The 54363-nt window shown below is 67.9% G+C and carries 58 protein-coding genes (2 of these 58 running past the window's edge); 26 read left to right on the top strand and 32 right to left on the bottom strand.

The window, feature by feature from the left end; genetic code table 11:
• Positions 1-1007 carry the 3' portion of a threonine aldolase family protein gene (locus LCM15_RS16310; protein ID WP_224858267.1) on the top strand. It extends 37 nt beyond the left edge of the window, so 1007 of the gene's 1044 nt are visible here — the last part of the coding sequence; the start codon falls outside the window, past its left edge; its stop codon occupies positions 1005-1007.
• An 89-nt stretch (positions 1008-1096) separates the two neighbouring features.
• Here the strand turns inward: LCM15_RS16310 and hspQ are convergent, their stop codons facing one another.
• Positions 1097-1423: a heat shock protein HspQ gene (gene hspQ, locus LCM15_RS16315; RefSeq protein ID WP_224858269.1), complete on the bottom strand. Its 327-nt coding sequence runs from the start codon at positions 1421-1423 to the stop codon at positions 1097-1099.
• A 262-nt stretch (positions 1424-1685) separates the two neighbouring features.
• Here hspQ and LCM15_RS16320 point away from each other — a divergent pair, with 262 nt between their 5' ends.
• A complete protein-coding gene (locus LCM15_RS16320) occupies positions 1686-2276 on the top strand; it encodes a transglycosylase SLT domain-containing protein (RefSeq protein ID WP_224858272.1) in 591 nt (196 codons plus the stop codon).
• A gap of 24 nt (positions 2277-2300) precedes the next feature.
• Here LCM15_RS16320 and LCM15_RS16325 read toward each other — a convergent pair whose 3' ends face one another.
• The 5 genes from LCM15_RS16325 to sfsA form a co-directional block, all read right to left on the bottom strand.
• Complete coding sequence (locus LCM15_RS16325; RefSeq protein WP_224858274.1) at positions 2301-2882, bottom strand: LolA family protein; 582 nt, start codon at positions 2880-2882, stop codon at positions 2301-2303.
• Between the two features lie 76 nt (positions 2883-2958).
• Entirely contained in the window at positions 2959-3546 is a 588-nt protein-coding gene (locus LCM15_RS16330; RefSeq protein ID WP_224858276.1) for an exopolysaccharide biosynthesis protein, read from the bottom strand.
• A gap of 331 nt (positions 3547-3877) precedes the next feature.
• Positions 3878-7273: a DNA translocase FtsK gene (locus LCM15_RS16335; RefSeq protein WP_224858278.1), complete on the bottom strand. Its 3396-nt coding sequence runs from the start codon at positions 7271-7273 to the stop codon at positions 3878-3880.
• Positions 7274-7292: 19 nt separating this feature from the next.
• Positions 7293-8474 carry an aminotransferase class I/II-fold pyridoxal phosphate-dependent enzyme gene (locus LCM15_RS16340; RefSeq protein ID WP_224858280.1) on the bottom strand — a complete coding sequence of 394 codons (1182 nt, stop codon included), beginning with the start codon at positions 8472-8474 and terminating at the stop codon, positions 7293-7295.
• 570 nt (positions 8475-9044) lie between these two features.
• The gene (gene sfsA / locus LCM15_RS16345) at positions 9045-9752 is read right to left on the bottom strand and encodes a DNA/RNA nuclease SfsA (RefSeq protein ID WP_224858282.1); all 708 of its coding nucleotides are present in this window, start codon (positions 9750-9752) and stop codon (positions 9045-9047) included.
• Between the two features lie 48 nt (positions 9753-9800).
• On the opposite strand from sfsA, the gene LCM15_RS16350 reads away from it, so the two are divergent.
• From LCM15_RS16350 to LCM15_RS16365, 4 genes are read left to right on the top strand one after another with little or no spacing between them, the layout of a single operon-like run.
• Positions 9801-10523: a competence/damage-inducible protein A gene (locus tag LCM15_RS16350; protein WP_224858284.1), complete on the top strand. Its 723-nt coding sequence runs from the start codon at positions 9801-9803 to the stop codon at positions 10521-10523.
• Positions 10520-11248: a GNAT family N-acetyltransferase gene (locus LCM15_RS16355; RefSeq protein ID WP_224858286.1), complete on the top strand. Its 729-nt coding sequence runs from the start codon at positions 10520-10522 to the stop codon at positions 11246-11248. The genes LCM15_RS16350 and LCM15_RS16355 overlap by 4 nt, the downstream gene beginning before the upstream one ends.
• Positions 11249-11251: 3 nt before the next feature.
• Positions 11252-11821, top strand: a complete 570-nt coding sequence (locus tag LCM15_RS16360) for a peroxidase-related enzyme (RefSeq protein ID WP_224858288.1) — start codon at positions 11252-11254, stop codon at positions 11819-11821.
• Positions 11793-12725 carry an OmpA family protein gene (locus LCM15_RS16365; protein ID WP_224858290.1) on the top strand — a complete coding sequence of 311 codons (933 nt, stop codon included), beginning with the start codon at positions 11793-11795 and terminating at the stop codon, positions 12723-12725. Before LCM15_RS16360 ends, LCM15_RS16365 begins: the two co-directional genes overlap by 29 nt.
• A 94-nt stretch (positions 12726-12819) precedes the next feature.
• Here LCM15_RS16365 and LCM15_RS16370 read toward each other — a convergent pair whose 3' ends face one another.
• Positions 12820-13719: a LysR family transcriptional regulator gene (locus LCM15_RS16370; RefSeq protein WP_224858292.1), complete on the bottom strand. Its 900-nt coding sequence runs from the start codon at positions 13717-13719 to the stop codon at positions 12820-12822.
• Positions 13720-13878: 159 nt separating this feature from the next.
• Here LCM15_RS16370 and LCM15_RS16375 point away from each other — a divergent pair, with 159 nt between their 5' ends.
• Positions 13879-14529, top strand: a complete 651-nt coding sequence (locus LCM15_RS16375) for a TetR/AcrR family transcriptional regulator (RefSeq protein ID WP_224858294.1) — start codon at positions 13879-13881, stop codon at positions 14527-14529.
• Here LCM15_RS16375 and LCM15_RS16380 read toward each other — a convergent pair.
• The 8 genes from LCM15_RS16380 to LCM15_RS16415 form a co-directional block, all read right to left on the bottom strand.
• Positions 14526-14879 (bottom strand): YigZ family protein, encoded by a 354-nt coding sequence (locus LCM15_RS16380; protein WP_224858296.1) that lies wholly within the window; start codon positions 14877-14879, stop codon positions 14526-14528. The genes LCM15_RS16375 and LCM15_RS16380 overlap by 4 nt on opposite strands.
• Before the next feature lie 49 nt (positions 14880-14928).
• Entirely contained in the window at positions 14929-15405 is a 477-nt protein-coding gene (locus LCM15_RS16385; RefSeq protein WP_224858298.1) for a cupin domain-containing protein, read from the bottom strand.
• Between the two features lie 50 nt (positions 15406-15455).
• Positions 15456-16223, bottom strand: coding sequence for an ion transporter (locus LCM15_RS16390; RefSeq protein ID WP_224858299.1), 768 nt, complete (start codon positions 16221-16223; stop codon positions 15456-15458).
• 208 nt (positions 16224-16431) lie between these two features.
• Positions 16432-17337, bottom strand: coding sequence for a LysR family transcriptional regulator (locus LCM15_RS16395; RefSeq protein WP_224858300.1), 906 nt, complete (start codon positions 17335-17337; stop codon positions 16432-16434).
• Between the two features lie 191 nt (positions 17338-17528).
• Complete coding sequence (locus LCM15_RS16400; RefSeq protein WP_224858301.1) at positions 17529-18089, bottom strand: type 1 glutamine amidotransferase domain-containing protein; 561 nt, start codon at positions 18087-18089, stop codon at positions 17529-17531.
• A 291-nt stretch (positions 18090-18380) separates the two neighbouring features.
• Positions 18381-20390 (bottom strand): NADPH-dependent 2,4-dienoyl-CoA reductase, encoded by a 2010-nt coding sequence (locus LCM15_RS16405; RefSeq protein ID WP_224858302.1) that lies wholly within the window; start codon positions 20388-20390, stop codon positions 18381-18383.
• A gap of 63 nt (positions 20391-20453) precedes the next feature.
• Positions 20454-20915: a GFA family protein gene (locus tag LCM15_RS16410; protein WP_224858303.1), complete on the bottom strand. Its 462-nt coding sequence runs from the start codon at positions 20913-20915 to the stop codon at positions 20454-20456.
• A 215-nt stretch (positions 20916-21130) separates the two neighbouring features.
• On the bottom strand, positions 21131-21778 hold the full coding sequence (locus tag LCM15_RS16415; RefSeq protein ID WP_224858304.1) for an MliC family protein: 648 nt from the start codon (positions 21776-21778) through the stop codon (positions 21131-21133).
• A 533-nt stretch (positions 21779-22311) separates the two neighbouring features.
• On the opposite strand from LCM15_RS16415, the gene LCM15_RS16420 reads away from it, so the two are divergent.
• Positions 22312-23016 (top strand): Crp/Fnr family transcriptional regulator, encoded by a 705-nt coding sequence (locus tag LCM15_RS16420; protein WP_224858305.1) that lies wholly within the window; start codon positions 22312-22314, stop codon positions 23014-23016.
• 58 nt (positions 23017-23074) lie between these two features.
• On the opposite strand, the gene msrA is transcribed toward LCM15_RS16420, so the two are convergent.
• Together msrA and msrB are read right to left on the bottom strand one after the other, a co-directional pair.
• Positions 23075-23581: a peptide-methionine (S)-S-oxide reductase MsrA gene (gene msrA, locus LCM15_RS16425; protein WP_224858306.1), complete on the bottom strand. Its 507-nt coding sequence runs from the start codon at positions 23579-23581 to the stop codon at positions 23075-23077.
• Positions 23578-24027, bottom strand: coding sequence for a peptide-methionine (R)-S-oxide reductase MsrB (msrB, locus tag LCM15_RS16430; protein WP_224858307.1), 450 nt, complete (start codon positions 24025-24027; stop codon positions 23578-23580). The genes msrA and msrB overlap by 4 nt, the downstream gene beginning before the upstream one ends.
• Positions 24028-24325: 298 nt before the next feature.
• Between msrB and LCM15_RS16435 the strand changes: the two genes are divergently transcribed.
• A complete protein-coding gene (locus tag LCM15_RS16435) occupies positions 24326-24796 on the top strand; it encodes a hypothetical protein (RefSeq protein WP_224858309.1) in 471 nt (156 codons plus the stop codon).
• Between the two features lie 115 nt (positions 24797-24911).
• Here the strand turns inward: LCM15_RS16435 and queG are convergent, their stop codons facing one another.
• Positions 24912-25952 (bottom strand): tRNA epoxyqueuosine(34) reductase QueG, encoded by a 1041-nt coding sequence (queG, locus tag LCM15_RS16440; protein ID WP_224858312.1) that lies wholly within the window; start codon positions 25950-25952, stop codon positions 24912-24914.
• Between the two features lie 307 nt (positions 25953-26259).
• Between queG and LCM15_RS16445 the strand changes: the two genes are divergently transcribed.
• A complete protein-coding gene (locus LCM15_RS16445) occupies positions 26260-26784 on the top strand; it encodes a hypothetical protein (RefSeq protein WP_224858314.1) in 525 nt (174 codons plus the stop codon).
• A 207-nt stretch (positions 26785-26991) separates the two neighbouring features.
• Here the strand turns inward: LCM15_RS16445 and LCM15_RS16450 are convergent, their stop codons facing one another.
• From LCM15_RS16450 to LCM15_RS16460, 3 genes are all read right to left on the bottom strand, one after another.
• Positions 26992-27657, bottom strand: coding sequence for a glutathione S-transferase family protein (locus LCM15_RS16450; protein ID WP_224858316.1), 666 nt, complete (start codon positions 27655-27657; stop codon positions 26992-26994).
• 124 nt (positions 27658-27781) lie between these two features.
• A complete protein-coding gene (locus LCM15_RS16455) occupies positions 27782-28480 on the bottom strand; it encodes a hypothetical protein (RefSeq protein ID WP_224858318.1) in 699 nt (232 codons plus the stop codon).
• Positions 28458-28742: a hypothetical protein gene (locus LCM15_RS16460; protein ID WP_224858319.1), complete on the bottom strand. Its 285-nt coding sequence runs from the start codon at positions 28740-28742 to the stop codon at positions 28458-28460. The genes LCM15_RS16455 and LCM15_RS16460 overlap by 23 nt, the downstream gene beginning before the upstream one ends.
• A 183-nt stretch (positions 28743-28925) precedes the next feature.
• Between LCM15_RS16460 and LCM15_RS16465 the strand changes: the two genes are divergently transcribed.
• Positions 28926-29492 (top strand): hypothetical protein, encoded by a 567-nt coding sequence (locus LCM15_RS16465; protein WP_224858320.1) that lies wholly within the window; start codon positions 28926-28928, stop codon positions 29490-29492.
• Positions 29493-29591: 99 nt separating this feature from the next.
• Here the strand turns inward: LCM15_RS16465 and LCM15_RS16470 are convergent, their stop codons facing one another.
• Both LCM15_RS16470 and puuE read right to left on the bottom strand, forming a co-directional pair.
• On the bottom strand, positions 29592-30095 hold the full coding sequence (locus LCM15_RS16470) for an ureidoglycolate lyase (RefSeq protein WP_224858321.1): 504 nt from the start codon (positions 30093-30095) through the stop codon (positions 29592-29594).
• Positions 30092-31507 (bottom strand): allantoinase PuuE, encoded by a 1416-nt coding sequence (gene puuE / locus LCM15_RS16475; protein WP_224858322.1) that lies wholly within the window; start codon positions 31505-31507, stop codon positions 30092-30094. Before puuE ends, LCM15_RS16470 begins: the two co-directional genes overlap by 4 nt.
• Positions 31508-31644: 137 nt before the next feature.
• On the opposite strand from puuE, the gene uraH reads away from it, so the two are divergent.
• From uraH to LCM15_RS16505, 6 genes are all read left to right on the top strand, one after another.
• Positions 31645-32004 (top strand): hydroxyisourate hydrolase, encoded by a 360-nt coding sequence (gene uraH / locus LCM15_RS16480; RefSeq protein WP_224858323.1) that lies wholly within the window; start codon positions 31645-31647, stop codon positions 32002-32004.
• A 106-nt stretch (positions 32005-32110) separates the two neighbouring features.
• The gene (locus LCM15_RS16485; protein ID WP_224858324.1) at positions 32111-32779 is read left to right on the top strand and encodes a response regulator transcription factor; all 669 of its coding nucleotides are present in this window, start codon (positions 32111-32113) and stop codon (positions 32777-32779) included.
• Positions 32776-34122 carry an ATP-binding protein gene (locus tag LCM15_RS16490; protein WP_224858325.1) on the top strand — a complete coding sequence of 449 codons (1347 nt, stop codon included), beginning with the start codon at positions 32776-32778 and terminating at the stop codon, positions 34120-34122. Before LCM15_RS16485 ends, LCM15_RS16490 begins: the two co-directional genes overlap by 4 nt.
• 49 nt (positions 34123-34171) lie before the next feature.
• Complete coding sequence (gene smpB, locus LCM15_RS16495) at positions 34172-34642, top strand: SsrA-binding protein SmpB (RefSeq protein WP_224858326.1); 471 nt, start codon at positions 34172-34174, stop codon at positions 34640-34642.
• Between the two features lie 261 nt (positions 34643-34903).
• Entirely contained in the window at positions 34904-35761 is an 858-nt protein-coding gene (gene sseA, locus LCM15_RS16500; RefSeq protein ID WP_224858328.1) for a 3-mercaptopyruvate sulfurtransferase, read from the top strand.
• On the top strand, positions 35761-36945 hold the full coding sequence (locus LCM15_RS16505) for an aromatic amino acid transaminase (RefSeq protein WP_224858330.1): 1185 nt from the start codon (positions 35761-35763) through the stop codon (positions 36943-36945). Before sseA ends, LCM15_RS16505 begins: the two co-directional genes overlap by 1 nt.
• Positions 36946-37070: 125 nt before the next feature.
• Here the strand turns inward: LCM15_RS16505 and LCM15_RS16510 are convergent, their stop codons facing one another.
• Positions 37071-37415 (bottom strand): antibiotic biosynthesis monooxygenase family protein, encoded by a 345-nt coding sequence (locus tag LCM15_RS16510; protein ID WP_224858332.1) that lies wholly within the window; start codon positions 37413-37415, stop codon positions 37071-37073.
• Positions 37416-37613: 198 nt separating this feature from the next.
• Between LCM15_RS16510 and deoC the strand changes: the two genes are divergently transcribed.
• The 6 genes from deoC (at position 37614) to LCM15_RS16540 (ending at position 44733) form a co-directional block, all read left to right on the top strand.
• Positions 37614-38609, top strand: a complete 996-nt coding sequence (gene deoC, locus LCM15_RS16515) for a deoxyribose-phosphate aldolase (RefSeq protein WP_224858334.1) — start codon at positions 37614-37616, stop codon at positions 38607-38609.
• A gap of 164 nt (positions 38610-38773) precedes the next feature.
• The gene (locus LCM15_RS16520; protein WP_224858336.1) at positions 38774-39805 is read left to right on the top strand and encodes a BMP family protein; all 1032 of its coding nucleotides are present in this window, start codon (positions 38774-38776) and stop codon (positions 39803-39805) included.
• On the top strand, positions 39805-41346 hold the full coding sequence (locus LCM15_RS16525) for an ABC transporter ATP-binding protein (RefSeq protein WP_224858338.1): 1542 nt from the start codon (positions 39805-39807) through the stop codon (positions 41344-41346). The genes LCM15_RS16520 and LCM15_RS16525 overlap by 1 nt, the downstream gene beginning before the upstream one ends.
• 105 nt (positions 41347-41451) lie before the next feature.
• Complete coding sequence (locus tag LCM15_RS16530) at positions 41452-42498, top strand: ABC transporter permease (protein WP_224858340.1); 1047 nt, start codon at positions 41452-41454, stop codon at positions 42496-42498.
• Positions 42495-43442, top strand: a complete 948-nt coding sequence (locus LCM15_RS16535) for an ABC transporter permease (protein ID WP_224858342.1) — start codon at positions 42495-42497, stop codon at positions 43440-43442. Before LCM15_RS16530 ends, LCM15_RS16535 begins: the two co-directional genes overlap by 4 nt.
• Before the next feature lies 1 nt (position 43443).
• Entirely contained in the window at positions 43444-44733 is a 1290-nt protein-coding gene (locus LCM15_RS16540) for an amidohydrolase family protein (RefSeq protein WP_224858344.1), read from the top strand.
• Between the two features lie 259 nt (positions 44734-44992).
• On the opposite strand, the gene smc is transcribed toward LCM15_RS16540, so the two are convergent.
• Entirely contained in the window at positions 44993-48448 is a 3456-nt protein-coding gene (gene smc / locus LCM15_RS16545) for a chromosome segregation protein SMC (RefSeq protein ID WP_224858346.1), read from the bottom strand.
• 190 nt (positions 48449-48638) lie between these two features.
• Between smc and LCM15_RS16550 the strand changes: the two genes are divergently transcribed.
• Positions 48639-49115, top strand: coding sequence for a GNAT family N-acetyltransferase (locus LCM15_RS16550; RefSeq protein WP_224858348.1), 477 nt, complete (start codon positions 48639-48641; stop codon positions 49113-49115).
• A gap of 36 nt (positions 49116-49151) precedes the next feature.
• Here LCM15_RS16550 and LCM15_RS16555 read toward each other — a convergent pair whose 3' ends face one another.
• Positions 49152-49550: a hypothetical protein gene (locus LCM15_RS16555; RefSeq protein ID WP_224858350.1), complete on the bottom strand. Its 399-nt coding sequence runs from the start codon at positions 49548-49550 to the stop codon at positions 49152-49154.
• Between the two features lie 248 nt (positions 49551-49798).
• Here LCM15_RS16555 and LCM15_RS16560 point away from each other — a divergent pair, with 248 nt between their 5' ends.
• Positions 49799-50356, top strand: coding sequence for an HdeD family acid-resistance protein (locus LCM15_RS16560; protein WP_224858352.1), 558 nt, complete (start codon positions 49799-49801; stop codon positions 50354-50356).
• Between the two features lie 7 nt (positions 50357-50363).
• Here LCM15_RS16560 and LCM15_RS16565 read toward each other — a convergent pair whose 3' ends face one another.
• From LCM15_RS16565 to LCM15_RS16590, 6 genes are all read right to left on the bottom strand, one after another.
• Positions 50364-51173, bottom strand: coding sequence for a division plane positioning ATPase MipZ (locus LCM15_RS16565; protein WP_224858354.1), 810 nt, complete (start codon positions 51171-51173; stop codon positions 50364-50366).
• Positions 51174-51380: 207 nt separating this feature from the next.
• On the bottom strand, positions 51381-51944 hold the full coding sequence (locus LCM15_RS16570) for a F0F1 ATP synthase subunit B (protein WP_224858355.1): 564 nt from the start codon (positions 51942-51944) through the stop codon (positions 51381-51383).
• A gap of 4 nt (positions 51945-51948) precedes the next feature.
• Positions 51949-52500 carry a F0F1 ATP synthase subunit B' gene (locus LCM15_RS16575; protein ID WP_224858357.1) on the bottom strand — a complete coding sequence of 184 codons (552 nt, stop codon included), beginning with the start codon at positions 52498-52500 and terminating at the stop codon, positions 51949-51951.
• Between the two features lie 86 nt (positions 52501-52586).
• Complete coding sequence (locus LCM15_RS16580) at positions 52587-52811, bottom strand: F0F1 ATP synthase subunit C (RefSeq protein WP_007796655.1); 225 nt, start codon at positions 52809-52811, stop codon at positions 52587-52589.
• Positions 52812-52890: 79 nt separating this feature from the next.
• Positions 52891-53685 (bottom strand): F0F1 ATP synthase subunit A, encoded by a 795-nt coding sequence (locus LCM15_RS16585; protein ID WP_412103298.1) that lies wholly within the window; start codon positions 53683-53685, stop codon positions 52891-52893.
• The gene (locus LCM15_RS16590) at positions 53675-54022 is read right to left on the bottom strand and encodes an AtpZ/AtpI family protein (protein WP_224858359.1); all 348 of its coding nucleotides are present in this window, start codon (positions 54020-54022) and stop codon (positions 53675-53677) included. The genes LCM15_RS16585 and LCM15_RS16590 overlap by 11 nt, the downstream gene beginning before the upstream one ends.
• A 249-nt stretch (positions 54023-54271) precedes the next feature.
• Here LCM15_RS16590 and LCM15_RS16595 point away from each other — a divergent pair, with 249 nt between their 5' ends.
• Positions 54272-54363: the beginning of an ArsR/SmtB family transcription factor gene (locus LCM15_RS16595; RefSeq protein ID WP_224858361.1), read on the top strand. 268 nt of this gene lie beyond the right edge of the window; the window shows 92 of its 360 coding nt (coding positions 1-92); its start codon is at positions 54272-54274; its stop codon lies beyond the right edge, outside the window.

Below are 54363 nucleotides of genomic sequence, written 5' to 3' on the forward strand. Positions count from 1 at the left end.
CGCAGGTGCTCGAGGCGCTCGCCCGCGCCAACGAGGGCCACGTCGCCGGCTACGGCGCCGACGAGCTGACCCTGTCCGTGGCGCAGCGGCTGCGCGACCTCTTCGAGGCGCCCGAGGCCGCGGTCTACCTCGTCCCCACAGGCACCGCCGCCAACGTGCTGTCGCTGGCCTGCCTCTGCCCGCCCTTCGCCACGGTGTTCTGCTCGCCGACCGCGCATATCCACGAAGACGAGTGCAACGCGCCCGAGTTCTTCACCGGCGGTGCCAAGCTCACGCTGGTGGGCGACAGCGACCGAATGACGCCGGAGACCCTGCGCGCTGCCATCGAGGGCGAGGAGACGCGCGGCGTGCACGGCCCCAAGCGCGGGCCGGTCTCGATCACCCAGATCACCGAACGTGGCAACGTCTATTCCATGGACGAACTGCACGCCCTGACCTCGGTAGCGAAGGAGTACGGCCTGCCGGTGCATCTCGACGGCGCGCGCTTCGCCAATGCCGCCGTGAAGCTCGGCGTCACCCCCGCCGAGATGAGCTGGAAAGCCGGCGTCGACATCTGTGTCTTCGGTGGCACCAAGAACGGCTTGATGGGCGTCGAGGCGGTTCTCATCTTCGACTCGGAGAAAGCGGAAGAGTTCGAATACCGCCGCAAGCGCGGGTCGCTGCTGTTCTCCAAGCACCGCTATCTCGCGGCGCAGATGGACGCCTACCTCTCCGACGACCTCTGGCACGACCTTGCCGGCCGCGCCAACGCGCGCTGCGACCAGCTGGTGCAGGGGCTGCAGGGCGCCGGGCTGCGCGTTCTCAACGAGACGCACGGCAACATGGTGTTCTTCGAGATGTCGCGCGGGGCGCACAAGGCGGTGATGGCGCAGGGCGCCGATTATCACCTCTTCGACACGCCCGAAGGCCCCGATGACGAAACCGCCGTGGCGCGCCTCGTCTGCGACTGGTCGCTGAGCCCCGAGCAGGTGGCGCAGTTCCTCGACCTAGTGCGCGCGACGGCCTGAGCCGAGACAAGCCCCGACATGCAAAGAGGCGGCACGGGCCGCCTCTCACAAACATCGATCACCGGCACGGGGACCACGCCCCGCCCGGCTCAGTTCATCTGGAAATGCAGCGCGTAGCTGCCATCCTTGAACGCCCCGAACAGATCGGGGATGTCGGGATGGTCCACCGGCTCGCCGGAGTAATCCGCGACCAGATTCTGTTCCGAGACATAGGCCACGTAGAAGCTCTGATCGTTCTCGGCCAGCAGGTGGTAGAACGGCTGATCCTTCACCGGACGGGCGTCCTCGGGAATCGCTTCGTACCACTCCTCGGTGTTGCTGAACTCGGGATCGACATCGAACACCACGCCGCGAAACGGGTGCTTGCGATGCCGGACGACCTGGCCCAGATGATATTTGGCGCGCTGTGTGTGCATAAAGACCTCTTGGTCCGAGTTTTGACATTTTCGTGGCAAGTTGTCCAACTTCACCGGCATTTATCGCGGAAACACTGTGTGAACACCGGTCACACAGTGGTCACGTTCCGCGATCGAGGGGGCCTCCCTCTCCCGGGCGCGACGGATCGGCGTGACGGCGCCGCACCGCGCGTCGAGCGGAATTGTGATTCCCACCCGGCTGTTGATCGGCTAAACTGGAGGGAGGCAAGAACCATAAAACCAAACAAAAAGCGAGAGGCAGATGAGCAGATGGCTTCGCGCGTTGGTGATCGTATTGTTGGCCGCCTCCTGCGGGGGCGGTGGCAGCGGGCGGTCGCCCAATAACCTCGAGGATGCCTGCGCGATCCTCAAGGAGCGCCCACATTACACCCGCGCATTCCGCGCCGCAGAGCGCAAATGGGGCGTGCCCGTGCACGTCCAGATGGCCACGATCTACCAGGAAAGCAAGTTCAAGTCCGACGCCCGGACCCCGTTCCGCTATTCCCTGGGGGTGATCCCCTACGGCCGGCAGAGCTCGGCCTTTGGCTACAGCCAGGCGCTGGACGGCACCTGGGACGAGTATCTCGAAGCCACCGGCACGCGTCGCGCCCGTCGCGACGACATCCGCGATGCCACCGACTTCATGGGCTGGTACATGGCCGAGACCGCACGCAGCCTCGGCATCAGCATGCGCGACGCCCGCAACCAGTACCTCGCCTACCACGAGGGGCGCGGCGGCTTCAAACGCGGCACCTACAACAACAAGGCGTGGCTCCTGCGGGTCGCCGACGATGTCGGCAACCGCGCCGTTGTCTACGAGGTCCAGCTCGCGAACTGCCGCGCGGCGCGCTGAGCGCCACGCGGCCTCCGGGCGCGCTTAGCGGACCCGGTTCACGTCAAACACGCTGTTGGGCAGGCTGGTCTTTTCGAGCCCGCCCAACACCACCGTGGTGGTGCTGCCATTGCCGTCGCGGATCACCCACTGGCGCAGCTCCACCGGGTTGCCGGTGAACTTCATCTGGATCGAGCCGTATTCCGGCCGTTTCGGATCCTGCGCGGTGACGATGGTGGCGGTGCCATCATACTGATGCCCGGTCACCATTCCCGCCTGCCCGAGGTTGACGTTGCGGTCGAGGATGATCGACAGCGGCGTCTGGTTGAGCGGATAGGTTTCGGGCTGACCGCCAACCTTCTTGTCAAAGACATAGACCGCGCCGGACCACGCCAGCACCAGCGCCTGCTCCGGCGGGTTGTACTCGAATCGCACCTTGCCCGGGCGCTTGATGAGGATCTTGCCGGTCGAGATCGACCCGTCGCTGTTGATCTGGGTGAACGGGCTCTCGGCCGACTGGATCGAATTGAGGTAATTCGACAGCGTGTTCAGCGAGAGCTTCTGTGCCGCCGCCGGAAGGGCGGTCAGCATCAGCGCGGTCAGCGCGGCGGTGAAAATTCGGAGCATATGTGTGTCCTTCGTCCTGCTCGGGTCTTTCGATGACATGGCATGTCGGGCGCGGTTAAGCGATAGCAGCGGGTCTTCAACCTGATATCAGCAGCCAGAGACTGCCGATCAAGGCCGCTCCGGCGCCGGTCAGCGCCACGGCCATGAGAATCCCGTCATTCAGCGTGATCGCGAGTCCAAGAAGTGCAATGGCCAGCATCGGCACCAGCGCCGCGAACGGCACCAGCTCGAGCGGCGGCACGCTGAGGCACAGGATCGCCACCAGCACCACAGCCGCCTTCTGGGCTGGTGGGCGCGTCAGTGCCTTCAGGCGCGGGCCGAAGATCCGGTCCAGCCGATCCGCCCAAGGCCGCAGCCGGGTGATGGCCTTGCGCAGACGGTCCTCGTCGACCGCGCGGTCTCGGACCATCTTCGGCAGCCAGATATGGCGGTCGCCGACGAGGCTCTGAACCGCGATCAGGAACAGCGCCACCGCGAAGAGGCTCGGCACCACCGGGATCGCCCCCAGCGGCGAGATCACCAGAAGCGCCGGCACGAAAAGGAGCGGGCCGACACCGCGGTCCCCGATATCCGACACCACGTCGTCGACCGACACCTCGCGCTCGCGCTCGGCGCGGCGGCTCAAGGTGTCGAGCAACGCATTGACGGACTGGTCTGACGGCATGGTGGCGCTCTCCCTTCGGCCCCTACCAACGCCTCACCCCCCGCTGCGTTCCCACAAGACCACGCGCAGACAAAAAGGGCGCAGCCCCCGACACGCCCGCCCCATCTTCTTTGGTTCAAAAATACCTCGGGGGTGAATTGGCCGAAGGCCAAGAGGGGGCAGCGCCCCCTGCCCTTTGCCGAACCTACGCGCCCTCTCGACGAAAGGTTCGATGTCGCGCGGTTGCCCCCATCGCAAGCGGCTCTGCAACTATCGGCACAAGTTCCCCCTGCGCGCCGCGCCGGCGACAAAAAAGCCCCTCCCCCGGCAGGGGAGGGGCCCCGAGAGGCGATCAGGCCTGCTCGGGGACCAGGATCTCGCGCTTCCCGACGTGGTTGGCGGCCGAGACCACACCTTCGTCCTCCATCTGCTCCACGAGGCGCGCCGCCTTGTTGTAGCCGATGCCCAGCTTGCGCTGGATGTAGGAGGTCGAGCACTTGCGGTCCTTGATGACGATCGCCACGGCCTGGTCGTAGAGCGCATCCTCGCCGCCGGTATTGCCGCCGGTGTTGAGCCCCAGCACCGCGTCGATATTGTCCGCCTTCTCGTCGTCCGGCCCCTGCACCACGCCCGAGACGTATTCCGGCGGACCGAAGGCCTTGAGGTGGTTCACCACTTCCTCGACCTCTTCGTCCGAGCAGAACGGGCCGTGGCAGCGGGTGATCTTGGCCCCGCCCGCCATGTAGAGCATGTCGCCCATGCCCAGCAGCTGTTCGGCGCCCATCTCGCCCAGGATGGTGCGGCTGTCGATCTTCGAGGTCACCTGGAACGAGATCCGGGTGGGGAAGTTCGCCTTGATCGTGCCGGTGATCACGTCGACCGACGGGCGCTGCGTGGCCATGATAAGGTGGATGCCGGAGGCCCGCGCCATCTGCGCCAGGCGCTGGATGCAGGCCTCGATCTCCTTGCCCGCGACCATCATCAGGTCGGCCATCTCGTCGACGATGACGACGATATAGGGCATCCGCTTGGGCTCGAACTCCTCGGTCTCGAACACCGGCTCGCCGGTCTCGTCGTCGAAGCCGGTCTGCACCGTGCGCTTGAACATCTCGCCCTTCTTGAGCGCCTCGGTCACGCGACCGTTGTAGCCGTCGATGTTGCGCACACCCATCTTCGACATCTTGCGGTAGCGGTCTTCCATCTCGCCCACGACCCATTTCAGCGCCACAACGGCCTTCTTGGGATCGGTCACCACCGGCGAGAGCAGGTGCGGGATGCCGTCATAGACGCTGAGTTCGAGCATCTTGGGATCGATCATCACCAGCCGCAGGTCGTCGGGGCTGAGCTTATAGAGCAGCGACAAGATCATCGTGTTGATCGCCACCGACTTGCCCGAGCCGGTGGTGCCGGCGATCAGCAGGTGGGGCATCTTGGCGAGGTTGGCGACCACCGGGTCGCCGCCGATGTCCTTGCCCAGCGCCAGCGGCAGCTTCTGGTTGCCGTCGCCGTAATCGCGGCTCGACAGGATCTCGCGGAACGACACCATCTCGCGGTGGTCGTTGGGCAGTTCGATGCCGATCACCGAGCGGCCCGGCACCGTCGAGACACGGGCCGAGAGCGCCGACATCGAGCGCGCGATGTCGTCGGCAAGGCCGATGACGCGGCTGGCCTTGAGGCCCGGCGCGGGCTCGAGCTCGTACATGGTGACCACCGGGCCGGGGCGCACCGAGACGATCTCGCCCTTGACGCCGTAATCGTCGAGCACGGTTTCGAGCATCCGGGCGTTCTCTTCCAGCGCCTCGTCGCTGAGGTGATGGCGTTCGATGGCGTCGGGGCTCGACAGGAGGCTCAGCGGCGGGAATTCGAAATCCGAATGCGCCTCCTCGAAGCTCAGCTTGGGCTGCGCTTCCTCCTGCGCCCGGCGCGACGGCTGCATCGGCTTGGGCTCGGCCTGCTGCACCACCTTCTTGGGCTGCATCACCGGGATCGCCGGACGCCGGTCGGCGTATTCGGCGGGCATCGCGGGGATGTGGTTGTCCTCGTCGGCGAAATCGTCCTCTTCCGCGGCACCGCAGCCGTCGTCGGCAAAGACATTTCCGGCCGCATCGTCATAGGCGTCGTCGCGATCGTAGCCGTGATCCTCGGTCGGTGCGTAGAGGTCGTCGTCGTCATCGATCTCCTGCTCCGCGGCGCCGTAGCTGGCGCCGGCGGGGCGGTAATCGCCGAAATCGTCGCTGTCGTCGGTGACCGCCTCCTCCGGCTCGGGCTCGAGCTCGAAGGGCGGCGGCGTCGGGCGGCCACGGCTCACCAGCCCCGAGCCACCCTCGGCGGGCGCCTCGGGCGCAAAGGCTGCGTGCGCGGCGCGGACGGCCGCTGCGGCGGGGGCTGCCGACATGCGCGGCGCCGAGAGCGGCGGCTCCGGCGGCAGTCCCTGCGCGGCGGCATGGGCGGCTGTCAGCGGCGGCTCGTTGCGGGGCGCGCCCGGCGTGCGGTAGATCAGCGGCTCGGGGCGACGGCCACGGCCCTTGGTCAGCGGCTTGTTCGGATCGGGCACGAAGGCCGGCTCCTCCGGCTCGGGACCACGGCGGCGCGACCGGATCACGTCGGCGATCTTGGCGCGGATGCGCTCTTCGCCGGGCTCTTCCTCGATCACGTAGCCGTCCTCGTCGACCTCGATCATCTCGGCGGCCGGAAGCACCTCGTGGCGCTTGATCAGCGAGGGCACGCGGGACAGCAGGCCGGGCTTCTTGGGTTCGGGGCGCGGCTCGGGGGCCGGCATCGCCTGCGGCTCTTCCCACTGCGCCTCCGGCGCCTGCGGCACCATCCGGGTCTGCGCCCGGGGCGCCTCATAGGCGGGCTCGGCATAGCTCACCGGGTCGGGCGCGGCCGCGGCAGCGGCCGGACGGCGCACCAGCGGGGCAGCAGGCGCCTGCGGCGCTGCGGGGGCCACGGCGGCCCTCGGCTTGTAGCCCTGCTCGGAGGCCCAGGCGGCCTCTTGGTCTGCGGCCCAGGCGGCGGCCTCGGCGTCTTCCTGACGGCGCCGCTCGCGGCGATCGGACTGCGCCGCCTGCAGGCGCTGCGCCGCCGACATGGTCGTGCTCGCTCCACGGCCCAGCAGGCGCAGCAACGTGTCATAGGCCATCACCGTGCCGATCAGGAGGAACCGCCCGATGGCGCTCAGCTCGGGCCTGGTGAAGCCCAGAACGAAGGCGCCCATGGCGACGATCCCGGCGCCGAGCACCAGCATGACGAGCTTCAGACCAAGCCCGGCACCGACCGGCAGGATGCCCAGAACGGTGCCCATCATCATGTCGCCGAACAGCCCCCCCAGCCCGAAGCTGTGGGTCCATTCCGGGCCGACGGTCTGGCCGGCGGCGTAGACGGCGGAGAGCGCGATCCAGATCGGGGCAAAGACGATGCGCGAGAACGCGCGCTCTTCGCCCCGGTGGAGGGCGAGGCGGGCCCCCCAGACCATGAGCACCAGCGCGATTCCCCAGCTTCCCCAGCCGACGATCATGAACAGCGGCGCCGCGATCGAGGCACCGATCCGGCCAAGCCAGTTCTGCACCGGCGCGTCGGTGGCCGACAGCCACGACGGATCCTCGGGCGTGTAGGAGCCGATCATCATCGCCGCCATCACACCCAGCGCAATCAGGGCCAGCCCGGCAAGCTCCTTGCCGCGCTTCTCGATCGCCGCCTGCATGTTGCTGTCGAAGAGGGGGTCGCGCCCCCGTGCCTGATACGCCATCGCTCGCCTCGTCTTTTTCTTATTGCCCATAGAGACAGTCACGGATCCGCGTGAGTCCCTGCTCGGTCTGCTCCCGGTTCGCCACGAGGGCGACCCTGATATATCCCCTGCCCGGATTGCCGGCCCCGGTGTCGCGCGAGAGGTAGGCGCCCGGCAGCACCCGCACCCCGGTCTCCTGCCAGAGCTTCAGCGCCGCCGCCTCGCCGTCCTCGACCGGGAGCCAGAGGAAGAACCCGGCCTGCGGCGGCGTGTAGCCCGCCACGTTGCCGAAGATCCGGTCGGCCATGTCGAACTTCTCGGCATAGAGCCTGCGGTTCTCGACGACGTGGTCCTCGTCGGCCCAGACCCGCTCGCTCACGCGCTGGATCGGCAGCGGCAGCGGGGCGCCGGAATAGGCGCGCAGCTGCTTGATGCGCTTCATGCATTCGGGGCCGCCGGCCACGAAGCCCGAGCGCAGCCCGGGCAGGTTCGAGCGCTTCGACAGCGAGTGGAAGATCACCACGCGCTCGGGATCGGCGCCCATCTCGCGCGCGACCTGAAGCGCGCCGGCAGGCGCCTCGCCGCGGTAGACCTCTGAATAGCACTCGTCCGCGAGGATGCGGAAATCATGCCGCTCGGCCAGCGCGATCAGCCGCTCCCAGTAGCCGCGGTCGGCCACCGCGCCCTGCGGGTTCGCGGGCGAGCAGATATAGGCCAGCGCGGTGCGGTCGAGCACGTCCTCGGGCAGCGCATGGTAATCCGGCAGGTGGCCCGTCTCCTCCGTCGCATTCACGAAGACCGGCTCGGCTGCCACCGAGACACTGGCCACGGCATAGACCTGGTAGAACGGGTTCGGGATCAGCACCACGGGCTGCTTGCCGCCCTTCTGCTCGGGGCAGAGCGCCATGGCGGCATTGTAGAGCCCCTCACGCGTGCCGTTGAGCGGCATCACCTGGGTTTGAGGATCGACGCTCACGCCGTAGCGGCGCGCGATCCAGTCCGAGATCGCCTGCTGGAGCTCGGGGGTGCCGTCATTGGGCGGGTACTTGGCGAACTCCGAGACGTGCTCGGCCAGCACCGCGCCTACCCAGTCGGGGAACGGGTGCCTGGGCTCGCCGATGGACATATGCGTGACGTCGCCGCCCGGCGCATGCGCATCGAGCAGCGCCCGCAGACGCGGAAACGCATAGGGCGGCAGGTTCGAAAACCGCTCGGGAAACATGGCGAATATGCCTTTGACTGCCTGCAATACTGCTTTTTATCCGGGATCGTTTTCGCCCCGCTTTGGTCTCACGATACGGGAAAACCCCGGCTTGCGTCCAGCACTGTGACCACGCCGACCCGGGCTGTGGCGGGAATGCCGCAACCGCCCGGAAAGGCTGCAAGCCCCCTTCCACGTTGCATTTCCGCCCGGCTTGGGCGGCGCATGGCTTGGAGCGCAACGGAGACTGTGGCGGATCGGTGCGCGTGGCCGGGTCGGCGCCTGTCCGGCGCCTAGCGCGGCGGGAGCGTCGCGTCCGTTGGGGGCTCCGCCCCCGCCGCGGCAGAGCCGCGTCTCCCCCGGAGTATTTTTGACGAAGAGAAGATGGGGGCGCTTTGGGAGGTGCTGCGATCGGTAGCCCTGCCGAGGGCCGGCGGCGGGCGGGGTTAGGGGGCGCGGGGTGCCGAGGCTGTCGCTTTCGGGGCTGATGGCGCGATCGGAGGCCGGCCCCTCCACGCCGCGGGCGGGAGGTGGGGCGCTTTGGGGCGCCGCGATCGGTGGCCCTGCGGGGGGCGCGCGCGGCGGGCGGGGTCAGGGGGCGCGGAAGGGAAGCGGGGCGCCGAGACTGACACCCTCCGGACTGATGACGCAATCGAAGGCCAGCACCTCCACGCCGCGGGCGGTGGCCTCGCAAAAGGCGGCCGCATAGGCGGGGTCGAGATCGGCGGCGAGGGTGACCGCGCTACAATCGGTGCGCTGCACGAGGTAGAGCATCACCGCGCGGTGGCCGGCCTCGGCCATGTTGGCGAGTTCGGCGAGATGCTTGGCGCCGCGGGCAGTAACGCTGTCGGGGAACTCGGCCAGGCCCGGCGTGCGCGAGAGCGTGACGGACTTGACCTCGACATAGGCGTCCGGACGGCCCTCGGAGGTGAGCAGGAAGTCGATGCGGCTGTTCTCGCCGTATTTCACTTCCGGGCGCACCGTGTCGTAGCCCTCGAGGCCGGGAACGCGACCGGCGGTGAGCGCTGCGCGCAGCATCCGGTTGGGCACCCCGGTGTCGACGCCGGTGAAGGCGCCGGTCTCGTGCTCCACTAGCCGCCAGGCGTATTTCAGCTTGCGCCGGGGGTCGTCATTGGGTTCGAGCCAGATCGTCAGGCCCTCGTCCTTCAGCCCCATCATGCTGCCCGGATTGGCCACATGGGCGGTGATCTCGCGCCCTTCCTCGAGCCTCGCGTCGGCGAGGAAGCGTTTGTAGCGGCGCAGCAGGACCGCGCGGATCAGGGGGGTTTGAAAGCGCATGGCGCGGGCCTATACCATTGCCAAAGGCGCGCCAAGAAGGACAGTTCGATGACCAATCCCACCGCAGCGATGATCGTGATCGGGGACGAGATCCTCTCGGGCCGCACCCGCGACAGCAACACCAACCACCTCGCCAAGGAGCTGACCAAGGTCGGCATCGACCTGCGCGAGGCGCGCGTGGTATCGGATGACCGCGACGCCATCGTCGGCGCCATCAGCGAGCTGCGCGGCAAGGTCGACCACGTCTTCACCTCGGGCGGCATCGGGCCGACCCATGACGACATCACCGCCGATTGCGTCGCCGCCGCCTTCGGCGTCTCGATCGACATCCGCGAGGATGCCTACGCGCTGCTGGCGGCGCATTACGAGCGCCAGGGCTCGGAGTTCAACGCCGCGCGCCAGCGCATGGCGCGCATTCCCGACGGCGCGGTGCTGATCGAGAACCCGGTCTCGATCGCGCCGGGCTTTGCCATGGACAACGTCTATGTCATGGCCGGCGTCCCGGCGGTGTTCGAGACCATGGTGGCCAGCGTGCTGCCGACCCTCACCGGCGGAGCGCCGCTGCTGTCGCAGAACCTGCGGGTGGAGCGCGGCGAGGGCGATATCGCCGGGCCGCTGGCGGAGCTGGCCTCGGAGTTCGGCGACCTGTCGATCGGCTCCTACCCGTTCCAGAAGAACGGCATCTACGGCGCCAATATCGTCATCCGTGGCGCCGACGGTGCGCGGGTCGATGCCGCGATGACCCGGCTCTGCGCGATGTTCCCGGCATGAGCGAGCCCGGACTTGCGCGGCTCTACGATGCCATCGACGGCACTTGGCCCGCGGCGAACGTGATCGAGGCCGGGCCGTGGCGCCTGCGCGACGGCGGCGGCGGCGGCAAGCGGGTGTCCTGCGCCACCGCCTCCGGCGACTGGGACCGCGACGACCTTGCCGCCGCCGAGCAGGCGATGCGGCTGATGGGACAGGACGCGCTGTTCATGATCCGCGCCGGCGAGGACGCGCTCGACGCCGCGCTCGCCACCGAGGGCTACGCGGTGATCGACCCGGTGACCCTGTGGTGTGCGCCCGTGGAGAGCCTCACCGATCGCGAGATCCCCAGAGTGCGGGCGTTCGCGATCTGGGAGCCGCTCGCCATCATGCACGAGATCTGGGCCGAGGGCGGCATCGGTCCGGCGCGCTACCGGGTGATGGAGCGCGCGCAGGGGCCGAAGACCGCGATCCTCGGGCGGACCGACGACAAGCCCGCCGGGGCCGGGTTCTGCGCCATCCATAACGGCATCGCCATGGTGCACGCGCTCGAGATCCGCGCGGCCCATCGCGGCAAGGGGCTCGGCAAGTGGATGATGCGCCGCGCCGGGATCTGGGCGCAGGAAAACGGAGCGCAGTGGATGGCGGCGCTCTGCCTGAGCGAGAACGCGGCGGCAAACGGTCTCTACGCTTCCCTCGGCTTCGAGGCCGTGGGAGAGTACCACTATCGCATCAAACCTGAGACCTGAGACATGACCAAGGACCTGCCCACCGCCCTCAACCTGCCGATGGTCGATCCGTTGCCGCCGGAGACCCGGAAGTATTTCGACATCTGCGACGAGAAACTGGGCATGGTGCCGAACGTGCTGAAGGCCCACGCCTTCGACATCGCCAAGCTCAACGCCTTTACCGCGATCTACAACGAACTGATGCTGGCGGGCTCCGGCCTCAGCAAGCTCGAGCGCGAGATGATCGCGGTCGTCGTGTCGTCGATCAACAAGTGCTTCTACTGCCTGACCGCCCATGGCGCCGCCGTGCGCCAGCTGTCCGGCGACCCCAAGCTCGGCGAGATGCTGGTGATGAACTGGCGCGTCGCCGACCTGCCCTACCGCCAGCGCGCCATGCTGAGCTTTGTCGAGAAGATGACCAAGGCCAGCGCCGAGATCGCCGAGTACGACCGCGAGGCGCTGCGCGACGCGGGCTTCTCCGAGCGCGACATCTGGGACATCGCCAACGTCGCGGGCTTCTTCAACATGACCAACCGGGTGGCTTCGGCCACCGACATGAGGCCGAATGACGACTATCACGCGCAGGCTCGCTGAGGCGGCGCTGCTGGCGACGCTCTGCTCGCCGGCCTCTGCGCTCGAACTGGCGCTGCCGGCCGGCGCGCGGCTGATGGCCGAGCGGGTCTCGGACCCGGGCAGCTACGCGGTGCCCACCGGGCCGTGGCAGGAGGAGACCGGCATCCCGGTGATCCGCTCCGAGGGCCGGGTCCTGCGGCAGGCGTGGCGCATCCCCTCGCCCGACCTGACCACGCTGCAGGCGCTGGCACCGTTGCGCGCGCAGCTCGAGGCGGAGGATTACGAGATCCTCTTCGACTGTTCCTCGGCCCGCTGCGGCGGCTTCGATTTCCGCTTCGGCACCGAGGTGATCCCGGCGCCCGAGATGTATGTCGACCTCACCGCGTTCCGCTTTCTCAGCGCCCGGGGGCCCGAGGGCGACCACGTGACCTTGCTGGTCAGCCGCTCGAGCGCGGCAAGCTATGTGCAGGTGATCCAGAGCGGCGGCAAGGCCGGGTCAGAGGCCTCCCCTGCCCCGGAGGAAAGCGGCCCGGCCCCGGTCACGGTAAGCACGGCGGAAACGGCGGCGCTGGAGACGCAGGGGCACATGGTCCTTCGCGACCTGAGCTTCGAGAGCGGCTCGTCCTCGCTGGGCGGTGGCGCGGTGGCCTCGCTCGATGCGATCGCCGCCTATCTCGCCGAGACCCCGGACCGGCGGGTGCTGTTCGTCGGGCACACCGATGCGACGGGCTCGCTCGAGGCCAATATCGCGATCTCCCGCGAGCGGGCGAACGCGGCAAGGGATTACGTGCGCGGCAAAGGCATCGCGGCGGCGCAGCTCGGATCGGAGGGCGCGGGCTATCTGGCCCCGGTGGCCAGCAATCTCACCGCGCAGGGCCGGGAGGAGAACCGCCGCGTCGAGGCGATCCTGCTCCCGGTCGAATGAGTTTCGGGACCCCGGCCAGCGTGTAACGCCACCGGGGCCCCCAGGCGATCCCGTAGGGGGTGAGTCGAACCGCCTGAACCGGAAGGGTCAGGCGTCAGCCGTACTGCATAAGCGCCTGACCCAGGAATTCCTCGAAGAGTACCGCGGTGCGGCTTGGCGTCGCCGTGTCGGCGTGGCTTGCGGAGATCAGTTTGCGGCGGCTCGACAGCCCCGGCATGACCGGCACCAGCCGGCCCTTGTTCAGGTCCTCGCGCACCATGTAGTCGGGCAGCAGCGCGATTCCGAGGCCGGACTGGCAGGCCGCAAGCTGCGACCGGCGATCCCTGAACAGAAGCTGCCGGGCCGAGGTGATCGACACGTCGGCGCCATCCTCGTCGATCAGGCGCCACCCTCGCTCCGGCGTGCCGTTTTCACGCAACAGCCGGTGCAGGCTCAGCGCGCTCAGGTCGCGCGGCACGCCCTCCCGATCAAGATAGTCGCGCGAGGCGACGAGCATTCCGCGGGTGGCACCGATGACGCGCGACGCGAGCGGGCGGAGCTCGGCCGGGGTCACCGCCAGGGCGACATCCCAGTCCTCGGTCTCGTTCGGTTCGGCAGGGTCGTCATCGCAGCGGAAATCGACCCTCAACGCCGACATCGACTGCAGGAAGCCGCCGATGCGCGGCATCACGACATGGTCGACGATCTCGGGCGCGGCCAGAACCCGCAGGGTCTCTCCCTCGGAGGTCGCGCATTTCATGGCGCGCGCGATCAGATCGGCGCGCGCGGTCTCGTCGAGGATCTGGCGCGCACGGTCATAGTACATGCGCCCCTCGTCGGTCGGGGTCACCTGACGGGTCGTGCGCTCGAACAATGCGAGTCCGAGGCGCCGTTCGAGCGACGCCACCTGTTTCGACACCGAGCCCTTCGAGAGGCCGAGCGTTTCCGCCGCACTGCTGAAGCAACGCTGCTCCATGACCTGGGCAAATGCCCTCATCTCGTTGAATCGATCCATCGCCCGGATCCCCTTGAACGCACGTTCGAACCGGTTTGCTTATAAAAAGCGGAGTGAACACCGTCAACTTTTCGGTAACAATCTTAGTTACATTGTTTACGTTTGTGGTATCTATACCGGTAAAGCGATTTGTGACAGCGCAAAAGTGAGGCAGATTTCATGCCCAAAGATCCGCATCCTCCGCAACGTAGCCGCCTGACCCAGAAGGACCGGCAAAGCGCCGCGACCAAAGCGCGCCTGACCGACGCGGCCCGCAGGCTGTTCCGGCAATACGGCTATCACAACGTTTCGGTGACCGAGATCGCGCGCGAGGCTGGCGTGACCCATGCGATGATCAACGCGCATTTCCATTGCAAGGCCGGGCTGCTTTACGAGCTGATCCAAGAGAACAATGACGCCCAGATCGCCGCGATCAAGGCCGGCCTGCCGGACGAGGGCAGCACGATGGAGCGGCTGCGCTGGGTCATCGAGACCTATGCCAGACACGATCTCGAGGACACGCAGCTTCTGGCGGTGATGCAGGCCTATTACTGGCAATGGCCGCGCGAGACCGAAGACCGCAACCGCGCACACCTGGCGCAAGCCCTGTCGCCGATCGCGCAGATCCTGAATGAAGACGTTGACCTGCAAAAACTGAGCGAGGCCGAAATCGAGACACTGATCGAGGCGATCTACGCGATCTACACCTTCGGCCTGCGCCCGGCGATCTACTACGACGCCACGACCGAGAGCTGCGTCGACACCATCATGCACCGCGTCGGACGCCTGCTCGACGGCGGACGTGTGGAGGCCCGCAGCGGCGGCACCTAGCCGCGCAGATCCTCGAGATAGAGGCGCACCGCCTCCTGCACGTGGCGGAACCGGTCGCCGCCCAGATGCTTGCCACCATACCAGCGCGTCACCACCACCAGATGGTCCTGCAGGCCCTCGCGCTCGAGCATCCGCAGGATCACCATGCCGGCGCCGCTTTCGCCATCGTCGTTCTTCACCGGCGCGTCAGCTGTCAGCAGGCCCCACGTGTTGTGGGTCGCCTTGGCGAACTTCTTCTTGCGGCAGAGCTCCTTGATCAGGGCCTTGGCCTCGTCCTCGGACCGGCAGGGCGAACCGGAGACGGCGTATTTCGAGCCGCGGTCGCTGATGATGTTCTCGATGATCCGCATGGCAGCGGTCTAGCCGCGCCCTTTCGCCGAGGCAACCGCGGGGGTGCGTTCAGTCGCCGTAGGGCGAGTCCGCCGGGGCGCCGTCAAGCGTGGTGTAGACGCGCTCGACAACCGCGTTGCTCTCGGGGTCGCGGCGCAGGCGCAGCACCCGGTCGCTGTCGGGATAGGTCACCACGTCGCGCATCGCGCGAGTGCCGATGACGAGGTAGCGCACCGGCGCATCGCTGCGATTCTCGGCATAGTGGCCCTCCGGAACGCCCGCGCGGAAGGTGGCGGCCTCGCCCGGCGTCAGCGTGTAGCTCTCCGCCCCCTCGTGCACGGTGAGCGTGCCCTCGAGCATGTAGAGCATCTCGTCCTCGTCCGCGTGCCAGTGGCGGATCGAACTGCGGGAGCCCGGCGGCAGGATCTCGAGGAAGGCGCCGAACTGGCTCAGCCCACCGCTGTCGCTGAACAGCACCGCCTCGAAGGGCCCGCAGACGCCAGCGCCAGTGTCGCGCCGCGCGGTCGCTTCGGTGAATTTCGGCATGTGCCCCCGCCTTGTTTTCAGGGCGAGCCTAGCGCAGGGCGCAGCGCCCGTCAGCGCCTTTCGTCGAGCCGCGCCTCGATCGCGGCCAGTCGCTGTATGACCTGCTCTCGATAGTCCTCGGTGGCGGCGATCTCCTCGACGGCGTGGGCCTCCTGCATCGAGTTGACGATCAAACCGACCACGAGGTTCACCACCGCGAAGGTGGTGATCAGGATGAACGGCACGAAGAACAGCCAGGCCTGGGGGTGAACCTCCATCACCGGGCGGACGATGCCCATCGACCAGCTTTCCAGCGTCATGATCTGGAACAGCGAATAGGCCGAGGCGCCGAGCGTGCCGAACCACTCGGGGAAGGTCGCCGAGTAGAGCTTCGTCGCGATCACCGAGCCGATGTAGAAGATGATCCCCATCAGCAGGAAGACCGACCCCATGCCGGGCAGCGCCGAGACAAAACCCTCGACCACCCGGCGCAGGGTCGGCGCCACCGAGACCACGCGCAGAAGCCGCAGGATGCGCAGTGCCCGCAGCACCGCCAGCCCCTGCCCCGCCGGGACAATCGCGATGCCGACGATGACGAAATCGAAGACGTTCCAGCCCGAGCGGAAGAAGGACAGGCCCCGCGCGTAAAGCTTGGCGGCAAGCTCGGCCACGAAGATCGACAGGCAGATGACGTCGAGTGCGATGATCAGCCAGCCGATCTCGGCCATCACCGTGGCGGACGTCTCGAGCCCGAGAATGACGGCGTTGAACAGGATGACCCCCATGATCGCGTATCGCGTCGCGGGGCGGTCGAGGAACTCGGCAAGCTTCTGGCGCATCTTTGGAAAAGGCTCCGGTCTGGGGTCGCTAGCGATCTAGGGATCGCGGAGGCGACAATCCAGCCCCGTTGCCGGGAATGCACACAAGGGCGCGACGGCAGGCGCGGCCCTGCGGTCTGCAGCGCGGCACGGCGCCGGACTGCAAAACGCCCCGGCGGGAACCGGGGCGAAGGATCTTATACAAAGGGCACGAGGGGAAACCCGCGGCTCACCAGTCCTGCGGACCGCGATCGGCGAAGGCGTGCACGAGGAAGTCGATGAAGGCGCGCACCTTGGGCTGGGTGAACCGGCCCGGCGGGTAGACCGCGTAGATGCCCTGCGTCTCGACCGGAAGGTCCGGGATCGCATCCTCGACAAGTCCCTGCTTCATCGCGTCGGCATAAAGGTAGGACGGCAGATAGGCGATGCCGAGGCCGGCAATGCAGGCATTGAGCAGCGACTGCCCGTCATTGACCGACAACCAGCCCGCGGTGCGGACCTGACGCTTTTCGCCCGACGGCGCGGTGACTTTCCAGACACTGCCGCTCGACTGGTTGGAATAATGCAGCAGCTTGTGCTCGTTGAGATCGTCGATCCGCGTCGGGCGGCCGAACTTCTCGAAATAGGCCGGTGAGGCGATCATGCGCTTGGTCGTATCGGTCAGCTTGCGGGCGCGCAGCGTGCTGTCTTCCAGCTCACCGATGCGCACCGCCATGTCGAAGCCTTCCGAGATCAGCTCCACGTAGCGGTTGTTGAGCACCATGTTGACGGTGATCTCTGGGAACTCGGCGAGGAAATCGCCCAGAACCGGGCTCATGTGGTTGACACCGAAGTCGGTGGCGACCGAGATCCGCAGCAGCCCCGAGGGAGCGGATTGCATCGAGGTCACCAGCGCATCGGCCTCGCCCGCATCGTTGAGCACCCGGCGGGCGCGATCGTAATAGGCCAGACCGATCTCGGTCGGAGAGACACGGCGCGTGGTCCGGTTCAGCAGCCGAGCGCCGAGGCGGGCCTCAAGGGAGGAGACGTGCTTCGAGACTGCCGACTTCGAGATGCCCATCTTCTTGGCAGCGTCGGTGAAGCCCCCCTGATCCACAACCGTTGCGAAGGCCTCCATTTCAGTCAAGCGATCCATAACGCGTCCTCACTCGTTCCTCGTTAAACCTGACAGATGCCCCCGGATTGGGGCGCGATTTAGACACGGTCGAGACAATACGGGGGTTTCATTGCGCTTTGTGGCTGCGCGGGAAACCCGCTGACCTGCCCGTAAAAAAGCCGCGCCCCGGTCGCAGGGCGCGGCCACCTTATTCGCGGAAAGGCGCGTGGTTACGCGGCTTTCTGGTTGTGACGGCCTTCTTCGATCTCCTCGACAATCTTGGAAACGAAGGCCTTCAAGTCGTCCGGGTTGCGGCTGGTGATGATGGCGCTGTCGCAGGCCACCGGCTCATCCATGACGCGCGCACCGGCGTTCTTGAGGTCGGTGCGGATCGACGGGTAACCGGTCATCTCGCGGCCGGCGACGATGTCGGCTTCGATCAGCACCCACGGTCCGTGGCAGATTGCGGCGATCGCCTTGCCTTGCTTGGCAAAGGCGCGGACCAGCGCGATTACGCTGTCTTCGACGCGCAGCAGGTCGGGGTTGATCTGGCCGCCGGGAATGACGAGCGCGTCATACTGGGTCGGGTCGGCGTCGGCGATCTTGAGATCGGCTTCGGCCTCGCGGCCCCAGTCGGAGCCTTCCCAGCCCTTGATGGACTTGCCGTCGAGCGAAGCCACGTGGACCTCGGCGCCCTTGGCGCGGAGCTGGTCGCGGGGGAATTCGAGCTCGGACTGCTCAAAGCCGTTGGTGGAAATGATGAGAACCTTGGCGTCAGTGATCTTGGGCATGGTGGCCTCCTATCGAAGCTGCGTTTGAACGGAGAACGCGCTCCCCCCGGGGGGATGTTCCATCGGTCAGCTCACGGGAGATCACGGGGGCGTGATCTGAGGCGGCACTTCGCGCGGCCCTAGGGGCGCCCACGGGAGCGCCAGAGGCCGGCCCCGCGATGGCCTGCGCGACACAAGATGGCCGCAGACGCGGTCCGAAATGCCGAAGGGGAATGGCCAAGCGCCGGTCGCAGGTCCGCCCCTGCCCCGTTCGAAGCCAGACGGGCGCCACGGTCAGCGGCGCCCCGAAGATCAGAGCGTCGCGGCCAACCGCACGCCCTGATCGATGGCGCGCTTGGCGTCGAGTTCGGCGGCCACGTCGGCACCGCCGATGACATGCACCTCCGGCCCCTCCACCGCATCCGCCAGCGCGCGCAGGCTCTCCTGCCCGGCGCAGAGCACCACGGTGTCGCAGGCGATGATCTCGGGCTTGCCCTCGCGGGTGATGTGCAGCCCGGCATCGTCGATGCGCTCGTAGCTCACCCCGGCCTTCATCTGCACGCCCTTGAGCATCAGCGCCGCGCGGTGAATCCAGCCGGTGGTCTTGCCGAGCCGCTTGCCGACCTTCTCGGCCTTGCGCTGCAGCAGCACCACCTCGCGCAACGGCGGCTCGGGCTGTGGGCCGTCGGGGGCGAGACCCGCGCGGGCCTCCTCCGGGTCCGTCACGCCCCATTCACGCAGCCATTCGGGCAGGTCCACCGTCGGGCTCTTGCCGGTGACGAGGAACTCGGAGACGTCGAAGCCGATGCCCCCGGCGCCCACGACCGCCACGCGCTGGCCGACCTCTGCACCGCCGCGCAGCACCTCGACATAGCTCAGCACCTTGGGGTGATCCTGACCGGGGATCTGCGGATCGCGCGGCAGCACGCCGGTGGCCACGACCACCGCGTCGAAGCCGCGCAGAGCCTCGGCATCCGCGCGCGTGCCGAGCTGAAGCGTCACGCCCGCCTCCTTCACCATCGCGGCGAACCAGTCGACCAGCCCGTCGAACTCTTCCTTGCCGGGCACCTTGCGGGCCATGTTGAGCTGGCCGCCGATCTCGTCCGCCTGTTCGAACAGCGTCACCGCGTGGCCCCGCTGCGCCGCGGTAATGGCACAGGACAGGCCCGCCGGCCCGGCCCCGACCACGGCGATGCGGCGGGCGCTTTCGGCGGGGGCGATCACCAGCTCGGTCTCGTGTCCGGCACGCGGATTGACGAGGCAGGACGACACCTTGCCCTGAAACGTGTGGTCGAGGCAGGCCTGATTGCAAGCGATGCAGGGCGCGATGAGATCCGCACGCCCGGCCTCGGCCTTGGCGACGAAATCGGGATCGGCGAGGAAGGGCCGCGCGAGGCTCACCATGTCGGCGCAGCCCTCCGCCAGCAACTGCTCGGCGACCTCGGGCGTGTTGATCCGGTTCGAGGTGATGACCGGGATACCGACCTTGCCCATGAGCTTCTTCGTCACCCACGCAAAGCCCGCTCGCGGCACCGAGGTGGCGATGGTCGGCACCCGCGCCTCGTGCCAGCCGATGCCGGTGTTGAGAATGGTGGCCCCCGCCGCCTCGATCGCCTGCGCCAGCTGCACCACCTCCTCGTGGGTCGAGCCGCTGGGCACGAGATCGATCATCGAGAGGCGGAAGATGACGATGAAATCATCGCCCACCGCGGCGCGGACGCGCTTCATCACCTCGACTGGCAGGCGCATCCGGTTCTCGTAGCTGCCGCCCCAGCGATCCTCGCGCCGGTTGGTGTGGGTGACGAGGAACTGGTTGAGGAAATAGCCCTCCGACCCCATCACCTCGACCCCGTCATAGCCGGCCTCGCGGGCGCGGGCGGCGGCGGTGGCGATGTCGGCGATCTGCTTCTCGATGCCGGCCTCATCGAGCTCGGTGGGCGGAAACGGCGAGATCGGCGACTTGATCGCCGACGGCGCGACGCAATCCGGCCCGTAGGCATAGCGCCCGGCGTGAAGGATCTGCATGGCGATCTTGCCGCCCTCGTCATGCACCCGGTCGGTGATCACGCGATGATGCGCGATGTCCTCGTCTGTAAACAGCCCCGAGGCGCCGGGGAACACACCGCCTTCGGCGTTTGGAGCCATGCCGCCGGTGACGATCAGCCCGGCCCCGCCCCTGGCCCGTGCCGCGTAGAAGGCGGCCACCCGGTTCCAGTCGCCGCGCTCCTCGAGATTGGTGTGCATCGAGCCCATCAAGACCCGGTTCTTCAGGGTCGTGAAGCCAAGCTCGAGCGGGCGCAGCATGTGGGGGTAGCTGGTCATGGGCGGTCCTCCTTGCGCGCGACCCTGCCAAGCGCCCGTGCTGCTGTCAGTCGGAACGTGGCGTCAGAGCCGGCCTGCCATCGCGTCGCCGAACGCGGCCATGAGGTCCGCAAAGCTGTCCTCGGGCGGGAAGCCGTCAAAGCGGTGCCGGGCGGGTGTCGAGGCCCAGCTCAGCTTCTCGGCGCAGAGCGTCTCGATGAAGGGCTCGCACCAGGCGGGGCGGTCGAACATCGTCGGGCGGATATTGACCAGATCGTCCATGCCGGTGATCCGGGTGAAGACCCACGAAAAGCACGCGGCGCAATGAAAATGCGAACAGACCGGCCCCTTGATGCCGCCCTGCACTGGCGTGCCCGCGACGACCCGGAAGCCCGCCGCCGGCACCATGGCGGTGAGGGAGAAGGCGCTGGCGCTCATTTTCTGACAGCCGCGACAGTGGCAGGCCGCGGTCATGATCGGCGGGGCCGAGACCTCGATCTGAAGGGCGCCGCAGCGGCAAGCCCCCGTGGCGGGCAAATCGGACATGGAGGCGCCTCCCTTTGTGTGGCGGGTCAGGTGGCGGGCCGCTTGCGCGCCCACGGTGTGATTGATGCGGCGCTTCTTCGAAGCGCCCCCGAACTAGAGCTGCGCGACGGCGGAATCGCACATGGATGCTGCAGGCGGAGCGTCGCGCTTGCCCGCCGTCGCGTGGCTGCAAAACTCGCTCCCACCGACGCCGATGCCCCACCACGGTGCGCCTCCTATCCGATATCGTCCTCTTGGCAGCTCAGCTCATCCTGTCCGGGCGCCGCGAACTGCGCGTCGCGCCCCTTGATCCAGAACAGCGCCGGGCCACCGGCCCATGCGTCGGAGGCGTATTTCGCGCCCGAGGCGGCCACGACCTGCGGCAACACCACCGCGGCCTCGCCCCAGCGCAGCACCACCATCGGCTCGAGCGTATTTACGAACACGGCGCTGACCGTCTCGTCCAGCCCCTCGCAGCGATACGGGTACGGCCCAAGCGAGGCGCCCTCCCCGGCGCGCGCATTGGCATAAAGCTGGCGCAGCTCAGAGATCCGGAAGGCGTATTCGTTCGCGGTACAGAGCGGCACGCCCATGTCCGAGGTCCAGCACGCGTCGCGCCCCTTGATCCAGCCGCGCTGCGTCGCCTTGAGTTTGGCGAGCGCCTGGTGGGTCACGTTGGGTGCGGTGGACGCCGCCTTGTAGAGCCGCGCCAGTTCGAGATCGAGCGAGGCGAGCGCGTCGGAGGAACAGACCGCCTCCTCGGCGCTGGACTGCGCCTTGGCACAGTCGAACGACGGATCGAGCGCCATCGCGCCATGGCCGGAGAACGCGAGCGCAACCAGAGCGATCATCGCGGCGCGCTTCGACTTAACTGACATGAACATGGGACCTCACGAATCGGATGCTCGACAGATTCGCACCGTTCGAACGCCGAGGGTTGCGCTTTGTTGCCTCGGGAACAGGCGATTCGATCAACCATGGCATGAAGCAATCCTCTTTGTTTAATAAAATTGTTTATCAAATTGAGGGACCATGCCGGAAACGTCACTTTGGCGACACAACGGGCACCACGAGTTGCTGTAGTGACACCACATGCCGCGGGCCGAATTTCGCTCGCCGAACACGCGCCGAGCGGCATTTTATTGTTTAACCAGTGTCTCTTGGCAGGGGCTCGGTTCGAACGTCGGGGATGCGGCGGTCGGGCCCAATTTCGCGAATACGCGAGTGTTTTTTCTAGTCGGGGATTTTAACCCTCCTGCCTGGGTTGTATCATGCCTCCTGCGCGCGGATCCGTGCCGCGCGCCGGAGGCCTTTATCCCCAGGAGCAAGACATGGACCTGCGCACCACCGCGCCATCGATCCGGACACACCGGGTTATGTCCTTTCTTGGCTCTTCCATCACTACTTACGGCCAGGCATGACTCCACGACTGAAAGTCAGCGCCATTTATCCCGACCTGCTCGGGATCTGCCTGCTCAAGGGTCTGTCCGAAGACGAGCAGCGCAGCTTTCTCGATGCCTGCACGCTGCGGCACTATAGCGAAGAAACGGCCCTGCTCACCCAGTCCGAACACACGGCCGGGTTCTACATCGTGGCCCGTGGCCGGGCGATTGTCAGCTTTCTCGACGTCGAGGGAAATCTCAGCGTCATTCACGTGGCCGGCCCCGGTGAGATCATGGGCGATGTCGAATGCCTCTCCGACACCCCCTGCGCCGCGACCTGCACCTCGCTGCCCGACACCACGATCCTTTATGGCTCCGTGTCTCTGTTGCTGGAATACGCCCAGAAACCGCAGGTCATCCGCAATATCGCGCGCATTCTGCACGGTCGGCTGCTGCGCGACAACGAGAACCGCGCCGTCGAGCAGTTCCAGACCGTCGATGCGCGGCTTCTCAACTATCTCTGCGTGCTCAGCACGCCGGAGGATCCCGACATCCGCATCAGTCAGGCGCATCTCGCTACGTTGATGGGGTGCTCGCGGCAGAAGGTGAACCGGATGCTCAAGGATCTGGCCGAGGACGGCACCGTCGAGCTCGGGCGCGGACGCATCCGCATTCTCGATCGCAAAAGCATCGGCGGAGAGCTCGCGCGCGACCGGAGAAGCTACGAGGTGGGCGGCTAAGCCAGAGTCTGCCGCCCGCAGGCAAGGGCGCCATCGACGCCCCCGCCTTTCGTCTACGTCACTCCGCGGCGTCGCGGCGCGGCAGCACCCAGCCCGGACGCGGGTAGTGGCAGGTATACCCGTTCGGAAACCGCTCGAGGTAATCCTGATGCTCGGGCTCGGCCTCCCAGAACGCGCCGACCGGTTCGACCTCGGTCACCACCTTGCCCGGCCAGAGACCGGACGCATCGACATCGGCGATGGTGTCGAGCGCCGTCTGCTTCTGCGCCTCGTCGACATAGTAGATCGCCGAGCGATAGCTCATCCCCACGTCGTTGCCCTGACGGTTCAGCGTGCTGGGGTCGTGGATCTGGAAGAACACCTCGAGGATCCGCCGATAGCTGATCTGTTCCGGATCGAAGACGATCTCGATCCCCTCGGCGTGGGTGCCATGGTTGCGGTAGGTCGCGTTGGGCACGTCGCCCCCTGTATAGCCGACGCGGGTCTCCTGCACGCCGGGGAGCTTGCGGATCAGGTCCTGCATCCCCCAGAAGCATCCGCCCGCCAGAACTGCACGTTCGCTCATGTCACATCCTCCACCTGATCGAGATAGGCGCCGTAGCCTTCGGCCTCCATATCGTCGCGATGCACGAAGCGCAGCGAGGCCGAGTTGATACAGTAGCGCAGCCCGCCGCGATCCGACGGCCCGTCGGGAAAGACGTGGCCCAGATGCGAGTCGCCATGGGTCGAGCGCACCTCGACCCGGACCATGCCGTGCGAGGTGTCGCGCAACTCTTGGACGTGGGCGGGCTCGATGGCCTTGGCGAAGCTCGGCCAGCCGCAGCCGCTCTCGTACTTGTCCGACGAGGCGAAAAGCGGCTCTCCGGAAACCACGTCGACGTAGATGCCGGGCTCCTTGTTGTCGAGATACGCGCCGCTGCCCGGGCGCTCGGTGCCGTTTTCCTGCGTGACCCGGTACTGCTCGGGATCGAGCGTGGCGATCACGTCGGGATTTCGTTCATAAGTTGCCATTGGCGCCTCCATGATCTGTCTTCTTCCTAAGATGGGTCTGATCGGCATCAATGCAAAGGCTGTTTCATCGGCCTGACCCTGCCGTGATCACGGCGCGCCACGCGCGAAAACCCGCCACCCCGGCGCGAGGCGCGGGAACCGGCGATGCCTTGCCACTCCCTGCCCCGGCGTCACGGCGGGTCACCGCCACCGGCACGCTTGGCGTGCACTTCGAGGGATCCATTCCCGGCGTCGCGGGCTTACCTTCCCGATCGACGCGACATTGCGTCGGATGCAATGGACCTAAAGGAAGACCCAGATGACCATCCGTTCGACCAAGCTCGGCCTTGCCGCTCTTCTCGCCACGACCCTCTCCGCCACAGCCTTCGCACAGAGCGCGTCGGAGACCGATCTCACCGCGCAGTCGAAGGCCGAGGCCAGCTCCGAGACCCGCATCGGCGCGACCGAAGTGCCGGAAACGCTGAACGAGCTCATGTCCGATCTGGGCGGCGACGGCGTGGCCATTCCGACCGGCGAAATCACCGAGGATACAGAGGTCACGATCCTGACGCTCGGCGATCTCGAGAGCGACGAGGCCGACCGCAGCGCCGCGCTCGACAACGCTCTGGCACGGGCCCAGACCTCGCTCGACATGCTGCAGACCCAGGTCGATGGCAGCGATGTGCTCACCAACGCGCTCGAGGAAGACGGCTTCACCTCCGACAACGTTCTGGGCGTCTATCAGGACACCGACGGATCGGTGACGATGCTGATCGACGACCGCGCCTGACCCCGGCGCCTCTTCCCGACGACGCGTCCGCCGGCCCCTCACCTGACCGGCCTCACGCTGCGGGCGCGCCCGGCCCGACCCCTTGCTCCCGGGGGTCGGGCCTTTTCTTTTCGCGCTACCCGAGCCGGACCACCGCCCAGCGCGCCGCGTCGCGCACAGTCTCGCAGGCGTCCTCGCAAAGCGCCTGCACCGCCGGCCGCAGCGCCGGATCTCCCGAGTTACCGGTGGCGTAACAGACATTGCGCACGAACCGGTCCCGCCCGATGCGCTTGATCGGCGAGCCGGAGAACAGCGCCCGGAACGCCGCATCGTCGAGCGCCGCCAGTTCCTCCAGTTCCGGGGCCACCAGCTCCTCGCGGGCGTGGTACTTCATCTCCTGCGCCTCGACCGCGAACTTGTTCCACGGACAGGCGGCGAGGCAATCGTCGCAGCCGTAGATCCGGTTGCCCAGCCCCGGGCGCAGCGCCTCGTCGACCGGGCCGTGATGCTCGATCGTCAGGTACGAGATGCAGCGTCGCGCATCGAGCTGGTAGGGCGCGGGAAAGGCATTGGTCGGGCAGACGTCGAGGCAGGCCCGGCACGAGCCGCAATGGTCGCGCTCGGCCCCATCGGGTTCGAGCTCCAGCGTGGTGAAGATCGCGCCCAGAAAGAACCACGAGCCCAGCTCGCGGCTCACGAGATTGGTGTGCTTGCCCTGCCAGCCAAGGCCCGCCGCCTGCCCCAGCGGCTTTTCCATCACCGGCGCGGTGTCGACAAAGACCTTGATCTCCGCATCCCCGCCCTCGCGCTCGGCCTCGGCGATCAGCCAGCGCCCGAGCCGCTTGAGGCGCTTCTTGACCACGTCGTGATAGTCGCGATTCTGAGCGTAGACCGAGATCGCCGCCCGGTCGCGCTGCTCGAGAACCGCCATGGGATCGTGCGAGGGCCCGTAATTCTCGGCCAGCATGATCACCGAGCGCGCCTCGGGCCAGAGCGCCTGCGGGTCGCCCCGCCAATGGGTGCGCTCCGCCAGCCAGCCCATCTGCCCGTGCCGCCCGGCCTCGAGAAAGGCCGCCAGCCGCTCCGCCAGATGCGGCACATCGCCGGGACGGCAGACCTTGCAGGAGGCGAACCCCACCTCCGCCGCTTCCGCCACCAGCTTGCGCTTCAAAGACACCCGCCTGCCCTTCTCTACGTCCAAAATACTCCGGGGGAGTCGCGCCACGCGCGACGGGGGCAGCGCCCCCTTCCCCTCTCTCCGCTCTGTGCCGCCGCGCAGGCAATGCGCCGCCCGCCCGTGCCCAGCGCCCCGGCCAGCGCCGTTTAGGGGGCCGGCTCGGGGCCTGTCAACGTATCCGGCCGCCGCGGTTTACAGTGTCACGTCCTGCCCCACCGGCACCAGCGCTTGCATCCCGGAGCCGTTTCACGGGATACCGCCGCTCAGCCATCCGGCAGACGCCCTGCACAAAACACCGGGAGCCAGCATGTCCCAGCCCGACCCTCTCAAGACCGACTGCTCGAAGTGCGCGGCCCTCTGCTGCCTTGCGCTGGCCTTCGACAAGGGCCGCGAATTCGCGTTCGACAAGAACCCGGGCGAGCCCTGTCGGAACCTCTCGGGCCACAGCTGTTCGATTCACGACCGGCTGAGCGAGGAGGGCTTTCCCGGCTGCGTCGCCTATGACTGTCTCGGCGCCGGCAATCGCGTGGTTCAGGAGGTCTTCGGCGGCCAGAGCTGGCAGACCGAACCGCGGCTGACGCGGGCGATGATGGAGGCGTTCTCGGCGATGCGCGAGGTCCACAAGCGCATCGACCTGCTGCGCGCCGCGCTGACGCTGTCGCTCGATCCCCGCGCCGACCAGACCTGCCGCGAATTCCTCGCCCGCCTCGAGCAGCATCGCTGGAGCGGGTCCGAACTCAACGCGTTCGAGGTCGGGCTGGCGCTCGAGATCGATATTTTCTTCTACGGTCTCAAGGACGTGCTGCCGGAGGACTTCTTCGCCGACCGCTGACCTGTCCGCCGCACGTGGCCGGGCGTTGCCTGCCCCTCCGGGCGACCCGCCCGGTAGTGGCAACGCACCCCTGCGCGGACCGGATAGCGAGGGGCGCCAGCAGCCCTGCATCGGCCCGCACGGCGCCCAAAGGCTGATCCCCCGGCACGGGGCCGATCAGCTCGGGCTTTCTCGGCTCGGCGGCAAGCGCGCCCGCCCCCGCCCGCCTCAGAAATCGAGGTCGGCGTAATGCGGCGGCGGCGGGAAGCCCGGGATCTGGTCGGCGAGGATCGAGCGGAAGGCCGGGCGCGACTTGATCTTGGCGTACCAGTCCTTGACCGTCTCCGAGCGGTTCCAGTCCACGTCCGAGATGTAGTCGAGCGCCGACAGGTGCGCCGCGGCGGCGAAATCCGCCAGCGTCATCACGTCGCCCGCCAGCCAGCGCCGGTGGTCGAGCAGCCAGGCCATGTAATCGAGGTGATACTTGATCGCCTTGGCCCCCGCCTTGACGTTGGTGCTGTCCGGGAAGCCCTGCTTCATGATCTTCTTGTTGACGCGCTCGTAGACCAGCTTGGAGGTCACCTCGTGGTGGAACTTGTCGTCGAACCACGACACCAGCCGGCGCACCTCGAGCCTTGCATCCGCCGAGCGCGGCATCAGCGACGGCTCGGGGTATTTCTCCTCGATCCATTCGCAGATCGCGGCGCTTTCCGACATCGTCTTGCCGTCGATCTTCAGCACCGGCACCTTGCCGGCCGGGTTGCGGCGCAGGAAATCGTTGTCCTTTTCCCAGTAGCGCTCCTCGACCAGTTCGCACTCGATCTTCTTTTCGGCGAGGCTCAGGCGAACCTTGCGGCAGAACGGGGATAGCGGCACGTGATAAAGCTTGGCCATGGGGCGATGGTATCCGAGAGATTTGGGAACTGCGAGCACCTTTGCCCCCAATCCCCCTGAGTTTCAACTGGGGGCTTCAACAGGCACAGCCGCCCGCGCGACGCGCTGCCGATGTGCCCGGGTCTCAGATAACCTCGATCACCGACTTGTCGATGGCCAGCATGTAGCCGCGCCGGGCGATGTTCTTGACCAGAAGCTCGCTGACCATCTGGTTGCCGAGCCCGTCGCGCAGGCGCTTGATGCGGGTGGCGCCAGCCGCTTCCTCGCAATCGCCGGCGTCGCGCCCCGAGATCATCGCCTCGATCTGCGCGCCCGACAGCATCTCGTCATCCATGCGCGCCTCGGCCAGCACCGCCAGCGTCTCGACCATCGCCTCGGTCAGCTTGAAGCCCATGGTGTTGAGATAGACGGTGTTTTCCTCGCGGCTGATGATCAGCGAGCTGACCTGGATGCCCGAGCGCTCGATCTGCGCCATGCGACGGTTCAGGATGACCAGCATGACGAGGAACACCAGCGCCGCCACCAGCAGCGCGGTGGCAAAGACCAGCAGCACGAAGATCACCATCCGGTAGCTCGCCAGCGTGTCCGAGAAGGCGGTGCCCGACTGGGCGAGGATCTCGAGCAGCTTGACCTCGGCCTGACCGGTGAGGGTGTCGTTCTCGATGAACAGCCGTTCGACGCGGGCGTTGAAGGCGTTGGCGTCCGGCAGGGTGAAGAACAGCAGCGCCCCGGCGCCGATCAGCAGCGCCACGATCGCGGCAATGCCGAACCCCACCAGCCGCGCGCCGGTGCGTCTTGCGTCAGTAGCGGAGGTAGTACTCACCGGCGTTCGCCTTCTTGCTGTCACCGGGTTCCTTGCTCGAAAGCCCGACCACGTTCAAGAGCGTCCAGCCATCGCGGGCCAGGGTGGCGGAGAGTTGCTCTGCCGCGGCGCCGCTGCCGGGGCACTCCCCCGGCAGGCGCGAGATGCCGTAATGCAGGCGCAGCGGGCTGTCCTGCTTGGCCTTGTACTCGACATAGCAGTCGGCCCGCGCGGCAGCGGGCAGCACAAGCGCCACGAAGACGGGAAGAAGGATGCGTTTCATGGCCGCGACACTGCGCTTGGGCGGGGTGCAATTCAATAGCAGAGCGCCTGAAACCGGCCGGTTATCCGATAACCGGGGGGCGATATTGCCTGAAATCCGCGGATCAGGCGAGGGTCGGGTCAGGGCGTCGGCCAGAACGGCGGCGCCACCCGACACGACAGACACGCCAACAGGAGACCGCCCATGTCCCGCAAGTTCATCGCCGCCGTTCTGGCCGCTTCGCTCGCCATCACCACCTTCTCCGCCGCGCCCGCCCGGGCCGACGGCAAGGATGCCCTCAAGCTCTTGGGGGCGGCGGGCGCGCTCTACCTTCTGGGCAACACGGTCGCGCAGGCCCGCGAGCGGGCCAAGGATGAGCGCAAGCGAGACAAGAGGGAGCGGGAGGAGGAGAAGCGCCGGGAAGAGCGCGCGCGCGAGTGGCGCGAGCGTCACGATGCCCGCCGCCCCGCGCCGCCGCGCGTCATCGGCCCGGCCTTCGGCCATCGGCGCGATGCGGAATACGTGCTGCCCTCGCAATGCATGATGCGCATCGACGGCGGGGCCAGCCGCTTTGCCTTCGACCGCGACTGCATGACCAATGCCGGGGTCCGCACCAGCCGCCTTCCCGACGCCTGCGAGATGTATGTGCGCGACGGTGGCCGCAAGGAACGTGCCTTCGACGGCGGTTGCCTGCGCCGGAACGGCTACCGCCTCGAGGCGGTGCGGCAGTCCGCGCCGAACCTGCCGCGCCCCTATCGCCGCCAGTACTGAGACACGAGATAGCGGCAGCGGCGCGGAGTCCCGTCCGCCCGGTGTCGCTGCGCGCGGGGTGCCACGCAGGCCCCGCGCGCTCTTTTCATGCCGTCGTTCTTACGAGACGTCCGTGGGCACGGTGATCGTCACCGGCATCTTGAGCCAGTGCTCCTCGATGTTGGGCGTGCCGCCGATGCGGTCGACCACGGCGAACATCCCCGGCGCGTGCAGCGGTGTCAGCACGCCGTGCCATGTGCCGCGATAGAGGTTGATCCCCTGCCCCGGCGCCGCGAGGAAGGCCGAAATCTCGCTCGGCTCCGCCCCCGCGCCGGCCTCTGCGACGATCACCAGCCACGGGTTGCGGTGCATCGGCAGGAAGGCCTGACTGCCGTCAGGGTGCCGCTCGACCATCTCGAGCAGGTAAGGCAGATCGCGCGGCACGGCGTTGAACAGGCTGATGCCGGCGCGGCCGTCCGGGCCGAAATCCATCGAGGCGCGGTCGTGGTAGCGACCGCACAGGCCCTGATTGATGATCTTGTCCGGATCGCCCGAGATCTCGAGCACGTCTCCGAACGGCGCGAAGGCACCGGCGGTCAGCGGCTCTGCAACGATGGTGGTCATGACAGCACGCTTTCCAACCGCAGCCGGGCGATGCGCTCGACCTGCCGACAGGCTTCCCTGAATTCGGTTTCCGTGTCGTTCCCGAGACGGCGCTCGAAGGCCGCGAGGATGCCGGCTTTGTCGTGATCGCGCACCGCGATGATGAACGGGAAGCCGTGTTTCTCCATGTAGGCGGTGTTGAGCTCGGTGAAGCGCTGGCGCTCGGCGTCCGTAAGCGCATCGAGCCCGGCGCTGGCCTGTTCCGAGCTGCTGTCCTCGGTCAGTCGCTTGGCGGCGGCGAGCTTGCCGGCAAGGTCGGGATGGGCGCGCAGCACGCCCATCCGCTCGTCGTCGCTGGCGCTGCGCAGCACCCGCGCCAGCGCGTTGGCCAGCCCCACCGGCGTGTCATGCGCCGGGCCGAGCTCGAGCGCGAAGGCGCGCTCGGCCACCCAGTCCGAATGCTCGACGATACCGCCGAAGCGCGCCACGAAGGTGTCGCGGTCCATCAGGCTTGGGCGCTCGCGCGTGACCGGCGGGTGGGTCGCGGCCCAGTGCTCGGCGATCTCGATGCGGCGCGGGGTCCAGACCCCGTCGAAGCCGGCAATGTAGTCGAGGAAGCGCTTCAGACCGGCCACCTTGCCGGGGCGCCCGATCAGCCGGTTGTGCAGCCCGATCGAGATCATCGCCGGCTTGCCCGCCTCGCCCTCGGCATAGAGCGTGTCGAAGCTGTCCTTGAGATAGGTGAAGAACTGCTCCGCCTCGATCCAGCCGGGGCTGACCGAGAAGCGCATGTCATTGGCCTCGAGCGTGTAGGGAATGATAAGCTGGTCGCGACCGTCGATCTCGAGCCAGTAGGGCAGATCGTCGTCGTAGGTGTCGGAGATATAGGCGAACTGCCCGGTCTCGGCGGCCAGACGCACGGTGTTCTCCGAGCAGCGCCCGGTGTACCAGCCGCGCGGCGCCTCGCCCACCACCTCGGTGTGCAGGCGGATCGCCTCGGCGATGGCGGCACGCTCCTCCGCCTCGGGCATGTCCTTGTGTTCGACCCATTTGAGGCCGTGGCTGGCGATCTCCCAGCCCGCCTCCTTCATCGCCTCGACCTGCTCGGGGTTGCGCGCCAGCGCGGTGGCGACGCCGTAGATCGTCAGCGGGACGCCCGCGCCGGTGAACAGCCGGTGCAGCCGCCAGAACCCGGCGCGGGCGCCGTATTCATAGATCGATTCCATGTTCCAGTGTCTCTGGCCCGGCCACATCGCCGCGCCGGGGATGTCCGACAGGAACGCCTCGGAGGCGGCATCGCCGTGCAGGACGTTGTTCTCGCCGCCCTCCTCGAAGTTCAGCACGAACTGCACCGCGATCTTGGCATTGCCGGGCCATTTCGCGTCGGGGCGGTCCGCGCCGTAACCGATCATGTTGCGGGGGTAACGCTGCATCTGGCCCCTCCTTGGCTTGGGTCGTGTTGTCATCTTCGGCCAATCGCGCTCTAACCGGGACGGACCCCCGAAAGGACCGGCACGCAGGCGCGGCGATGCCCCGTTTATCCGCGCTGCCCAAGCAAGGAGCAAGAGGAATGGCCGACGGATATCTCACCACCCACGTGCTCGACACCGCCCGGGGTCGTCCCGCCGAGGGCGTGAAGATCGCGCTCTACAAGGTCTCGGACAAATCCCACCGCAAGATCGCCGAGACGGTGACCAATGCCGACGGTCGCACCGACAGCCCGATCCTGCCGAAGGCGCAGTTCAGGACCGGCACCTACGAGCTGGTGTTCTTTGCCGGCGACTATCTCAGGGCCACCGGCCAGTCCGGCGCCGAGCCGCTGTTTCTCGACCAGATCCCGCTGCGCTTCGGCATCGCCGACCCGGACGCGCATTACCACGTGCCGCTGCTGCTGTCGGCCTACGGCTATTCCACATACCGCGGCAGCTGAGCCGCCCCGCCTCACCGGATCGTGCAGCGCGGCGGCTTGCCCTGCGCTGCACCCGACGCGTACCCCTGTCGCCGACCCCGAAGACCGAACCCGAGGACCCACCACCATGCGCATCCTGATCGTCGAGGACGATGCCGTGCTCGGCGACGGGCTGAGCGTCGGGCTGCGCCTGTCGGGTTTTTCGCCCGAGCTGGTCGACAGCTGCGCCGACGCCCGCCACGCCATCGGCATGGAGGGGTTCGAGGCGGTGGTGCTCGACCTGATGCTGCCCGACGGCTCCGGGCTCGAGCTGCTGCGCGAGCTGCGCCAGCGCGGCTCGGACATGCCGGTGCTGATGCTCACCGCGCGCGACGGGCTTGACGATCGGGTCACCGGGCTCGATGCCGGGGCCGACGATTACCTCGGCAAGCCCTTCGAGCTGCCGGAGCTCTCCGCACGCCTGCGCGCCCTCACCCGCCGGGCGCAGGGCCGCGCCGAGAACCTGCTGCACTGGAACGGTCTTGCGCTCGACACCGCGAAAATGAGCGGCCAGCGCGGAGCGGAGGAGATCGCCTTCTCGCGCCGGGAGTTCACCGTGCTGGCCGCGCTGATGGAGCGCCCCGGCAGCATCCTGTCGAAAGCCGCGCTCGAAGAGCGGCTCTATGGCTGGCAGGAGGATGTCGAGAGCAACACCGTCGAGGTGCATGTGCACCATCTGCGCGCCAAGCTCGGCAGCGGCTTCATCCAGACCGTGCGCGGCGCCGGCTACCGGCTGGCGCCGGAGGGCGCGGCATGAGTTCGATCCGCGGCCGGCTTCTGGCGATCCTTCTGCTCGCGACCGGGGTGATCTGGCTTTCGGCGGCGCTCTGGACGCAGATATCGACCCGCGCGCAGGTCATTCAGGTGCTCGACCGGCGGCTCGAGGAATCCGCCCGCATGGTCGCCTCGCTGATCCGCGAGGGCGGGCTGAGTGTCGATCAGGCGGCGCGGGCGGCCCGCATGGAGCGTGCGGATGCCGACGGCTTCCACCTCCTGCATCAGTTGTCCTGCCAGATCTGGGGGCTCGACGGCACCCTGATCAGCGAAAGCGCCGGCGCCCCCGAGGGCCGTCTCAGCGAGGCCGGCGGCGGGTTCAGCGAGAACGAGGTCGATGGCGAGCTCTGGCGCGTCTTCACGCTGGCCGATCCCGAGCTCGACTTTCGCGTCATGGTCGGCGACGCGCAGGCGATGCGCGACCAGCTGGTGCGCAACGTGACGCTGGGCCAGCTTGCCCCGACCGCGCTGATGCTGCCCCTGCTAGCGGCGCTGATCTGGCTCACCGTGGGGCGCGGCCTGCGCCCGCTCGACAGGCTCGGTGCAGCGCTCTCGAACCGGCCCGCGAGCGATCTCGGCCCGCTTGAGGAGGCGCCCGCCCCGCGCGAGCTGCGCCCGATGATCGCGGCGCTCAACGGCCTGCTGCGCCGGGTCGATGCGGCGCGCGAGCGCGAGCGCAGCTTCACCGCCTTTGCCGCGCACGAGCTGAAGACCCCGCTCGCCGGGCTGCAGACCCAGGCCGAGATCGCCCGCATGGCGCCCGACACCGCCACCCGCACCCGCGCGCTTGTGCAGATCGAGCAGGGCGTGAAGCGCACCGACCGGATGGTCAAGCAGCTCCTCGCGATGACCGCGGTCGAGCACCCGCCGAACGCCGCCTCCGGCGCCCCGCAGGACGGGGCCGCGCTGCTGCAGGCCGTGGCCGACGACCTCGCGCCGCTGGCCGGGCGGCTGGGGGTGGGCCTGCAGGTCTCCGCAACGCCCGGGCTCTGGTCCACCGCCGAGGCCACGCTCCTGCAGACCGCTCTGCGCAACCTTGTCGAGAACGCGCTTCACGCCTCGCCGCAGGGCGAGACCGTTTCCGCGACGCTGTCGCTCGAGGGCGCGGGCGCGGTGTTCGAGATCAGCGATCGCGGCCCCGGCATTTCCGAGGCCGAGCGCCCACATGTCACCGAGCGGTTCTTTCGCGGTGCGGGCGCCACCACCAGCGGCAGCGGGCTGGGTCTTGCCATCGTCGCCACCTCCGCCGCGCGTCTGGGCGGGGCGCTCGAGCTGTCTCCGCGCGAGGGCGGCGGCGAGTGCGCCCGGCTGATCCTGCCACGCTGAGCGCATCGCGCTTATGGACAGGCGGGGCGGCAGGGACTACATGCACGCAATGGCCAAACCGAAGACAGATCCGAACTACAAGGTGATCGCCGAGAACCGGCGCGCACGTTTCGACTACGCGATCGAGGACGATCTCGAGGTCGGCATCGTGCTGACCGGGTCCGAGGTGAAATCCCTGCGCGAGAACACCTCGAATATCGCCGAAAGCTATGCCGCGGTGGAGGATGGCGAGCTGTGGCTGGTCAACGGCTACATCGCGCCCTACGAGCGCGCCATGTTCGGCCACGAGGAGCGGCGCCGTCGCAAGCTGCTGGTCTCGAAGAAAGAGCTCGCCCGCCTGTGGAACGAGACCCAGCGCAAGGGCATGACCATCGTGCCGCTGGTGCTCTACTTCAACCACAAGGGCATCGCGAAGATGAAGGTCGGCATCGCCAAGGGCAAGAAGAACCACGACAAGCGCGAGACCGAGGCCAAGCGCGACTGGAACCGCCAGAAGCAGCGGCTGCTGAAGCAGGGTTAAGCGGGCGGCGCTGGAACCACGCCTGCGCGGCGTGATCCGCCAGAAGGTCCAGTCCAGAAATTCGGGAGACGCCGGCTGACCCGGTTGAGGGACGCGCTGCGCGGACTGCAACCGCGAGATGGCCTGCCACCCGGCGACCCCGCCTGACGGATCGGAACGCCAGACCGGATCGCGCACAGCCTTGCACCCGCCCATCCCCTTGTATTGCAGGCCCCCGCAGCTTAGGAACGGCATCGACCCTGACTGCGCGGGAAGCAATACATGACGCAAGACGATCCCAAGACGCTTGTCTCGACCGACTGGCTGGCGGCCCATCTCAAGGATCCCGACCTGCGCATCCTCGATGCCAGCTGGTTCCTGCCCGGGTCCGAGCGCGATGCGAAGGCGGAATACGCGGCCGCCCACATTCCCGGCGCGCGCTATTTCGACATCGACGATGTCAGCGACAACCGCTCCGAGCTGCCCCACATGGTGCCCCCCGTCGAGAAGTTCATGTCGCGGCTGCGCGCCATGGGCGTGGGCGACGGCCATCAGGTCGTGGTCTATGACAGCCAGGGGCTGTTCTCGGCGGCACGCGTGTGGTGGCTGTTCAAGCTGATGGGCCAGAGCGATATCGCGGTGCTCGACGGCGGCCTGCCGAAATGGCAGGCGGAAGCCCGCGAGACCGAGGACCTGCCGCCGGTGATCCGCGACCGCCACATGACCGTGCGGCGCCAGAACCAGCTGGTGAAGGACGTGACGCAGGTCTCGGCCGCCGCCAAGCTGCAGGACACCGAGATCCTCGACGCCCGCGCTCCGGACCGCTTTCGCGGCGAGGTCCCCGAGCCGCGCCCCGGCCTGCGCGCCGGCCACATTCCGGGCTCGAAGAACATCCCCTACGCCACGCTGCTGAACGACGACGGCACCCTGAAGTCGCCCGAGGCGCTGCGCGCGGTGTTCGAGGCCGCCGGGGTGGATCTCGGCAAGCCGGCGATTACGTCCTGCGGGTCCGGCGTCACCGCCGCCATTCTCAACCTTGCCCTGACCCGCATCGGCAAGGACGACCATTCCCTCTATGACGGGTCGTGGAGCGAGTGGGGGCAATTCCCCACCCTGCCCGTCGCCACCGGAGAGCACTGATGTTCGAGAACCTCAAAGAGCAACCCGCAGACAAGATCCTCGCCCTGATGCAGGCCTATCGCGAGGACGACCGCGAGCAGAAGATCGACCTCGGCGTCGGCGTCTACAAGGATGCCAGCGGCAACACCCCGATCATGCGCGCCGTCAAGGCCGCCGAAAAGCAGCTCTGGGAGACCGAGAGCACCAAGGCCTATACCGGCCTTGCCGGCGATCCGGCCTTTGCCGACGCCATGGTCAAGCTGGTGCTGGGCGACGCCGTCCCGCGCGAGACCGTGGCCGCTGCGGCGACCCCGGGCGGCACCGGCGCGGTTCGGCAGGCCTTCGACCTGATCCGCATGGCCAACCCCAAGGCCCGCGTCTTCGTGTCGGACCCGACCTGGCCGAACCACCTGTCGATCCTCAAGCACATGGGCATCGAGTTCACCTCCTACCGCTATTTCGACAACGAGACCCGCTCGGTCGATTTCGCCGGCATGATCGCCGACCTGCATCAGGTGATGCCGGGCGACGTGGTCCTGCTGCACGGCTGCTGCCACAACCCCACCGGCGCCAACCTCAACATCCCGCAGTGGAAGGCCGTGATCGAGCTGCTGCTCGAGCGCGAGGCGGTGCCGATGATCGACATCGCCTACCAGGGCTTCGGCGACGGGCTCGATGCCGATGCCGAGGGCGTGCGGATGGTGGTCGAGAAGATGCCGGAAGTGCTGATCGCCGCGAGCTGCTCGAAGAATTTCGGCATCTACCGCGAGCGCACCGGCCTGCTGATGGCGGTGAGCAAGGATGCCGGCCAGCGCAAGCTCAACCAAGACAGCCTGAACTACCTGAACCGGCAGAACTTCTCCTTCCCGCCGGATCACGGCGCACGGCTGGTCACCATGGTGCTCAGCGACGAGGAGCTGCGCGCCGACTGGGCGGCGGAGCTGGAAGAGGTGCGCAACTCGATGCTGGGACTGCGCCAGCAACTGGCCTCGGAACTGCAGCGCCTGTCGGGCTCGGACCGGTTCGGCTTCCTCGCCCAGCACCGCGGCATGTTCTCGCGCCTCGGCGCGACGCCCGAGCAGGTCGAGACCCTGCGTCGCGATCACGGCATCTACATGGTGGGCGACTCGCGGCTCAACATCGCCGGTCTCAACAAGACCTCGGTGCCGATCCTCGCGGAAGCCATCGTCAAATCCGGGATCTGATCCCTTTTCAGATAAGCGGCGCGGGGCCTTTGGGCCCCGCCCATGCTGTCTCGCCGCCGGGGCTTTGCCCGTCGTCTCGGCGCTTCTGGTCGGTGTGACGCCTCTGTTTCGGCCCGGTTCGCGTGTCAGCCATGCTCGGCCAGGCTGTCCTGCGGCGCCTCGGCCCGGTCCTCCATGCCGTAATCGCGCAGCACGTGGCAGACCCGCAGGCGGTAGCCCTCGAAGATCTCCTCCCGCCCCTTGCGCTGCGCGCCGCGATGCGCCGTCAACGCGCGCCAGCGCTGCACCGCCGCCTCGTCCTCGAAGAAGCTGATCGAGAGCAGCTTGCCGGGATTGGTCAGGCTTTCGAAGCGCTCGACCGAGATAAACCCCTCGACCTGTTCGACCAGCGGCCGCATTGCGGCGGCGATGTCGAGATAGGCCTCGCGTTTGCCCTCGGCGGGGGTGACTTCGAAGATGATGGCGATCATGGCGGTCCTCCGTTTGGCGCAGTCTGGCGCGATCCACCCGGCGGGCCAAGGGGCTGGCAGCGCCGGTGTTCGAGTATTTGCAACGTAGAGAAGACAGGAGCCCGCGCCCATGGCAGAGGGGGCGCTTCGCGGTAACGTCACGGCCTCCCTTGCCTGCGCCATGGGGGCGTGCGACGGTCCGCACTGGAGGACCCAGACATGCTTGAGACCACCGAGGCGCCGATGACCGTGACCCACCTGCCGCAGACGCTGGAGCCCCGCAATCCGGGAATGCCGCTCGAAATGGAGCGGGTGATGCGCGTCCGCGCCAACCGCTCGGCGATCGAGCGCCGCGCCGCGAGCCTGCCGGGCCGGCGCAGCCTCAAGAAGGACTTCCAGGCCGCGTGGCTGGCCCGCGCCATTTCCTGCATCGATCTGACCACGCTGGCCGGCGACGACACGCCGGGCCGGGTGGCGCGGCTCTGCGCCAAGGCGAAACAGCCGGTGCGCGAGGATCTGCTCGCGGCGCTCGGGCTCGAGGGACTGACCACCGGCGCGGTCTGCGTCTACCACGACATGATCGCCCCCGCGGTGCAGGCGCTCGAGGGCAGCGGCATCCCGGTGGCGGCGGTCTCGACCGGCTTTCCCGCCGGGCTCTCCCCCTTCCCGCTGCGGGTCGCCGAGATCGGCGAGAGCGTCAAGGCCGGCGCCCGCGAGATCGACATCGTGATCTCGCGCCGACTGGTGCTGACCGGCGACTGGGAGGGGCTTTACGACGAGATGCGCCAGTTCCGCGAGGCCTGCGGCGAGGCGCATGTGAAGGCGATCCTCGCCACCGGCGAGCTCGGCACGCTGCAGAACGTCGCCCGCGCCTCGATGGTGTGCATGATGGCCGGCGCCGATTTCATCAAGACCTCCACCGGCAAGGAAGGCGTCAACGCCACCCTGCCCGTCAGCCTGGTGATGATGCGGGCGATCCGCGAGTACTACGAGGAGACGGGATACCGGGTCGGCTACAAGCCCGCCGGCGGCATCTCGAAGGCCAAGGATGCGCTCACCTATCTCGCGCTGGTCAAGGAAGAGCTTGGCGACCGCTGGCTGCGCCCGGACCTGTTCCGCTTCGGCGCCTCGAGCCTGCTGGGCGACATCGAGCGCCAGCTTGAGCATCATGTCACCGGCGCCTATTCCGCCAGCTGGCGCCACGCGATCGCCTGACGCCCGGATGGGGTGCCTGTTTTGCAGGCACCTGACGGCGCAGATGATTACCCGGCACGCAGTTTGCGCGGTCTGCCGCGCTTCTTGCTTTGCCAAGGGCCCCCGAAACGCTTACCGTCCGGTCAAAATTTAGACGAACGCTCAAACCAACGCCAGGGGACCCCATGACCGACAGACGCACGCTTCTCACCCAGTTCAGCCGCCGCCGGATGCTCATGGGAACGGCCGGTTTCGCAGCGGCCGCGGGCGCCGGCGTGCTGCCCTCGCGCCTGCTGGCGCAGGAGCCGATTGCGGTCGCGGGGATCTACACCGTGCCGGTGGAGCAGCAATGGGTGAGCCGCATCCACGTCGCCGCCGAGGCCGCGAAGGCGGCCGGCCAGATCAGCTACAGCTTCTCGGAAAACACCGCCAACACTGACTATCCGCGCGTCATGCGCGAATATGCCGAGGCCGGTGCCAAGCTCATCGTCGGCGAGATCTTCGGCGTCGAGCAGGAGGCCCGCGAGGTGGTGCTCGACTATCCCGACACCGCCTTCCTGATGGGCTCGTCCTTCATGCCGGACCCGGCCTATCCGAACCTCGCGGTGTTCGACAACTACATCCAGGATGCCTCGTATCTCTCGGGCATCATCGCGGGTGCTCTGACCGAAACCGGCAATATCGGCATGGTCGGCGGCTTCCCGATCCCGGAGGTGAACCGTCTGATGCACGCCTTCATGGCAGGCGTCCGCGAAACCGCCCCCGAGGCCAGCTTCCAGGTCAGCTTCATCGGCTCGTGGTTCGATCCGCCCAAGGCCAAGGAGACCGCCTTCGCGATGATCGAGAACGGCGCCGACCTGCTCTATGCCGAGCGCTTCGGGGTCTCGGACGCGGCGCAGGAGCAGGGCGTTCTCGCCATCGGCAACGTCATCGACACGCAGCCCGACTACCCCGACACCGTTGCCGCCTCGGCGCTGTGGCATTTCGAGCCGACCCTGCAGGCGGCGCTCGCCCGGGTGGCCGATGGCAGCTTCGAGGCCGACAATTACGGCGTCTACAGCTTCATGAAGGAAGGCGGCTGCTCGCTGGCGCCGCTCGGCACCTTCGAGGGCAAGGTCCCGCAGGCGGCGCTCGACCTCGTGGCCGAGAAGGAGGCCGCCATCAAGGCGGGCGAGTTTACCGTCGAGATCGACGACAGCGAGCCTACCTCCTCCTGATGACTTTGCAAGACACGGCGCGGGACGAGACCGTCCTGCGCCTTTCCGGAATCACCAAACGCTTCGGTGCGCTCACCGCCAACGACGCGATCAGCTTTTCGCTGGCGAAGGGCGAGGTCGTGGCGCTGCTGGGGGAGAACGGCGCCGGCAAGACCACGCTGATGAACATCCTCTTCGGCCATTACACCGCCGATGCGGGCGAGGTCGAGGTGTTCGGACAGGCCTTGCCGCCGGGCCAGCCCGGCGCGGCGCTGGCCGCGGGCGTGGGCATGGTGCACCAGCATTTCACCCTCGCCGACAACATGACCGTGCTCGAGAACGTGCTGCTCGGCACAGGGTCGCTCTGGTCCCCCGGCCTCGGCAAGCCCGCCGCGCGGCGCAGGCTGCAGGCGCTGTCCGAGGATTTCGGCCTCAGGGTCGACCCCGACGCGCGCGTGGCCGAGCTCTCGGTGGGCGAGCGTCAGCGGGTCGAAATCCTCAAGGCGCTCTACCGCGACGCCCGCGTCCTGATCCTCGACGAGCCCACCGCGGTGCTGACGCCGCAGGAGGCCGACGCGCTGTTCCTCACCCTGCGCAGGATGGTGGCGCAGGGCCTGTCGGTGATCTTCATCTCGCACAAGCTGCACGAGGTCATGGCGATCTCGTCGCGGGTGCTGGTGTTGCGCCACGGCAAGCTCGTGGGGGAGGTGGCGACCCACGACACCGACCGCCACCAGCTCGCCACGCTGATGGTGGGCGCCGAGATCACCGCCCCCGCCCCCGCCGAGGCCCGCCCCGGCGCAGTGCTGATGCGGCTGGCGGGGCTGAGCACCACGCCGCAGGGCAACCGACCCGGCCTGCGCGGCATCGATCTCGATATCAAGGCGGGCCAGATCCTCGGCGTCGCCGGGGTCTCCGGCAACGGCCAGGGCGCCCTCGCCGACCTGGTCTCCGGCGTCACGAGCCCGTCGGAAGGCAGGCTCGAGATCGCCGGCGACCGGGTCGAGGGCTGGAACCCGCGCGCCGCCCTCGCCGCCGGGATCGGCCGCATCCCGGAGGATCGCCACCGCACGGGCACGGTGGCCGATTTCACCCTCACCGAGAACGCGGTTCTGGAAAGCTACCGCGACGCGCCCAATGCCCGCGCCGGCTGGATGAACTGGTCCGCCGCCCGCCGGACCACCGAGGCACTCATTGCCAAGTACGACGTGCGCTGCCCCGGTTCCGAGGCCCGCATCCGCCTGCTTTCCGGCGGCAACATGCAAAAGCTGATCCTCGGTCGCGTGCTCGAGGCCGCGCCGCGCATCATCCTCGCCAACCAGCCGGTGCGCGGGCTCGACATCGGCGCCGTCACCTACGTGCAGGAACAGCTCATCGCCGCCCGCGACGCCGGCGCCGCGGTGCTGCTGATCTCCGAGGATCTCGACGAGATCCTCACCCTCTCCGACGTGATCCGGGTGATCTCCGACGGCCGCCTGTCGCCGGAATTCGCCCGCGGTGAGAAGACCCCGGCAGAACTGGGCCAGTGGATGGCCGGACAGGGCTTCGATCATGCCGCCTGACCTCCTCCACCGCAGACCGAGGCCCCTGTCTTCTTCTGGCCAGAAATATCCCGGGGGTCCGGGGGCAGCGCCCCCGTTCCATCCCTACCGCCAGGTACAACACTGATGCGACTAGACCCCATCGCCGCCCCCACCCCTGCGCGCACGCTGGGCCTGCCGGCGCTCGCCATTCTCGCCACCATCGCCCTCGCGGCGGCACTTGCCGCCATCGCCGGCGCCAACCCGCTCGAGACCTTCGGCCTGATCGTCAAGGGCGCCGTGGGCTCGAAATTCGCCACGCTCGAGACCTTGAACCGCGCCACGCCGCTGATCTTCACCGGCCTCGCCGTGGCCACCGCCTTCCGCGCCCGGCTGTGGAACATCGGCGCCGAGGCGCAGCTCTATGCCGGCGCGCTGATGACCGTGGTGATCGGCACCCAGCTGGGTCTGCCCGGCCCGCTGGCGCTGCCGCTGATGGCGCTCGGCGCCATCGTGGCAGGCGCGCTGGTGCTGCTCGGCCCGGTGCTGCTCAAGACCCGGCTCGGGGTCGACGAGGTGGTCACCACGCTGCTGCTCAACTTCATCATGGCGCTGTTCATCTCCTATCTGCTCGAGGGCCCGCTGAAGGACCCGATGGGCATGGGCTGGCCGAAATCCCCCGCCCTGCCCCGCGACGCCCGCCTGCCGCGCCTCGTTGAGGGGCTGCGGCTGCACTGGGGCTTCGCGCTGGCGCTGATCTGCGCTCTGGGCGTCTGGGTCATGCAGACCCGCACCACGCTCGGCTACGAGATCCGCGCCGTGGGGCAGAACCCGCAGGCGGCGCGCTTCGCCGGCATCCCGGTGGGCCGGGTGCTGATCAAGACAGCGCTGATCTCCGGCGGGCTCGCGGCGCTGGCGGGCTTTTCCGAGGTCGCCGGGCTCAAGGGCAACCTGACCTCCGACCTGAGCCCCGATTTCGGCTATACCGGCATCATCGTCGCCATGCTGGCGCTGCTGCACCCGCTCGGCGTGGTGGTCTCGGCGCTCTTCGTGGCGGGCATCTTCGTCGGCTCCGACAGCATGTCGCGCGCCGCCGAGGTGCCGACCTACATCGCCGACATCCTGCTCGCCGCGGCGTTGCTCTTCATGGTGCTAGCGATCCTTCTCACACGCTACCGGGTGGTGCGCGGATGACCGAGATCGTCGATATCCTGATCTCCGCCAGCTTCTGGGCGGCGGTGCTGCGCATCGCCTCGCCGCTGATCTTCGCCACCATGGGCGAGCTGATCTGCGAACGCGCCGGCGTGCTCAACCTCGGCATCGAGGGCATCATGGTGATCGGCGCCTTCGCCGGCTGGATGACCGTCTACGCGGGCGGAGGCCTCTGGACCGGCGTCGCCGTGGCGATGCTCGCCGGCATGGCCTTCGGCGCGCTGCACGGGCTGCTGACCGTGCCCTTCGGCCTGTCGCAGCACGTGGTGGGCCTCGGCATCACGCTCTTGGCCACCGCCTCGGCCTACTATGCCTACCGGCTCGCCCTGCCCGAGGTCACCAACCCGCCGCGCATCGCGCCGTTCGAGCCGCTGCACATCCCCGGCCTCTCGGACCTGCCGTGGCTCGGCGAGGCGCTGTTCTCTCAGACCGCGCTCACCTGGGCCGGCTTCGCCTGCGTGGCGGCGGTCTCGCTGGTGCTCTACCGCACGCCGCTCGGCCTCGCCCTGCGCGCCGCCGGAGAGAACCCGCACGCGGTCGAGGCGCAGGGCCTGTCGGTCGGCGCGATCCGCATGGGCGCGGTGATCGTGGGCTCGGGGCTGATGGCGGTGGGCGGCGCCTTCCTGACCATGTCGGCCTTCTCGTCGTTCTTCTTCGAGATGGTCAACGGGCGCGGCTGGATCTGCATCGCGCTGGTGGTGTTCGGCGCCTGGAAGCCGGGCAAGGCGCTTCTGGGGGCGCTGCTCTTTGCCGGGTTCGACGCGCTTCAGGTGCGGCTGCAGCAGACCGGCATGGGCCAGGTCGTGCCCTACCAGGTCTTCCTGATGATCCCCTACCTGCTGTCGATCCTCGCCCTGATCCTGATGTCGCGGCGCGCGCAGGTGCCCGCCGCCCTAATGACCCCCTTCAACCGCGGAGACCGCTAACATGGCCAGCTTCGATATTCTCGTCACTGGCGGCACCCTGCCCGATGGCACCGTCAAGGACATCGGCATCACCGGCGACCGCATCGCCGCCACCGGCGACCTGACCGGCGCCGAGGCCGGCGAGGTGATCGACGCGTCCGGCGATCTGGTCTCGCCGCCCTTTGTCGATCCGCATTTCCACATGGACGCGACGCTGAGCTACGGCACGCCGCGGATCAACGCCTCAGGCACCCTGCTCGAGGGCATCTCGCTCTGGGGCGAGCTGAAGCAGATCGCCACCGTCGACGAGATGGTCGCGCGGGCGCTGGCCTATTGCGACTGGGCGGTGAGCATGGGGCTCTTGGCGGTGCGCAGCCATGTCGACACCTGCGACGACGACCTCAAGGGCGTCGAGGCGCTGCTGCACGTGCGCGAGGTGGTGAAGCCCTATCTCGACCTGCAGCTCGTGGCCTTCCCGCAGGACGGCTTCTACCGCGACCCGACGGCGCGCGCCAACACGCTGCGCGCGCTCGACATGGGGGTCGACGTGGTGGGCGGCATTCCGCATTTCGAGCGCACCATGGCCGATGGCGCCGCCTCGGTCCGCGAGCTCTGCGAAATCGCTGCCGAACGCGGCCTGCTGGTCGACCTGCATTGCGACGAGACCGACGACCCGATGTCGCGCCATATCGAAGCGCTGGCCTATGAGACCCAGCGGCTCGGGCTGCAGGGGCGCGTGGCGGGCTCGCACCTGACATCGATGCACTCGATGGACAATTACTATGTCTCGAAACTGCTGCCGCTGATCGCCGAGGCCGGGATCGCGGCGATCCCCAACCCGCTGATCAACATCACCCTGCAGGGGCGGCACGACACCTTCCCCAAGCGCCGCGGCCTGACCCGGGTGAAGGAGATGCAGGCACAGGGCATCACCGTCGGCTGGGGGCAGGATTGCGTGCGCGACCCGTGGTATTCGCTGGGCACCGCCGACATGCTGGACGTGGCCTTCATGGGTCTGCACGTGGCGCAGATGACCTCTCCGCAGGAGATGGCGCGCTGCTTCACCATGGTCACGGAAGAAAACGCCAAGATCATGCATCTCGATGGCTACGGGCTGGCGCAGGGCGACAGGGCCTCGCTGGTGGTGCTCGACGCGGGCTCGAGCATCGAGGCACTGCGGCTCAGGCCGGACCGGCTCTGCGTGATCTCCAAGGGCAAGGTGGTGTCGCGGCAGGCGCGCAACGATGCCCGGCTGACGCTTCCCGGCCGGCCCGCCAGCGTCCGCCGCCGCCACCCGGTCCCGGACGCGTAGCGCCCGGCGGCAGAGGCGGACGGGGGCGCTGCCCGCTGTCGCACCGGAGGTGCGCTTAAAAGAGGGAACCGAAGGTCCTCCTTTAAGAAAGAGGAAGGGGGCGCTGCCCCCTCTTGGCCTGCGGCCAATTCACCCCCCGAGGTATTTTTGAACCAAAGAAGCCAGACGCGCTGCGCCCCTGGCTTCTCTTCGTCAAAAATACTCCCGCCGGAGGCGGGCCGGCCCCCGGGGTCCGCGAAGATCCGCGGCAAGGGCGCGGTCAGGCCACCAGGCGCTCGGCCTTCTTGAGGTCCACCGAGACCAGCTGCGAGACGCCCTGTTCCTGCATGGTGACGCCGTAGAGACGGTCCATGCGCGCCATCGTCACCGCGTGGTGGGTGATGATGAGGAACCGCGTGTCGGTGCGGCGGCACATCTCGTCGAGCAGGTCGCAGAACCGGGTCACGTTGGCGTCGTCGAGCGGCGCATCGACCTCGTCGAGCACGCAGATCGGCGCGGGGTTGGCGAGGAACACCGCGAAGATCAGCGCCAGTGCCGTCAGCGTCTGCTCGCCGCCCGACAGCAGCGACAGGGTGGAGAGCTTCTTGCCCGGCGGCTGGCACATGATCTCGAGCCCGGCCTCGAGCGGGTCGTCGCTCTCGACCATCACGAGATTGGCCTCGCCGCCGTTGAACAGGTGGGTGAAGAGCATCGAGAAGTTGCTGTTCACCTGCTCGAAGGCGGTGAGCAGACGCTCGCGCCCCTCGCGGTTCAGCGCCGCGATGCCGGAGCGCAGGGTCTTGACCGCCTCTTCGAGATCCCGCTTTTCGGAAGCCAGCTGGTCGTGTTCCTCGCGCACCTCCCGCGCGTCTTCCTCGGCGCGCAGGTTCACCGCCCCAAGGGAATCGCGCTGGCGCTTGAGGCGGTTCACCTCGGCCTCGATCTGGTCCGACGGCGGCATCTCGTCCGGGTCGGCCTCGAGCCGGCCGAGCAGCTCCGACGGGGTGGTGTCCTGCTCCTCCTCGATGCGCTCGGCGGCGGCCGTCGCGGTCTCGCGTGCCGCCTCGACCCGGGCCTCGGCGCGGGCGCGAAGCTCGCGCGCCTCGGAGGCGCTGCGCTCGGCGTCGCGCTCGGCCCCGATGGCCTCGCGCAGCTGCGCCTCGGCCTGGGCCAGAGCGTCGCCCGCCACCGTTTTGCGCGCCTCGGCCTCGGCGATCGACTGGCTCAGCTCGTCACGCCGTGCGGCCAGCTCCGCCGGGGCCGCAGCGGCGCGCTCCAGCTCGGCTTCCGCCGCCGCCTTGCGCTCGGCCAGCTCGTCGGTGCGCGAGCGCGCGGTCTCGAGCCGGTGGCGCCAGCCCGACAGGTCCTTGGTGACCTGCTGGCTGCGCGCCTTGCGGGCGTCGCCCTCGCGGCGCAGCTCGTCATGGGCGGAGCGCTTGGTCATCATCGTCATGCGCGCCGCCTCGACGGTCATCTTGATGTCCTCGGCCTCGGCGCGCGCCGCCTCGAGATCGTCCAGCTCCTCGCGCGCGCGCTCGGCCTCGAGCAGCTGCTTGCGCGCGCCGGTGGCCTCGTCCTCGTGGCGGGTCACCGCCATCGCGAGGCTCTCGAGCTTGCCTTCGGCGAGGTTGCGGTCGGCCTCGGCGCGGTTCATCGCGCGGGTGCTCTCGTTGAGCTGCTGGTCGGCCTCGCGTCGCGCCTCGCGCGCCGCCTTGTCGGCGCGGGTCAGCTCGGCCAGCCGCATCACCAGCGCCTCGTGCGCGGTGCGCATTCCCTCCACGCGGGCCTCGGCCTCGGCCATCTCCTGCTTGAGCTCTTCCAGGCGGTTGAGCTGTTCCAGCCGCAGCGCCGCCGCCGAGGGCGCATCCTCGGCCCAGGCGCGGTAGCCGTCCCAGCGCCAGAGGTCGCCCTCGGGGCTGACGAGGCGCTGGCCGGGCTTCAGAAGCGGCTGCAGACGCGGGCCGTCATCGGCCTCGACGAGGCCGATCTGGCCCATGCGGCGCTCGAGCACCTCTGGGACCGAGACGTGGTTGGTCAGCGCGGTGACCCCCGGCGGCAGCGGCTGGTCGCCATCGTAGGGCGGCAGCACCGTCCAGCCGGAGGGCCCGTCGGCCTCGACCTCGGGGGCGCGCAGATCGTCCGCCAGCGCCGCGCCGAGCGCCTTCTCGAAGCCCTGCTGCACCTGAAGGCGGTCAAGGATCTGGCCGCCCTCCGCGGTGTCGCGGTCGAGCAGACGGGCCAGCGCGGTGACCTCGGCGCGCAGGGCGTTGAACTCACCCTCCGCCTCCGAGCGCTCGGCCCGCGCCTCGGCCTCGCGCGATTGCGCGTCAGAGCGCGCCTCGTCCGCATCGGCCAGCAGCGTCTCGCAGCGCTCGGCCATCTCCTGCGCCTCTTCGGCACGGGCGCGCGCCTCGCTGACGCGGTCGGTCGATTCCTCCAGCGTCTCCTTGGCCTCGGCCACCGCCTCGCGGGCGCGACCGGCCTCGCCCTCGTGGCGATCGAGCATCCGGCGGGCGTCGGACAGGAAGCGCTGCGCCGACTGGTGGCGGGCGGCGAGCCGGGCGACATCCTCGGTGTATTGCGTCAGGTCCGCCTCGCGCTCCTGCAGCATGGCCGAGGCCTCGCTGGCGGCCTCGGCCGCCTCGGCGACGCGCGCCTCGTGGCCTGCGCCGGCCCTCTCGAGCTCCTGCGCCTCGCGCTCGAGCCGCTCGATGGTGTCTCCCGCGTCGCGGTTGAGCCCGGCCTCGCGCTCCATGTCATGCGCCATCTGCCCGATGCGGCGGGTCAGCGCGGCGATGGTCTCGGCGGCCTGCCGTTCCTGATCCGCCAGCGCGTCGCGCTGCACGCCGAGGCGCTGCAAGATCGCCACCGCGATGGACTCTTCCTCGCGCAGGGGCGGCAGCGCCTCTTCACGCTCGGCCCGCAGCGTGGCGGCGGCGCGGGCGGTGTTCTCGGCCTGCGCGGCGGTGGTGACGCGCTGGCGATGCTCGGCCTCGGCCTTGAGCCGGCCCTCCTCGGCCTCCTTCCAGCGGCGGTAGAGCAGCAGCCCCTCGGCGCGGCGCAGGTCGGTGCCGATGGCGCGGTAGCGCGCCGCCTGCTTGGCCTGCCGCTCGAGCTGCGAGAGCTGCGCGGCCAGCTGCTCGATCACGTCATCGACGCGCAGCAGGTTGGCCTCGGTGCCGTTGAGCTTCAGCTCGGCCTCGTGGCGGCGCTGGTAGAGGCCCGAGATGCCGGCCGCCTCCTCGAGAATGCGGCGGCGGTTGCGGGGCTTGGCGTTGATCAGCTCGGCGATCTGGCCCTGCCGCACCAGCGCCGGCGAATGCGCGCCGGTCGAGGCATCGGCGAACAGCATCTGCACGTCTCGCGCGCGCACGTCCTTGCCGTTGGTCTTGTAGGCCGAGCCGACATCGCGGGTGATGCGGCGCACGATCTCGAGCTGGTCGCTGTCGTTGAAGCCCGCGGGCGCCAGACGGTCGGAATTGTCCATGGTCAGGCAGACCTCGGCGAAATTCCGCGCCGGGCGCGACGAGGCGCCGGCGAAGATCACGTCTTCCATGCCGGAGCCGCGCATCGCCTTGGCGCGGGTCTCGCCCATCACCCAGCGCAGCGCCTCGAGCAGGTTGGACTTGCCGCAGCCATTCGGCCCGACAACGCCGGTCAGCCCCTCCGAGATGACCAGATCGGTGGGGTCGACGAAGCTCTTGAAGCCCGTGAGTCTGAGGCGGGAAAACTGCAAATCTGGCTGCCCTGATTCATGATTGTCGGGTATTTTCGCTGTCCGCTCGGGGGCGAGTCAAACGCTTTGCGCTGCATATCGCGGAGAGCCGCTTATTATCCACAAGATATTGCGCACGCACGACGAAAACGGGATCTTGACGAAACGCGTGTTAGCGCTTTTCATCGCTTAGCCTGCGAGGAGCTGCCCCATGTCTCTAGCCATTCGACCGATCTCGCCCCGTGACCCGCGCGCGCGGGCTTTGCTGAGCGAAAGCCACGCCTTGATGAACGCGTTGTTTCCGATGGACGAAAACCACTGCCTCGACGTCGAGGCGCTCTGTGCCGAGGGCATTACCTTCTATGGCGCCGAAGAGGAAGAGGGGGGCGAACTGCTCGGCTGTGCGGCGCTGGCCCGGCGCGACGGCTATGGCGAGGTGAAGTCCATGTTCGTGGCCCCGGTGGCGCGCGGCATCGGCGTGGCGCGGCGGCTGCTGTCCCACATCGAACACGCGGCGCTGAGCGAGGGGCTGCCGATGCTGCGACTCGAGACCGGCGACAAGCTGGCCGCCGCGGTCTCGCTCTACGAAGAATCGGGCTTTACCCGGCGGCCGCCCTTCGGCGCCTACGAAGACAGCCCGTCGAGCATCTTCTACGAGAAACCAGTCGCCGAACCCGCGCGCGGCTGAGCCCCGGCGCGCCCTGCTTTCTGCGCGTCCCAGGCCTCAATACCCCCGACACTCGAGCTCGGCGCTGCCGCCAAGCCCGGCGCTGGCATAGCCATTGAAGATCGCGCAGGAGATCCGCCCGCGGCGCGGCTTCTTCGGGGACGGGGCGCCGTCGCAGGACAGCCCCATCACCAGCACCGCGGGATCGCCGGTGACCCAGTCGGGTTCGCAGCCCGTCTGCAGGAAGGCGGCCTTCTGCGCCCGTTCGGCGATCGGGTCGAACCGGGCCGGGAATTCCGGGCTGATACGGGTCGCCTCGGCAATGGCGCCGTTGACCCGCAAAAGGAAGCGCGAGCCTTCAACCTCGATCCGCTGCGCCGGAAGGCCGCGAAACCCCGGCCCGCCCGTGTTGCAGGCGGCGCTCAGCAGGAACAGGATGATCACCAAGCCTCTCATGCCGCACCATAGGCCGGCCTTGGTTAACAACCCGCTAACCAACCTGCGGCATCCGGCCGGAGGGCTCACGGCGCCGCAGGGCCAGTGCGCCGGTCCGCCCTCGAAGAGCCGCACCCAAGACAGGCCTCAGGTCCGAGTAACGAAAAGAGTGACCGCGTGCCCTGCCGGACACGCAATCCTGTATCGCGCCATGGTGATGGAACGGCGGCGGTCCGGGATGGTTGACCTCGAGCACAGAGGAGTGCCCCATGTCCGATCCCATGCCCAGATACGAGACCCGTCCCCGCCGCCCGCTTGGCCCCGACTGGCGCTGGCTGCTGGTGCTTGGCGCCTTGCTCATCGTGGGCGGCATCGTCGCTTTTCTGAACCCCTTCGCCGCCTCGCTGACCGCCGTGGCCATTGCTGGCAGCATCCTTCTGCTGGGCGGGGTGCTGCAGCTCTGGATCGCGTTTCAGGATGACGGCCCGGGCTCTGCGCGGCTCGTCTCGGGTTTGCTGGGCCTGATCGTGCTGGCCTTCGGCATCGCCCTGCTGGCGAACCCGCTGGCGGGGATCGTGTCGCTCACCCTCATCATCGCGGGCTTCTTCATGGCCGTCGGGCTGCTGCGCCTCGTGCTTGCCTTTCAGCTGCGCGAGCGGCGCGGCTGGGGCTGGCTGGCACTTGCAGGGGCGATCTCCATGGCCTTGGGCCTCTGGATCATCCTCGCCATCCCGGAAGCCGGCGCCGGAATCCTCGGGATCTTCCTTGGCGTCGAACTGCTCACCTCCGGCATCGGCGTCGCAGCGCTGGCCTGGCGGCTGCGCTAGAACGGTCTCAGAACCGGATCTCGACGCCCGGCAGGTCGAGCGTACTCATCAGGTCGCGCAGCTCCTGACGCGCGGCCACGTTCGAGATATTGAGCTGCTTGACGCCGATATCCTTGAGATCGAGCAGCGTCAGGCCGCGCGGGAACAGCTCGCGGAAGATCACCCGCTCGGAGAAGCCCGGCGCGATGCGGAACCCGATGCGCTTGGACAGCCGCTCGAGCGCCTTTTCCATCTTCATCTTGTTGATCATCTGCTGCGCACCGAGGCGGTTGCGCAGCACGATCCAGTCAATCGGCTTCAGGCCCGCCTGCGCGCGCAGCTGGCGGGCGCTCCAGACCATCTCGGAATAGACCGACGGACCAAGGATCTTCTCGCCATCGCCGTCGATATGGGCCAGCAGGTCGAAATCGATGAAGCTGTCGTTGAGCGGCGTGATCAGCGTGTCGGCCAGCGTGTGCGCGACCTGGCTCAGCCGGGTGTGCGAGCCGGGGCAGTCGATCAGGATGAAGTCGCTGTCGGCCTCGAGCATCGACACGGCCTTGCTCAGGCGGTGGTCATAGACGTTTTCGCCCGGCGCCAGTTCTGAGGGGTCTACCTGCGGCAGCTCGATGTAATGCGGGCTGGGCAGTTCGAGCCCCTCGCTCTCGAGGAAGCGGCGGCGGTTGTCGCAATAGCGGCCGGTGGTCTGCTGGCGCAGGTCGAGATCGAGCGCCCCGACCCGGTAGCCCAGCCGGGCAAGCGCGGTGGCCACGTGCATCGAGACGGTGGATTTCCCCGCCCCGCCCTTCTCGTTCCCGACGACGATGATATGTGCCACGCTACCCTCTTGTCCTGACGACCACATGTACCGCTGTGGTCCCGGTCGGGCTACCGTATCTGGTGGAAGCCAACAAGCAAAGTCTTGCCGATGCCGCAACGGCACGGCAGGCCGCGACCGTGTTCCACGTGCCGCAAATCCGGTCGCCGGACAGCAAAAAGCCCGGCCAGAAGCCGGGCTTTTCAAAACTCTCGAGGACCTTGCGGGTCAGTGCAGCTTGGCACCGACTTCGGCGATCGACTCGTCGATCATCCGGTCCTTGTCTGCAGCGCTGGTCTGCTGCGCGATGACATCGCGGGCAGCTGCCACGGCCACGACTGCGGCACGGTCGCGCACTTCCTTCACGGCCGATGCCTGAGCCGAAGCGATGTGATCGTCGGCGGCAGCAAGACGGCGTGCGATGGCATCCTTGAGGTCCTTGCGGGCCTGCTCGGCGGCCATCTCGGCCTCTTCCTTGGCATTCGCAACGATGCGATCGGCCTGTGCCGAGACCTCGTGCTGCTTGCGCTCGTAGGAGGCAAGAAGCGACTGGGCCTCTTCACGCAGCGCGCGCGCTTCGTCGAGTTCGCTGCGGATGTCGTCGGCCCGCTTGTCCAGCAGCTTGCCCAGCATGCCCGGGACCTTGAAATAGGCCAGGACAGCAAGGAAGAGCAGGAACCCGAGCAGCACGACGAAGTCGGTGTTGCGCAGCGAGAAGAACGGGCCGGACGCCGCCAGCGCAGGGCTGGCAAGGCTTGCGCCGAGGGCGCTGGTGATGATCAGCTTACGCATCGGCTCACCCTTTCATCCGGTTGTCGACAGCCGTCGAGATGGCTGCCTGATCCGCCGTGCCACCGAGCACGGCCACGATGGCCTCCGCGGTGTCCTTTGCGACGATCTCGACATTCGCGAGGGCCGAGGCACGGATTTCGGCGATGGCCGCTTCCGACTCGGCGGTCTTTTCCGCGATCTGGGCGTCCGCTTCGCGGGTCGCCTCGTCGAGTTGCGCCTTGATCTCGTCGCGGGTTTGCTGACCGATGGCCTGAGCCTCGGCACGAGCGTCCGCGAGCGCCTTGTCGTACGCCGCTTCAGCGTCGGCGGCTTGGCGCTTCAGCTCCTCTGCGGCGGCGATGTCATTCGTGATCGTGCCCTGGCGCTCGGCCAGGACCGAAGCGATCCGCGGCAGAGCGATGCGCGACAGCACGAAGAAAATCACCACGAGCGTGATGACAAGCCAGAAAACCTGGTTCGGGATCCACTCGGCGCACAGCTGCGGCATACCGATGGCAGAGCCATGGCTGTCGACGCAGGCGCTCGTGAATTCTCCGGCGATGGGTTCTGTCGCCATGTCGTCCTCCGTCGGAACGTTGTCTCTACATCGGGCGGCCCGTCAGGGACGCGACCGCCCGCGCGTAAGGATTATCGTTCCGTCGATTAGACGGCGAACATCAGCAGCAGAGCAACGAGGAAGGAGAAGATGCCCAGTGCTTCGGCGAACGCGATGCCGATGAACAGGGTCGCGGTCTGCGACGCGGCAGCCGAGGGGTTGCGCAGCGCGCCGGCGAGGAAGTTCGCGGCGACGTTGCCCACACCAAGTGCGGCGAGACCGGTGCCGAGACCTGCGAGACCTGCGCCGATGTGTGCGAGTTGACCTTCCATGGTGGTATCTCCTTACGTGTGGAAGTGATCGATAGGGGTGTTCTTCGGGGTAGAGCGGGGCGTGCGCCCCGCCGCTACGTCAGTGGTGCGGATGCAGTGCGTCCTTGAGGTAGACGCAGGTGAGGATCGTGAAGACGTAGGCCTGGATGAAGGCCACGAGGACCTCGAGCCCGTAGATCGCGGTGATCGCCACGATGGTCAGCGGCGAGATCGCGGCGACGGCAGCGAAGCCTGCGAACACCTTGAGAACCGCGTGGCCTGCCATGACGTTGCCGGCAAGACGAATGGAGTGGCTCACCGGGCGCACGAAGTACGAGATGATCTCGATGATCGCGAGGACCGGGCGCAGCGCCAGCGGCGCCGACGACACCCAGAACAGGCTCAGGAAGGAGGCGCCGTTCTTGACGAAGCCGAGCACGGTCACGCCGATGAAGACGCAGAGCGCGAGAACCACGGTCACCGCGAAGTGCGAGGTGGTGGTGAAGCTCATCGGGATCAGGCCGAGGAAGTTGGCGATCACAATGAACATGAACAGCGTCATGATGTAGGGGAAGTAGACGAGGCCGTCCTTGCCGGTCACGTCTTCGACCATCTTGTAGATGAAGCCATAGGCGAGCTCGGCGACCGACTGGCTGCGCGAGGGGATCACCGCGCGGCGCGAGGTGCCAAGCACCATCAGAGCGACGATCGCGAGGATCGCGATGAGCATCCACAGGGTGACGTTGGTGATGGTGAACATGCCGACCGCGCCATCGCCGAACAGCGGCTTGACGATGAACTGGTCCATCGGGTGGAAGACGAGACCACCCGTTTCGGCGGCGTTCTCTGCGCCGTGTCCGGCCATCTCAGCACCGTGCGTTGCTTCAGTCGCCATTGCGATCCCTCTTCTCGTCTTCTCCGGCCTGCCTGGCCAGTTGCGCCTGCTGGATTTCGGCGGCGCTGCGCAGCATCACCCGGATACCCGCCACGATCCCCAGCAATGTGAACAGCACCATGAGGAACGGGGTTGTGCCGAGCAGCACGTCGAGCCCGTATCCGATGCCAAAGCCGATCCCGAGACCGGCAACCATCTCCGTGACCATCCGCCAGGCGAGCTGCGCCTGGGAATGGTGTTCCTCCTGATGGACCTTATCGCTTGCCCGGGCGGCCTTGGCCGCCGCGATCTTCGCCTCCAGCGCATCGAGTTGCTGCTTCGGATCGGGGTCGCTCACGGTTTATCCCAAAAGGAGTTTCGCGATGTTGCTATGCGGCGGGGCGCCCCGAGTCAAGAACTGGTGAACGGAAGCTGGGTCTCGGGTAAGTGCCTGATATATCGCCTATTTTATTTCAAGACCCGCGCTGGCGCGACCGCCTTACCGCCAAGTTAGCGCCAGCACCGGCGCATATCCTTATTCAACTGCGCGGTTGAGCATAGCCCGGAGCGGCTTGACGCCGCCGCCGCCGGCACCGCTTATGGCGCCATGACCGACACGCTTTCCGCCGTCTTCGCAGCCCTCGCCGATCCCACCCGCCGCCGCATCCTCGCGATGCTGCTCGAGGATGACATGGCGGT

Origin of the sequence: Salipiger bermudensis (genome assembly GCF_020171625.1) — a bacterium.
In the GTDB taxonomy this organism is placed as follows: Bacteria; Pseudomonadota; Alphaproteobacteria; order Rhodobacterales; family Rhodobacteraceae; genus Salipiger; species Salipiger bermudensis_B.

What these genes read in the sequence shown, in the direction of transcription:
- hspQ (WP_224858269.1), bottom strand. Translation starts at nt 1,423, where the DNA reads ATGCACACACAGCGCGCCAAATATCATCTGGGCCAGGTCGTCCGGCAT.
- LCM15_RS16320 (WP_224858272.1), top strand. Translation starts at nt 1,686, where the DNA reads ATGAGCAGATGGCTTCGCGCGTTGGTGATCGTATTGTTGGCCGCCTCC.
- LCM15_RS16325 (WP_224858274.1), bottom strand. Translation starts at nt 2,882, where the DNA reads ATGCTCCGAATTTTCACCGCCGCGCTGACCGCGCTGATGCTGACCGCC.
- LCM15_RS16330 (WP_224858276.1), bottom strand. Translation starts at nt 3,546, where the DNA reads ATGCCGTCAGACCAGTCCGTCAATGCGTTGCTCGACACCTTGAGCCGC.
- LCM15_RS16335 (WP_224858278.1), bottom strand. Translation starts at nt 7,273, where the DNA reads ATGGCGTATCAGGCACGGGGGCGCGACCCCCTCTTCGACAGCAACATG.
- LCM15_RS16340 (WP_224858280.1), bottom strand. Translation starts at nt 8,474, where the DNA reads ATGTTTCCCGAGCGGTTTTCGAACCTGCCGCCCTATGCGTTTCCGCGT.
- sfsA (WP_224858282.1), bottom strand. Translation starts at nt 9,752, where the DNA reads ATGCGCTTTCAAACCCCCCTGATCCGCGCGGTCCTGCTGCGCCGCTAC.
- LCM15_RS16350 (WP_224858284.1), top strand. Translation starts at nt 9,801, where the DNA reads ATGACCAATCCCACCGCAGCGATGATCGTGATCGGGGACGAGATCCTC.
- LCM15_RS16355 (WP_224858286.1), top strand. Translation starts at nt 10,520, where the DNA reads ATGAGCGAGCCCGGACTTGCGCGGCTCTACGATGCCATCGACGGCACT.
- LCM15_RS16360 (WP_224858288.1), top strand. Translation starts at nt 11,252, where the DNA reads ATGACCAAGGACCTGCCCACCGCCCTCAACCTGCCGATGGTCGATCCG.
- LCM15_RS16365 (WP_224858290.1), top strand. Translation starts at nt 11,793, where the DNA reads ATGACGACTATCACGCGCAGGCTCGCTGAGGCGGCGCTGCTGGCGACG.
- LCM15_RS16370 (WP_224858292.1), bottom strand. Translation starts at nt 13,719, where the DNA reads ATGGATCGATTCAACGAGATGAGGGCATTTGCCCAGGTCATGGAGCAG.
- LCM15_RS16375 (WP_224858294.1), top strand. Translation starts at nt 13,879, where the DNA reads ATGCCCAAAGATCCGCATCCTCCGCAACGTAGCCGCCTGACCCAGAAG.
- LCM15_RS16380 (WP_224858296.1), bottom strand. Translation starts at nt 14,879, where the DNA reads ATGCGGATCATCGAGAACATCATCAGCGACCGCGGCTCGAAATACGCC.
- LCM15_RS16385 (WP_224858298.1), bottom strand. Translation starts at nt 15,405, where the DNA reads ATGCCGAAATTCACCGAAGCGACCGCGCGGCGCGACACTGGCGCTGGC.
- LCM15_RS16390 (WP_224858299.1), bottom strand. Translation starts at nt 16,223, where the DNA reads ATGCGCCAGAAGCTTGCCGAGTTCCTCGACCGCCCCGCGACGCGATAC.
- LCM15_RS16395 (WP_224858300.1), bottom strand. Translation starts at nt 17,337, where the DNA reads ATGGATCGCTTGACTGAAATGGAGGCCTTCGCAACGGTTGTGGATCAG.
- LCM15_RS16400 (WP_224858301.1), bottom strand. Translation starts at nt 18,089, where the DNA reads ATGCCCAAGATCACTGACGCCAAGGTTCTCATCATTTCCACCAACGGC.
- LCM15_RS16405 (WP_224858302.1), bottom strand. Translation starts at nt 20,390, where the DNA reads ATGACCAGCTACCCCCACATGCTGCGCCCGCTCGAGCTTGGCTTCACG.
- LCM15_RS16410 (WP_224858303.1), bottom strand. Translation starts at nt 20,915, where the DNA reads ATGTCCGATTTGCCCGCCACGGGGGCTTGCCGCTGCGGCGCCCTTCAG.
- LCM15_RS16415 (WP_224858304.1), bottom strand. Translation starts at nt 21,778, where the DNA reads ATGTTCATGTCAGTTAAGTCGAAGCGCGCCGCGATGATCGCTCTGGTT.
- LCM15_RS16420 (WP_224858305.1), top strand. Translation starts at nt 22,312, where the DNA reads ATGACTCCACGACTGAAAGTCAGCGCCATTTATCCCGACCTGCTCGGG.
- msrA (WP_224858306.1), bottom strand. Translation starts at nt 23,581, where the DNA reads ATGAGCGAACGTGCAGTTCTGGCGGGCGGATGCTTCTGGGGGATGCAG.
- msrB (WP_224858307.1), bottom strand. Translation starts at nt 24,027, where the DNA reads ATGGCAACTTATGAACGAAATCCCGACGTGATCGCCACGCTCGATCCC.
- LCM15_RS16435 (WP_224858309.1), top strand. Translation starts at nt 24,326, where the DNA reads ATGACCATCCGTTCGACCAAGCTCGGCCTTGCCGCTCTTCTCGCCACG.
- LCM15_RS16445 (WP_224858314.1), top strand. Translation starts at nt 26,260, where the DNA reads ATGTCCCAGCCCGACCCTCTCAAGACCGACTGCTCGAAGTGCGCGGCC.
- LCM15_RS16450 (WP_224858316.1), bottom strand. Translation starts at nt 27,657, where the DNA reads ATGGCCAAGCTTTATCACGTGCCGCTATCCCCGTTCTGCCGCAAGGTT.
- LCM15_RS16460 (WP_224858319.1), bottom strand. Translation starts at nt 28,742, where the DNA reads ATGAAACGCATCCTTCTTCCCGTCTTCGTGGCGCTTGTGCTGCCCGCT.
- LCM15_RS16465 (WP_224858320.1), top strand. Translation starts at nt 28,926, where the DNA reads ATGTCCCGCAAGTTCATCGCCGCCGTTCTGGCCGCTTCGCTCGCCATC.
- LCM15_RS16470 (WP_224858321.1), bottom strand. Translation starts at nt 30,095, where the DNA reads ATGACCACCATCGTTGCAGAGCCGCTGACCGCCGGTGCCTTCGCGCCG.
- puuE (WP_224858322.1), bottom strand. Translation starts at nt 31,507, where the DNA reads ATGCAGCGTTACCCCCGCAACATGATCGGTTACGGCGCGGACCGCCCC.
- uraH (WP_224858323.1), top strand. Translation starts at nt 31,645, where the DNA reads ATGGCCGACGGATATCTCACCACCCACGTGCTCGACACCGCCCGGGGT.
- LCM15_RS16485 (WP_224858324.1), top strand. Translation starts at nt 32,111, where the DNA reads ATGCGCATCCTGATCGTCGAGGACGATGCCGTGCTCGGCGACGGGCTG.
- LCM15_RS16490 (WP_224858325.1), top strand. Translation starts at nt 32,776, where the DNA reads ATGAGTTCGATCCGCGGCCGGCTTCTGGCGATCCTTCTGCTCGCGACC.
- smpB (WP_224858326.1), top strand. Translation starts at nt 34,172, where the DNA reads ATGGCCAAACCGAAGACAGATCCGAACTACAAGGTGATCGCCGAGAAC.
- sseA (WP_224858328.1), top strand. Translation starts at nt 34,904, where the DNA reads ATGACGCAAGACGATCCCAAGACGCTTGTCTCGACCGACTGGCTGGCG.
- LCM15_RS16505 (WP_224858330.1), top strand. Translation starts at nt 35,761, where the DNA reads ATGTTCGAGAACCTCAAAGAGCAACCCGCAGACAAGATCCTCGCCCTG.
- LCM15_RS16510 (WP_224858332.1), bottom strand. Translation starts at nt 37,415, where the DNA reads ATGATCGCCATCATCTTCGAAGTCACCCCCGCCGAGGGCAAACGCGAG.
- deoC (WP_224858334.1), top strand. Translation starts at nt 37,614, where the DNA reads ATGCTTGAGACCACCGAGGCGCCGATGACCGTGACCCACCTGCCGCAG.
- LCM15_RS16520 (WP_224858336.1), top strand. Translation starts at nt 38,774, where the DNA reads ATGACCGACAGACGCACGCTTCTCACCCAGTTCAGCCGCCGCCGGATG.
- LCM15_RS16525 (WP_224858338.1), top strand. Translation starts at nt 39,805, where the DNA reads ATGACTTTGCAAGACACGGCGCGGGACGAGACCGTCCTGCGCCTTTCC.
- LCM15_RS16530 (WP_224858340.1), top strand. Translation starts at nt 41,452, where the DNA reads ATGCGACTAGACCCCATCGCCGCCCCCACCCCTGCGCGCACGCTGGGC.
- LCM15_RS16535 (WP_224858342.1), top strand. Translation starts at nt 42,495, where the DNA reads ATGACCGAGATCGTCGATATCCTGATCTCCGCCAGCTTCTGGGCGGCG.
- LCM15_RS16540 (WP_224858344.1), top strand. Translation starts at nt 43,444, where the DNA reads ATGGCCAGCTTCGATATTCTCGTCACTGGCGGCACCCTGCCCGATGGC.
- LCM15_RS16550 (WP_224858348.1), top strand. Translation starts at nt 48,639, where the DNA reads ATGTCTCTAGCCATTCGACCGATCTCGCCCCGTGACCCGCGCGCGCGG.
- LCM15_RS16555 (WP_224858350.1), bottom strand. Translation starts at nt 49,550, where the DNA reads ATGAGAGGCTTGGTGATCATCCTGTTCCTGCTGAGCGCCGCCTGCAAC.
- LCM15_RS16560 (WP_224858352.1), top strand. Translation starts at nt 49,799, where the DNA reads ATGTCCGATCCCATGCCCAGATACGAGACCCGTCCCCGCCGCCCGCTT.
- LCM15_RS16570 (WP_224858355.1), bottom strand. Translation starts at nt 51,944, where the DNA reads ATGCGTAAGCTGATCATCACCAGCGCCCTCGGCGCAAGCCTTGCCAGC.
- LCM15_RS16575 (WP_224858357.1), bottom strand. Translation starts at nt 52,500, where the DNA reads ATGGCGACAGAACCCATCGCCGGAGAATTCACGAGCGCCTGCGTCGAC.
- LCM15_RS16580 (WP_007796655.1), bottom strand. Translation starts at nt 52,811, where the DNA reads ATGGAAGGTCAACTCGCACACATCGGCGCAGGTCTCGCAGGTCTCGGC.
- LCM15_RS16585 (WP_412103298.1), bottom strand. Translation starts at nt 53,685, where the DNA reads ATGGCGACTGAAGCAACGCACGGTGCTGAGATGGCCGGACACGGCGCA.